At 66.0% G+C, this 44,153-nt stretch carries 43 protein-coding genes (1 of these 43 only partly in view); 20 read left to right on the top strand and 23 right to left on the bottom strand.

Features of this window, described 5'->3' with window-relative positions; translation table 11 throughout:
* Positions 1–390: 390 nt before the first annotated feature.
* Positions 391–852 carry a response regulator gene (locus SPMU_RS14595; RefSeq protein WP_088334769.1) on the bottom strand — a complete coding sequence of 154 codons (462 nt, stop codon included), beginning with the start codon at positions 850–852 and terminating at the stop codon, positions 391–393.
* A 114-nt stretch (positions 853–966) separates the two neighbouring features.
* On the opposite strand from SPMU_RS14595, the gene SPMU_RS14590 reads away from it, so the two are divergent.
* Together SPMU_RS14590 and rsmD are read left to right on the top strand one after the other, a co-directional pair.
* Positions 967–2,118 carry a pseudouridine synthase gene (locus SPMU_RS14590; RefSeq protein ID WP_088334706.1) on the top strand — a complete coding sequence of 384 codons (1,152 nt, stop codon included), beginning with the start codon at positions 967–969 and terminating at the stop codon, positions 2,116–2,118.
* Positions 2,118–2,657, top strand: a complete 540-nt coding sequence (gene rsmD, locus SPMU_RS14585) for a 16S rRNA (guanine(966)-N(2))-methyltransferase RsmD (RefSeq protein WP_088334704.1) — start codon at positions 2,118–2,120, stop codon at positions 2,655–2,657. The genes SPMU_RS14590 and rsmD overlap by 1 nt, the downstream gene beginning before the upstream one ends.
* Positions 2,658–2,919: 262 nt before the next feature.
* On the opposite strand, the gene SPMU_RS14580 is transcribed toward rsmD, so the two are convergent.
* Together SPMU_RS14580 and SPMU_RS14575 are read right to left on the bottom strand one after the other, a co-directional pair.
* A complete protein-coding gene (locus tag SPMU_RS14580) occupies positions 2,920–4,209 on the bottom strand; it encodes an MFS transporter (RefSeq protein ID WP_088334702.1) in 1,290 nt (429 codons plus the stop codon).
* Positions 4,210–4,533: 324 nt separating this feature from the next.
* A complete protein-coding gene (locus SPMU_RS14575) occupies positions 4,534–4,935 on the bottom strand; it encodes a GFA family protein (protein ID WP_088334700.1) in 402 nt (133 codons plus the stop codon).
* A gap of 226 nt (positions 4,936–5,161) precedes the next feature.
* Here SPMU_RS14575 and SPMU_RS14570 point away from each other — a divergent pair, with 226 nt between their 5' ends.
* From SPMU_RS14570 to SPMU_RS14555, 4 genes are all read left to right on the top strand, one after another.
* Entirely contained in the window at positions 5,162–7,465 is a 2,304-nt protein-coding gene (locus SPMU_RS14570; RefSeq protein WP_088334698.1) for an ATP-dependent helicase, read from the top strand.
* Positions 7,466–7,514: 49 nt separating this feature from the next.
* The gene (locus SPMU_RS14565) at positions 7,515–8,660 is read left to right on the top strand and encodes an aspartyl/asparaginyl beta-hydroxylase domain-containing protein (RefSeq protein ID WP_245833366.1); all 1,146 of its coding nucleotides are present in this window, start codon (positions 7,515–7,517) and stop codon (positions 8,658–8,660) included.
* A 99-nt stretch (positions 8,661–8,759) separates the two neighbouring features.
* Positions 8,760–9,317, top strand: a complete 558-nt coding sequence (locus SPMU_RS14560) for a glycine zipper 2TM domain-containing protein (protein ID WP_088334694.1) — start codon at positions 8,760–8,762, stop codon at positions 9,315–9,317.
* Positions 9,314–9,736, top strand: coding sequence for a cupin domain-containing protein (locus tag SPMU_RS14555; RefSeq protein ID WP_088334692.1), 423 nt, complete (start codon positions 9,314–9,316; stop codon positions 9,734–9,736). Before SPMU_RS14560 ends, SPMU_RS14555 begins: the two co-directional genes overlap by 4 nt.
* Here the strand turns inward: SPMU_RS14555 and SPMU_RS14550 are convergent.
* Positions 9,719–10,069, bottom strand: a complete 351-nt coding sequence (locus tag SPMU_RS14550) for a WYL domain-containing protein (protein WP_245833374.1) — start codon at positions 10,067–10,069, stop codon at positions 9,719–9,721. The genes SPMU_RS14555 and SPMU_RS14550 overlap by 18 nt on opposite strands.
* A gap of 118 nt (positions 10,070–10,187) precedes the next feature.
* Between SPMU_RS14550 and SPMU_RS14545 the strand changes: the two genes are divergently transcribed.
* Entirely contained in the window at positions 10,188–11,321 is a 1,134-nt protein-coding gene (locus SPMU_RS14545; protein ID WP_245833364.1) for a 2OG-Fe(II) oxygenase, read from the top strand.
* 27 nt (positions 11,322–11,348) lie between these two features.
* On the opposite strand, the gene SPMU_RS14540 is transcribed toward SPMU_RS14545, so the two are convergent.
* On the bottom strand, positions 11,349–13,454 hold the full coding sequence (locus tag SPMU_RS14540; RefSeq protein ID WP_088334688.1) for a prolyl oligopeptidase family serine peptidase: 2,106 nt from the start codon (positions 13,452–13,454) through the stop codon (positions 11,349–11,351).
* A gap of 235 nt (positions 13,455–13,689) precedes the next feature.
* Between SPMU_RS14540 and SPMU_RS14535 the strand changes: the two genes are divergently transcribed.
* Positions 13,690–15,084 (top strand): MFS transporter, encoded by a 1,395-nt coding sequence (locus tag SPMU_RS14535; RefSeq protein ID WP_088334686.1) that lies wholly within the window; start codon positions 13,690–13,692, stop codon positions 15,082–15,084.
* Between the two features lie 70 nt (positions 15,085–15,154).
* Positions 15,155–15,979 carry an alpha/beta fold hydrolase gene (locus tag SPMU_RS14530; protein ID WP_088334765.1) on the top strand — a complete coding sequence of 275 codons (825 nt, stop codon included), beginning with the start codon at positions 15,155–15,157 and terminating at the stop codon, positions 15,977–15,979.
* Between the two features lie 101 nt (positions 15,980–16,080).
* Here SPMU_RS14530 and SPMU_RS14525 read toward each other — a convergent pair whose 3' ends face one another.
* The 5 genes from SPMU_RS14525 to SPMU_RS14505 all read right to left on the bottom strand — a co-directional run bounded on the left by SPMU_RS14525 (position 16,081) and on the right by SPMU_RS14505 (position 20,857).
* Positions 16,081–16,845 (bottom strand): sulfotransferase, encoded by a 765-nt coding sequence (locus SPMU_RS14525; RefSeq protein WP_245833355.1) that lies wholly within the window; start codon positions 16,843–16,845, stop codon positions 16,081–16,083.
* The gene (locus tag SPMU_RS14520) at positions 16,842–17,762 is read right to left on the bottom strand and encodes an aminotransferase class IV (protein ID WP_088334684.1); all 921 of its coding nucleotides are present in this window, start codon (positions 17,760–17,762) and stop codon (positions 16,842–16,844) included. Before SPMU_RS14520 ends, SPMU_RS14525 begins: the two co-directional genes overlap by 4 nt.
* 145 nt (positions 17,763–17,907) lie before the next feature.
* Positions 17,908–19,308, bottom strand: coding sequence for a dihydrolipoyl dehydrogenase (gene lpdA / locus SPMU_RS14515; RefSeq protein WP_088334682.1), 1,401 nt, complete (start codon positions 19,306–19,308; stop codon positions 17,908–17,910).
* A 3-nt stretch (positions 19,309–19,311) separates the two neighbouring features.
* Positions 19,312–19,509 carry a hypothetical protein gene (locus SPMU_RS14510; RefSeq protein ID WP_088334680.1) on the bottom strand — a complete coding sequence of 66 codons (198 nt, stop codon included), beginning with the start codon at positions 19,507–19,509 and terminating at the stop codon, positions 19,312–19,314.
* Position 19,510: 1 nt separating this feature from the next.
* Complete coding sequence (locus SPMU_RS14505; RefSeq protein WP_088334678.1) at positions 19,511–20,857, bottom strand: pyruvate dehydrogenase complex dihydrolipoamide acetyltransferase; 1,347 nt, start codon at positions 20,855–20,857, stop codon at positions 19,511–19,513.
* A gap of 112 nt (positions 20,858–20,969) precedes the next feature.
* Here SPMU_RS14505 and SPMU_RS14500 point away from each other — a divergent pair, with 112 nt between their 5' ends.
* The gene (locus tag SPMU_RS14500; protein ID WP_088334676.1) at positions 20,970–21,422 is read left to right on the top strand and encodes a universal stress protein; all 453 of its coding nucleotides are present in this window, start codon (positions 20,970–20,972) and stop codon (positions 21,420–21,422) included.
* A gap of 49 nt (positions 21,423–21,471) precedes the next feature.
* Here SPMU_RS14500 and SPMU_RS14495 read toward each other — a convergent pair whose 3' ends face one another.
* Both SPMU_RS14495 and SPMU_RS14490 read right to left on the bottom strand, forming a co-directional pair.
* Positions 21,472–22,539, bottom strand: a complete 1,068-nt coding sequence (locus SPMU_RS14495) for an RcnB family protein (protein ID WP_088334674.1) — start codon at positions 22,537–22,539, stop codon at positions 21,472–21,474.
* A 129-nt stretch (positions 22,540–22,668) separates the two neighbouring features.
* Positions 22,669–23,151, bottom strand: a complete 483-nt coding sequence (locus SPMU_RS14490) for a GAF domain-containing protein (protein ID WP_088334672.1) — start codon at positions 23,149–23,151, stop codon at positions 22,669–22,671.
* A gap of 86 nt (positions 23,152–23,237) precedes the next feature.
* Between SPMU_RS14490 and SPMU_RS14485 the strand changes: the two genes are divergently transcribed.
* Positions 23,238–24,515 (top strand): methyltransferase family protein, encoded by a 1,278-nt coding sequence (locus SPMU_RS14485; RefSeq protein ID WP_088334670.1) that lies wholly within the window; start codon positions 23,238–23,240, stop codon positions 24,513–24,515.
* A gap of 145 nt (positions 24,516–24,660) precedes the next feature.
* Here SPMU_RS14485 and SPMU_RS14480 read toward each other — a convergent pair whose 3' ends face one another.
* Positions 24,661–25,929: a glutamate-5-semialdehyde dehydrogenase gene (locus tag SPMU_RS14480; protein ID WP_088334668.1), complete on the bottom strand. Its 1,269-nt coding sequence runs from the start codon at positions 25,927–25,929 to the stop codon at positions 24,661–24,663.
* A 202-nt stretch (positions 25,930–26,131) separates the two neighbouring features.
* Between SPMU_RS14480 and msrB the strand changes: the two genes are divergently transcribed.
* Positions 26,132–26,623 carry a peptide-methionine (R)-S-oxide reductase MsrB gene (gene msrB, locus SPMU_RS14475; RefSeq protein ID WP_088334666.1) on the top strand — a complete coding sequence of 164 codons (492 nt, stop codon included), beginning with the start codon at positions 26,132–26,134 and terminating at the stop codon, positions 26,621–26,623.
* Between the two features lie 87 nt (positions 26,624–26,710).
* On the opposite strand, the gene SPMU_RS14470 is transcribed toward msrB, so the two are convergent.
* The 3 genes from SPMU_RS14470 to SPMU_RS14460 all read right to left on the bottom strand — a co-directional run bounded on the left by SPMU_RS14470 (position 26,711) and on the right by SPMU_RS14460 (position 29,763).
* Complete coding sequence (locus SPMU_RS14470) at positions 26,711–27,238, bottom strand: CHAP domain-containing protein (RefSeq protein WP_088334664.1); 528 nt, start codon at positions 27,236–27,238, stop codon at positions 26,711–26,713.
* 201 nt (positions 27,239–27,439) lie between these two features.
* Entirely contained in the window at positions 27,440–28,948 is a 1,509-nt protein-coding gene (locus SPMU_RS14465) for an MFS transporter (protein ID WP_245833349.1), read from the bottom strand.
* Positions 28,945–29,763 (bottom strand): SDR family NAD(P)-dependent oxidoreductase, encoded by an 819-nt coding sequence (locus SPMU_RS14460; protein ID WP_088334662.1) that lies wholly within the window; start codon positions 29,761–29,763, stop codon positions 28,945–28,947. Before SPMU_RS14460 ends, SPMU_RS14465 begins: the two co-directional genes overlap by 4 nt.
* A 142-nt stretch (positions 29,764–29,905) precedes the next feature.
* Here SPMU_RS14460 and SPMU_RS14455 point away from each other — a divergent pair, with 142 nt between their 5' ends.
* Positions 29,906–30,694 carry an SDR family oxidoreductase gene (locus tag SPMU_RS14455; RefSeq protein ID WP_088334660.1) on the top strand — a complete coding sequence of 263 codons (789 nt, stop codon included), beginning with the start codon at positions 29,906–29,908 and terminating at the stop codon, positions 30,692–30,694.
* A gap of 137 nt (positions 30,695–30,831) precedes the next feature.
* On the opposite strand, the gene SPMU_RS14450 is transcribed toward SPMU_RS14455, so the two are convergent.
* From SPMU_RS14450 to SPMU_RS14435, 4 genes are all read right to left on the bottom strand, one after another.
* Positions 30,832–31,779, bottom strand: a complete 948-nt coding sequence (locus tag SPMU_RS14450) for an RcnB family protein (RefSeq protein ID WP_088334658.1) — start codon at positions 31,777–31,779, stop codon at positions 30,832–30,834.
* Between the two features lie 187 nt (positions 31,780–31,966).
* Positions 31,967–33,562 (bottom strand): AMP-binding protein, encoded by a 1,596-nt coding sequence (locus SPMU_RS14445; protein WP_088334759.1) that lies wholly within the window; start codon positions 33,560–33,562, stop codon positions 31,967–31,969.
* A complete protein-coding gene (locus SPMU_RS14440; RefSeq protein WP_088334757.1) occupies positions 33,559–35,157 on the bottom strand; it encodes an acyl-CoA synthetase in 1,599 nt (532 codons plus the stop codon). Before SPMU_RS14440 ends, SPMU_RS14445 begins: the two co-directional genes overlap by 4 nt.
* Before the next feature lie 58 nt (positions 35,158–35,215).
* The gene (locus SPMU_RS14435; RefSeq protein WP_088334656.1) at positions 35,216–36,475 is read right to left on the bottom strand and encodes an acetyl-CoA C-acetyltransferase; all 1,260 of its coding nucleotides are present in this window, start codon (positions 36,473–36,475) and stop codon (positions 35,216–35,218) included.
* A gap of 86 nt (positions 36,476–36,561) precedes the next feature.
* Between SPMU_RS14435 and SPMU_RS14430 the strand changes: the two genes are divergently transcribed.
* The 3 genes from SPMU_RS14430 to SPMU_RS14420 all read left to right on the top strand — a co-directional run bounded on the left by SPMU_RS14430 (position 36,562) and on the right by SPMU_RS14420 (position 39,835).
* Positions 36,562–37,143, top strand: coding sequence for a TetR/AcrR family transcriptional regulator (locus SPMU_RS14430; RefSeq protein WP_245833347.1), 582 nt, complete (start codon positions 36,562–36,564; stop codon positions 37,141–37,143).
* Positions 37,140–38,099, top strand: a complete 960-nt coding sequence (locus SPMU_RS14425) for an NADPH:quinone oxidoreductase family protein (protein ID WP_088334652.1) — start codon at positions 37,140–37,142, stop codon at positions 38,097–38,099. The genes SPMU_RS14430 and SPMU_RS14425 overlap by 4 nt, the downstream gene beginning before the upstream one ends.
* A 119-nt stretch (positions 38,100–38,218) precedes the next feature.
* Positions 38,219–39,835 carry a choline dehydrogenase gene (locus SPMU_RS14420; protein WP_088334755.1) on the top strand — a complete coding sequence of 539 codons (1,617 nt, stop codon included), beginning with the start codon at positions 38,219–38,221 and terminating at the stop codon, positions 39,833–39,835.
* 87 nt (positions 39,836–39,922) lie between these two features.
* Here SPMU_RS14420 and SPMU_RS14415 read toward each other — a convergent pair whose 3' ends face one another.
* The 3 genes from SPMU_RS14415 to gap are packed head-to-tail and all read right to left on the bottom strand — an operon-like array spanning position 39,923 to position 42,572.
* Positions 39,923–41,113 (bottom strand): phosphoglycerate kinase, encoded by a 1,191-nt coding sequence (locus SPMU_RS14415; protein WP_088334650.1) that lies wholly within the window; start codon positions 41,111–41,113, stop codon positions 39,923–39,925.
* Positions 41,038–41,574 carry an MOSC domain-containing protein gene (locus SPMU_RS14410; RefSeq protein WP_342746449.1) on the bottom strand — a complete coding sequence of 179 codons (537 nt, stop codon included), beginning with the start codon at positions 41,572–41,574 and terminating at the stop codon, positions 41,038–41,040. The genes SPMU_RS14415 and SPMU_RS14410 overlap by 76 nt, the downstream gene beginning before the upstream one ends.
* Positions 41,571–42,572: a type I glyceraldehyde-3-phosphate dehydrogenase gene (gene gap, locus SPMU_RS14405; protein WP_088334646.1), complete on the bottom strand. Its 1,002-nt coding sequence runs from the start codon at positions 42,570–42,572 to the stop codon at positions 41,571–41,573. The genes SPMU_RS14410 and gap overlap by 4 nt, the downstream gene beginning before the upstream one ends.
* A gap of 137 nt (positions 42,573–42,709) precedes the next feature.
* On the opposite strand from gap, the gene SPMU_RS16965 reads away from it, so the two are divergent.
* The 4 genes from SPMU_RS16965 to SPMU_RS14390 form a co-directional block, all read left to right on the top strand.
* On the top strand, positions 42,710–42,886 hold the full coding sequence (locus tag SPMU_RS16965) for a hypothetical protein (RefSeq protein ID WP_169715727.1): 177 nt from the start codon (positions 42,710–42,712) through the stop codon (positions 42,884–42,886).
* Positions 42,886–43,248 carry a cell division protein ZapA gene (zapA, locus tag SPMU_RS14400; RefSeq protein ID WP_088334644.1) on the top strand — a complete coding sequence of 121 codons (363 nt, stop codon included), beginning with the start codon at positions 42,886–42,888 and terminating at the stop codon, positions 43,246–43,248. Before SPMU_RS16965 ends, zapA begins: the two co-directional genes overlap by 1 nt.
* Before the next feature lie 152 nt (positions 43,249–43,400).
* Positions 43,401–43,964 (top strand): 5-formyltetrahydrofolate cyclo-ligase, encoded by a 564-nt coding sequence (locus tag SPMU_RS14395; protein WP_088334642.1) that lies wholly within the window; start codon positions 43,401–43,403, stop codon positions 43,962–43,964.
* Positions 43,961–44,153: the 5' portion of a DUF2842 domain-containing protein gene (locus SPMU_RS14390; protein ID WP_088334640.1), read on the top strand. It continues 14 nt past the right edge of the window; only the first 193 of its 207 coding nucleotides appear in the window; the start codon lies at positions 43,961–43,963; the stop codon falls past the right edge of the window. Before SPMU_RS14395 ends, SPMU_RS14390 begins: the two co-directional genes overlap by 4 nt.

Below are 44,153 nucleotides of genomic sequence, written 5' to 3'. Positions count from 1 at the left end.
CCCGGAAGTGACGCCGCCCGGCCCTGACTTCGACCAGCCTGCCCCCACCCTGCCCGGCAGCGATCCTGCGCCGGGGCAGCCGAGCATGATATAAGCGACGGAGACGGCGGCGATCCGCACCCGGATAGCGTTCCGGAGGACGAGCTGGAAACGGCGCCGGATAGCGCGGGCGACATGGGACGATGCGGCCCGCACGGACATCGAGGAACAGGCCGCAGCGCGCAACCAATCCGTTGATGCCGGCGCTCTCACGAAGCCGCATGACGCGCCGTTGCGGTTCAGCGAACCGGACGGCACTGACAGGTCAACCCGCGCGTGAGTTGATGTGGCTCGTCGTGGGCGATTAGATCCGAGGGCGACGCGCAAGAACCCTGGCTTGGCGCCAAGCGGTCAGCCAATTGCGGCCGCTCCGCCGGCGCTGGGATCGGACCCGGCAAATAAGCGGAACCCGTTGGGCAGCCGCCGCGTCGTCTTGCCCTCGCGCGCCGCTTCAATCGCCTCGATCGCCGCGATCAAGTCCCGCGGCGCATAGGGTTTTGACAAGCAGGCGACGGCCAGCGCCTCCGCGTCCCCGGGGCAGTTCCCCGTCACGAACATCACGGGCACGCCGCGCCGCGCCGCCGCCTGCGCCACTTCGATCCCGCTGCCATCGGCCAGCGCGATGTCCGCCAGGACCAGATGGATGTCATCGGCTTCATCGAGGATCGCAACGGCATGTGCCACGCGATCAACGGTGGCCACGATTTCATAATCCTGCTCGCTCAGCACATGCTCGGTGTCAAAGGCGACCAGCGGCTCGTCCTCCACCACGAGGAGCCGCACGATCGACCTCTTCTTCCTGCCGAAGATCATCAACTTGTTCCGCACCCTCAGTCACGGCTTGAGCCTGCATCAGATAACGCGTTCGGGCACGCTGCGACGCAAATAATTTCGCTGCGGCGGCACAACGCATGTATCAGGTGCGCCATGTCGAAATCTCCACGCGCCGGTTCGCCTTCCACCGCGCCCTTGCACCGTATTGCCAAGCTTCTTGCCCGCGCCGGCGTCGCCTCCCGCCGAGAGATCGAGCGCATGATCGCCGACGGCCGAGTCGCACTGGGTGGCGCGCCGGTGGACACGCCCGCCACGCTCCTGCCCTCCCTTGACGGCGTCACGGTTGATGGTGCTCCGGTGGCGGCGCCTGAGGCAGCTCGGCTGTTTCTGTTCCACAAGCCGACCGGAGTCCTGACGACCGAACGCGACCCAATGGGCCGCCCGACGATCTACGATCGGATGCCCAAGGGGCTGCCCCGGCTGATGCCGGTCGGCCGGCTCGATCTCAACACGGAGGGCCTGCTGCTGATGACCACCGACGGCGGTCTGAAGCGGCAGTTGGAGCTGCCGGCGACCGGCGTGGAACGTGCTTATCGCGCCCGCGCTTACGGCAAGGTCAGCCAGCCGCAGCTTGAGGAGCTGATCCACGGCGTCGAGATCGAAGGCGTGCGCTACGGCTCGATCGACGCGAACATCGAGCGGCGGACGGGTGCGAACCTGTGGATCGAGCTGATCCTGAAGGAGGGCAAGAACCGCGAAGTGCGGCGCGTTCTCGAACACCTCGGTCTGCAGGTCAGCCGGCTGATCCGCACTCGCTACGGCCCGTTCGTCTTGGGGGATCTTGCCCCGGGCCAGATCGGCGAGGTTCGTCGCCACGACGTGGAATCGTTCCAGGCCGATCCTACCCGGCGCGAACTGCCGCAACCGGCGCGGCAGCGCGGCGTCGCGCCCGTGGCGGTCAACGAACCGCGATCGCCCGACCAGAAACCGGCCGGTCGACCCGTCGCCATCGGGCGCGCCGCGCCAAGCGCGAAACCCGCGCCTTCGGGAGAGCGGAGGCCACCGGCAAAGCCGGGTACAGGGACGCCAAAGCCGACTGCAAAGCCCGCCGCGAAGTCCGCTGCGAAGCCGGCGAAAGGACCGCGGCAGCGCGCAGACGGCACATTAGCCGTACGGGACAATGGCGCGCGCAGCCAACGCACGCGCTCGTTCCGGCAGGAGAGCGGCGCGGAGACCGCCCGGCCCGCGCGCGCACGCTCCAGCCCCGGACCCAACCGGCCTACCAAGCCCCGGGGCGCGCGCTGATGCGCATCATCGCGGGGCAATGGCGTGGGCGGCAGCTCGTTGCGCCCAAGGGCGACACGACGCGTCCAACGGCTGATCGCACCCGAGAGGCGCTGTTTTCGATGCTGGTCAGCCGCCTGGGCACGTTCGAGGGCCTGGCCGTTGCCGATCTCTTCGCCGGATCAGGCGCGCTCGGGCTGGAGGCGCTGTCCCGCGGCGCTGCGTCCTGCCTGTTTGTCGAGCAGGATCGCGCGGCACTTGACGCGCTTCGCGCCAACATCGCGACCTTTGCCGCGCCCGGCGCAGACGTGCGCGCCGGCAGCGTGCTGGCGCTCGGACCCGCCCGTGCGCCGCTGGACCTCATCATGATGGACCCGCCCTACGGCACCGGCGCAGGTTCGGTCGCACTGGATAAGCTCGGACGTCTCGGCTGGATCGGGCCGGCGACATGGGTCAGCGTCGAAACGGCGAAGAATGAACCTGTGGCCGTCGACGGCTTCGTCGAGGATGCAACCCGCATCTATGGCAAGGCCCGGCTGACGCTCCTCCGGGCCGCGTAGCCTCAGCCGCTTTCCCGCACAGCGCGAACCGGGGACAGCACCGGGAAGCGAGCCCCGGCACGCGATCTCGTTGCTAGCGGTCGAGTGAGAGGCTGATCCCGGGTGGGCCGGGTGTTACTTCATCAAGCCGGGTTTGATCTGCGACCCGCCTCTCTGCGCGAACTAGGCAGACCTCACGCCCGGCGTCCGAGTTGGGGTCGGCCGGTCGGAGTACGCTCCGCGACCGCTGAAGTCCGCCGCAACCGCTCGCGCAGCTGCGGGATCATGGTTCAACAACCACTGCATGCGCTCCTGCCCGCGGCCTCGTCGCGAGCAGGGCAACTAAACTAAGCGCCGCAGCCCCGCTGCCATACCAGCCCACCGCACCAAGCCCAACGTTGTCGGCCAGTCCCTGCGCGATCAGCGGCGTTAGCCCGCCGCCCAGCACGCCCGCGATGTTGAACGCCATGGACGCACCCGTGTAGCGCACGCGTGGTGGGAACAGCCCCGGCAGCCACGCGCCGAGCGGCCCGTAGACGAAGCCCATCAGCAGCAAGGCAAGCGAGAGATAGGCGAACACCAGCAGCAGCGAGCCGGAGCCAAGCATCGGCCCGAGCAGCGGCCCCGCTAGCACGACACCCACGCAGCCGCCGGCCAACACCCTCCGCTCATCGAACCGGCGGTCCGCCAGCCATGCCGAGCCGTAGATCCCCAACGCCATGAACAGGATCGCGCCAAGCTGCACCAGCAGCATCGACTGCATCGAATACCCCAGCGTCTTGGTGCCATAGCCAAGCGCGAACGCGGTGGTGATGTAATATAGCGCGAAACAGGCGATCGCGCCGATCGTGCCCGCAATCGTCGCCAGACCATGATGGCGCACCAGCTCCGCGAACGGCACGGCCGGCGGCGGCGCTTCCTCCAGCGCCGCGGCGAACTCGGGCGTCTCGGTCAGCTTCAAACGGATCCACAGCCCCAGGCCGACCAGCAGCGCGCTGATCAGAAAGGGGATACGCCAGCCCCAATCGCGAAACTGGTCCGGCGTCAGCCACAGGCCCAGCAGCAGGAACAGGCCATTGGCGGCGATGAACCCTGCCGGTGCGCCCATCTGCGGCGCGCTGCCGAACCGTGCACGCCACCCCGGTGGCGCATTCTCCACCGCCAACAGCGCCGCGCCACCCCATTCACCGCCAAGCCCGAAACCCTGCCCGAACCGCAACAGGCAAAGAATGAACGGCGCCCACCACCCCGCATCGGCATAGGTTGGCAGAAAGGCGATCAGCGTCGTTGAAATGCCCATGGTGAGCAGGCTGGCGACCAGCGTGGACTTGCGACCGATACGGTCGCCGAAATGGCCGAAGAAGGCCGCGCCAATCGGCCGCGCGAAGAAGGCCACAGCCAGCGTGGCAAAGCTCGCCATCTGCTGCATGCCCGGCTCGGCAACCGGGAAGAAGATCTGCCCGAACACCAGGCTCGCCGCAGTTGCGTAGATATAGAAGTCGTAGAATTCGACTGCCGTGCCGACGAAACTCGCCAGCAGCACGCGTTGCGGGGGATTGGCACTCGTCGTCATGCCCCTCCTCTCTCCCCGTGATCCGCCGGCGTCAACATCGCTGGTGCGCAACAACATGGACGCCGCCAGACACAAAGACGCAACATCCAGCGCCTACATCAGCGTCATCGGCTTCATTCCCCCTGTCTGAGGCCGATCGCCAGCGCGTTTCACGCCTGGCACTCCCTGAACTACGGGGCGGTTCACTTAAGATGAACCGCCCCGACTTTCACGCGATCCGCCGCCTCACCCCATATCACCAAAGGCGCGTCGTCCCGGGCTTCCCAGCGATGCCGATGGCAGATGCTTCTTGCTGGCGGCCCGCCAGATTGGTGCAGAACGACTTCAGTCCATGCCGGGATAGGTCTGGAAAGCGGGAAGGTCGGCGATCCCAGCCGTCCAGCTCAGGCGATCCTTTACCATGATCTGGGCGCCTGGTGGCTGGCTTTCCGGGTCATCAAGCGTGCCGGAGTGGATATCGATGATGCCCGGCAGCACCTGGGGATTGCGATAGAACAGCCCGGTGCCGCACTTGCCGCAGAATTCGCGCGTGCCGTGCTCGGACGAATGATAGGTCGCCGTCTCGCCGCTGATCGTCACGCCATCCGCCTGCCAGGCGATCCAGCCGACCGCAGGCGCGCCCGACCATCGGCGGCAATCCTCGCAATGGCAGACGGCGTGATGCTGGGGCGGACCTTCCGCCGACCAGCTAACAGCACCGCAGTGACACTTGCCCGTCGTGGCCATCGAATCCTCCCTTGTTGTTTCGGCTATGTTCTCACTTGAGCAGGTCTTATGCAAGTCTCTCTGCGAAAGGCCGGGACGGCTCGAAAGAGGGCCCTCAGACCACTCCAGCGATCGTGGCGACGGCCCCAACCAAAGCCGGTGGTTACCTGCTACACGCCACGCGGTGGCCGGTCCGTGATCGTCTCGTCGCTTGCTCCGGTGGCCTGCGTTCCCTAACTGTTCGTGGGTGACCGATACCCAGCTTGCCGACCCTCCGTACCTGAGGAGCCTCAATCCGCAGCAGCGCGAAGCGGTGCTCACCACCGACGGGCCGGTTCTCGTGCTCGCCGGAGCCGGTACCGGCAAGACTGCGGCACTCACCGCCCGTCTCGCCCATCTGCTCTATACGCGGCGCGCCTATCCCAGCGAGATCCTCTCGGTCACCTTCACCAACAAGGCGGCGCGTGAAATGCGCGAGCGCGTGGGCCGGCTCGTTGGCGACGCCGTAGAAGGGATGCCGTGGCTCGGCACGTTTCACGCGATCGGCGCCAAGATGCTGCGCCGCCACGCCGAACTGGTGGGTTTGCAGAACAACTTCACCATCCTCGACACCGACGATCAGCTTCGCCTGCTCAAGCAACTGATCGTTGCTGCCGATATCGATGAAAAGCGCTTTCCCGCGCGCAGCCTCGCCGGCCTGATCGATGAATGGAAGAACAAGGGGCTGACCCCGCGCGAGATCGATGCCGGTGAAAGCGAACGCTACGGCAATGGCCGCGGCGGCGAGCTATACGAGCAATATCAGGCTCGGCTGAAGGCGGTGAACGCCTGCGACTTCGGCGACCTGCTGCTTCACGTCCTGACCATCCTGAAGACCAATCGCGAGGTGCTGGAGCATTACCAGCAGCGTTTCCGCTACATCATGGTGGACGAATATCAGGACACCAACTCGGTCCAGTATCTCTGGCTGCGTCTCCTCGCGCAGGAGCGGCGTAACATCTGCTGCGTCGGCGATGACGACCAGTCGATCTATTCCTGGCGCGGCGCGCAAGTCGAGAACATCCTGAAGTTCGAGAAGGATTTCCCCGGCGCCAAGGTGATCCGGCTGGAGCAGAATTACCGTTCCACTCCGCATATCCTCGGTGCAGCAGGCGGTGTGATCGGCAACAATTCCGGACGGCTTGGCAAACAGCTGTGGACCGAGTTGGACGTGGGCGAAAAGGTGCGCGTGATCGGTGTCTGGGACGGGCCGGAGGAAGCGCGGCGGGTCGGTGACGAAATCGAATCGTGCCAGCGCGCAGGCAAAAGCCTGGACGAATGCGCCATCCTGGTCCGCGCGCAGCATCAGACGCGTGAGTTCGAGGATCGCTTCATCGCCATCGGCATGCCCTACCGCATCGTTGGCGGCTTCCGCTTCTATGAGCGGCAGGAAATCCGCGACGCGCTCGCCTATCTGCGCATCGTCAATCAGCCAGCGGACGATCTCGCCTTTGAGCGGATCGTCAACACGCCCAAGCGCGGCCTGGGCGACAAGGCGATCGCCAAGCTGCATCAGCTCGCGCGCGCCGAGGGCCTGCCGCTGAGCCTCGCCGCCGCGCGCATCCTCGACACGGACGAGCTGACGCCGCAGGCACGCCGCGCGCTCGGCAACTTCATCGGCGACATCGCACGCTGGCGCGACATGGCGCGCGAACTGCCGCACGCCGAGCTGGCGCGGCAGATCCTGGACGAATCCGGCTATACCGGCATGTGGCAGGCGGAGAAATCAACCGAAGCGGCGGGCCGGTTGGAGAACCTAAGCGAACTGGTCCGCGCGATGGAGGAATATGAAAGCCTCGGCGCCTTCCTGGAGCATGTCAGCCTCGTCATGGACAATGAGGGGGCACGCGAGGATCCCAAGGTCACGATCATGACGATCCACGCGGCGAAGGGGCTGGAGTTCGACACCGTGTTCCTGGCAGGCTGGGAAGAAGGCATCTTTCCGTCGCAGCGCGCCCTTGACGAGGGCGGCACGCGCAGCTTGGAGGAGGAGCGGCGGCTCGCCTATGTCGCGATTACGCGCGCGCGGCGACGCGCGGTGATCCTGCACGCCGCCAACCGCCGCATCTACGGCCAATGGACCAGCTCTATCCCCTCGCGCTTCGTGGGCGAACTGCCGCCTGATCACGTGGACAGCGAAACAACGATGAGCGGCGGTGAAAGCCTATGGCGCGCGAACTGGTCCGAACGCGCCGACCCCTTTGCCGATGTTGGCCGGGGCACTGGTCGCGGCCCGGGATGGCAGCGGGCGGCCGGCGCGCTGGGCGGCAAGCCCGGTGGCGAGTGGCAGACCCGAACGTTCAGCCGCGAGCCCACCCGCGTGGTGGAGAGCCGCGCGCCATCGGTCAGTCTCGGCAACAAGGGCCGCTCGGATCTCTCGGTCGGCCAGCGCGTGTTTCACCAGAAGTTCGGCTACGGCACGATCGAAAGCATCGAAGGCAACAAGCTCGAGATCGATTTTGAAAAGGCTGGGCACAAACGCGTGATGGACAGCTTCGTCACGCTGCCATGATGCGGCGCTTTACCTGGGCGGATGGAGTCGCGATACAAACGGCATGACCATGAGCCGCGCCGAAGCCGAAGACCTCGCCAGACAGGGCGTGGAGGCGCTGCGGCGCGGCGATGGCGCGGCTGCGCGCGACTGCTTCAACCGGATCATCGCGGCGCGCCCCGCCGGCTTTCCGCTCCCCTGGCTCGCGCTGGCGCAGGCGTACCGGATCACTGCCGAGACGGCTGGGGAGACCGAAGCGCTCCAGGCACAGCTCAGCGAGCAGCCCCGCAACATTGCCGCGCTTCTTCTGATGGGCGATCGCAAGCGGCTCGACGGCGATGATCGCGCCGCCTCGAACTTCTACACCGCCGCGCTGAACCAGGCCGCCGTGACGCGCGACGTGCCGGCCTCGCTGCACCCGTTGCTGCGTCAGGCGGAAGCGTTCAAACGGGAGGCGAGCGAGCGGTTCACGGCGCATGTCGAAGCCGCCATCACCGGTGCCCAGGCACCCCGCGTCGCTCGGTCGCTCGATCTGCTGCTCGGACGGCGGGAGCTATACCTCCAGCAGCCGAGCATGTTCTATTTCGAAGGGCTGCCGCAGCGCCCCTTTTATTCGCGTCACGAATTCGCCTGGGTGGCGGAGCTGGAGGCGGCCACGCCCGCGATCCGTGCTGAGCTCGAGGCCGTGGCCGAAGGATTCGCACCTTATGTGGAGGGCAATCCGGATCGCCCGCTGCCGAACAATCCGCTGCTCGGCGACCCCGCGTGGAGCGCACTTCATCTCTGGCGTGGCGGCGAGGTGGTGGAGGTCAATGCGTCTCGCTTCCCCGCCACCATGGCGGCGCTCGCCAAATTGCCGATTCCGCGGATCACTGGACGCTCGCCGATGGCGCTCTTTTCGCGCCTGACGCCGGGCACGCATATCCAGCCGCACCATGGCCTGCTCAACACGCGCCTGATCTGCCACTTGCCGATCATCGCGCCATCCGGCTGCGGCCTGCGCGTTGGCGCTGACGTGCACGAATGGCGTGCGGGCGAACTGGTGATCTTTGACGATTCGTACGAGCATGAGGCGTGGAACCGCGGCACCGAGACCCGCACGGTGCTGTTGTTCGAAATCTGGAAGCCCGAGATCGACGAATCGGAGCGCACCGAGCTCACCCGCTTGTTCGAAACGATTGACGCTTATGGCCCCGCGATGATCGATCAGGGCTGATCGGCCGCAGGTCCGGCGAACCAGCTTTGTTCAGGAACGATATTGCCGAGCAGCCGTACCTTCATCCGGCCCATCATCGGGCGTGGAGATAAATGCCCCATGTTCACTCGTCATATCGCGATCGCCCTTGGCGCCATGGTGGCGGCGATGGGCACGCCGGCCGTGGCCCAATCCAGCGCTGACGATGCGCGCTTCCGCGCCGCGCAGGAGCGCTTCGAACGCGAGCTTCAGGTCTTCCGCAGCGAGTTCGATCGCTACCAGGCCGTGCGCCGCGTGCCGGGCACCGGCTATCGCGATCCGCGCTGGGATGACGGCCGCACGGCGCCGCCGCTGCCGCGCGGCTCGTCGTACGATGACGAAGGCGATTGGCGGGACGAGGGTGACTACGATCCCACGCGCTATTATCGCTCAGGCGGGCATTATCAGGAGCGTGTTCTGGCGCCCACCGACCGTGTCTATTCCGGCTCCGATGGACGTTATTACTGCCGCCGCTCGGACGGCACCACCGGCCTCATCGTCGGCGGCGCACTGGGCGGGGTGCTCGGCAACGTGATCGACGGCGGGCGCAGCCGGATCGTGGGCACGCTGTTCGGCGGGGCAGCAGGCGCGCTGGCGGGCCGCGCAGTGGACCAGAACAGCCAGGTCCGCTGCCGGTGAGCAACGCGGCCACCCTCATCGCGCGGCACGGGGTGGTGCCGCATCCCCAGGGTGGCCATTATCGTGAAACGGTGCGGCTGCCGGGCGCCATGCCGGGCGAACGATCGGCGATGACCGCGATCTTGTTCCTGCTCGATATCAACGAGCGATCGCATTGGCACCGGATCGACGCGGCGGAACTATGGCTCTGGCATGCCGGCAGCCCGCTGATGCTGCACATCGAGGGCGAGGACGGGCGCTTCACCAGCCATCGCCTGGCACCGGAGACACCGCAAGCACTGGTGCCTGCAAACGGCTGGCAATCGGCGGAAGCGCCTTCCGACTGGGCACTCGTCAGCTGCGCGGTGACGCCGGGCTTCGATTTCGCGCGCTTCGAGCTCGCGCCGCCCGGCTGGTCGCCATCAGCCCTCGATGGTTAGCAGCGTCACGCCCTGATACCGCTCTTCCTTCGGATTGAAGAGCTCACTGCGGGTAAAGCGACGGGGCGTGATGCGAAGGCCGCTAAGGCCCGCGATCTTGAACGCGCCGATCTTGGGCTCGCGCGGCGGCTTGCCATCGCGCTCCACCGTGACCGCATCGAGATAGAACTCGCCGTGCTTGGTATAAACGATGTGCGGCGCCAGCGTGACCGACCCGCGATTGTACGTCGCGGCAACCGCCTGTTGCTTGACGATCGCTTCGAAAACGGTGGGCATGCTGACGGGCGGCGTTGCTGGTGCGGCGACCCGATCTTCGTCGGTGTTCAGCTTCATGCTCACCGGCAATATCCATGCTGTTGCAGCGCAGCAATAACTGTTTTGCGCAACGGTCCGTTCCTTATTTGCATCCATACCGCACCGGCGCAAACGAGTCGCGCGCCTTGTAGCGGGCGTGGTAGCATTGCTCATGGCCAATCTGCTGCTGCCGGGCGATCAGGCGCCTTGGTTTCACGCTCCCGCACTATCAGGCAATCCGCGGTACGCGTTCGATACGGCCGCCGGTCGCCTGATCCTGATGCTGTTCGCCGGCCCCGCCGCGCATCCGGCGCTCGCGCCTGCCCTGCGCCTGCTGGCTGAGCATCGCGGCTTGTTCGATGATCGGTACGCGTGCTTCTTTGGTGTCTCCACCGATCCCCACGATGTCCTCGAGGGAACGGTGGAGCAGCAATTGCCCGGGATTCGCTGGTTTCTTGATCACGACGGCGCCGTGTCACGCCTGTACGGCGCACTGGACGATGGCATGAGCGAGACGAACTATCGGCCGCATTGGCTTCTGCTCGACCCCACCTTGCGCGTGTGCGGGCGCTTCCCGATCAGCGCCGGCGACCAGGCGATCGCGGCGCTACAGGCGCAGATCGCCGCGCCGGACATTTATTCGGCCGCGCCGGTGCTGGTCGTCCCGCGCGTGTTCGAACCTGCGCTGTGTCGGCGCCTTATCGAATTGTACGAAGCGAAAGGCGGTGAGGATTCGGGCTTCATGCGCGAGGAGAATGGCCTCACCGTCGAACGCGTCGATCATCATCACAAGCGGCGATCCGACTACCATATCGAGGACGACTCGCTCCGCGAGCAGCTACGCGCCCGCCTCGCGCGCTTCCTCCTGCCCCAGATCAAACGAGCGCTTGGCTGGCAGGCAACACGTATCGAACGCTGGATGGTGGCCTGCTATGATGGCGATAATGGCGGCGGACACTTTCGCGCCCATCGCGACAATACCACCAAAGGGACCGCGCATCGGAAGTTCGCGTGTACGATCAATCTCAACGCGGGCGAATATGACGGCGGGGACCTCTGCTTTCCGGAGTTTGGCCCCGCCACCTATCGCGCGCCGACAGGCGGAGCTGTGATCTTCTCCTGCTCGCTGCTGCACGAGGCGCAACCCGTCACGCGCGGCAAACGCTATGCGTTCCTGCCGTTTCTGTATGACGAGGACGGCGCGCGGCTGCGCGAGACAAACCTTCAATTTCTGGCGGCAAGCGCGACAAGCCAGCCGCAACCCACCATCACGACCGACGCGCCCGCCTGACGTTCGGGGACGCGCGTCGGCCAGCCGTTACTTACTGGAAGGCCCGATCAGCTTCTGCGCGAAATAGACGGTCTGCAGTGCCTGCAACCGCGCGCCCTGGGCAATGTCCGCGTCGCCCGAATGGCCGCCCGCCATGTCCTCGTAGAACAGGTACGGCAGGCCAAACTCTTTCATGCGCGCGGCGAACTTGCGCGCATGTTGCGGGCCGACCCGGTCGTCCTTGGTGGTCGTCCAGATATAAGGCTCCGGGTAGCGCCCATCCTTCCGCAGCGCGTGATAGGGCGACATCGTCGCGAGGAACGCGCGCTCCTCCGGCACGGAAACGGAGCCATATTCATCCACCCATGAGGCGCCGGCTGCGATCCCTTCGTAGCGCAACATGTCGAGCAGCGGCACCTGGATCGTCACCGCGCCCCACAGCTCCGGATGCTGAGTCAATTGCACGCCCATCAGCAGTCCGCCGTTCGACCCGCCATAAATGCCGAGCTTGGGCGCACTGGTGATCCCGCGCGCGAACAGGTCGCGGGCGATGCTGGCGAAATCGTCAAAGATCAGCTGGCGTTTCGTCTTGCGCCCGGCCTCGTGCCACGCCGGGCCGAACTCGCCCCCGCCCCGAATATTGGCCAGCACGAAGGCACCGCCCCGCTCCAGCCACAGCTTGCCCGTGATGCCGGAATAATAAGGCGTGTTGGATACCTCGAAGCCGCCATAGGCCGTCATCAGCGTTGGCGTGCTGCCATCCTTCGCGGCGCCTTCGCGATGGACCACGAAATAAGGCACCTTTGTCCCGTCCGACGACGTGGCCTCGAACTGCTCTACCACCAGTCCCGTCGCGTCGAAACGCGCCGGCGAGGACTTGACGGCAACCGGCGCCTCCGTTCCCGCCGCGTCGAACGCCATCAGCCGGGTAGGCGTGGTGAAGCCCGATACTGCCAGATAGCCGCGATCACCGTTCTGCTCGGCGGTGACCAGATCGACGGAAAGATTGTCCGGCAGGCTCAGGGTACGGCCAGCCCAGCCGTCGCCCGCTGGCGTAAACACCATCGCGCGGCCGCGGACGTTGTCGTAAACCGATGCGATCACCGCGCCGCCGGTCACGCGCACGTTGCCGCGATCCACGGATTGGCGCGGACCCGGCGCGAAGATGGTGGTGAGCGCACCCTTGCCCCGCGTGGCGTCCTGCAGCGGCAGCGACGCCAGCGCGCCTTCGGGAACCTTGCCCCACGCCTCACTAGTGCGCACGACCAGCCGGCCGTCAACCAGCCCGTTCACGTCCACCCGATCGGGCAGCGGCACTTTCTGCGCTTTGGTACCATCCCATAGCAGGATGTCGGAGGTGAAGAACGTCTTTGCCCGCGTAATCACGGTCGCGCGATTGCCCTGCGCGTCCACCTCCACCGATGGCCATGCCCCGATATCGTCGGGCGTGCCGCGGTAGATCTCTCGCGCCCCACCCAGCGGCTGCCCGCGCTTCAGGATCTTCACCACAAAGGGATAGCCGGACTTGGTAAGCGTGCCTTCGCCCCAATCGCGCGAGACGATCAGCGTGTCGGCGTCGATCCAGTCGGCGTTCTGCTTGGATGCCGGCAGGTCGAAACCGCCCTCAACGAAAGCGCCCTTCTCCAAGTCGAATTCGCGCAGGCTGGTCGCGTCCTCGCCACCCTCGCTCAGCGCCACCAGGCAGCGGCGATGGTCGGGCTCCAGGCAGGTCACGCCCTTCCAGACCCATTGCCGCCCCTCCGCCTTGGACAAGGCATCAAGGTCGATCAGAGTGGTCCAGTTTGGATTGGCGGAGGCAAAGTCCGCCGCACTGGTCACGCGCCAGATGCCCTGCGGGCGTGCCTTGTCGCGCCACAGGTTGAAGATGCGCCCGCCGATCATCTGCGGCATTGGGATGCGATCCTCGGCGGCGGCGATCGCCAGCGCCTCGCGATAGAAGGTCTCGTAGCGCGGATCGGCCTCCAGCCGCGCCAGCGTCCGCTTGTTTTCGGTGTCTACCCAGGCGAGCGGCGCGGCGCCCTCCCGGTCTTCGAGCCAGATATGGGGATCATCAGTCACACGCGCGATTTGGGCGCTGCCGGCCGATGCCGCAAGCGCTGCTGCCACCGCAACCGCCATCACCCCACGTCTCATTCATCGCTCCCGACCGCCGAAGAACGCCTCATGCCGGGCAGCCGAGGTAACCACAATCATCGGGCCGTCACCGGGGATCGACGCGGCTTTCTCCACGTTTGTCCTCCCGATCGCCGGGCGTTCCTACACTGTGGCGCAAACGGGAAAGCACGCTTCGCCACACACAGGATCTCGGATGTTACCACCACACCAGAGTAGCTTGCCCGCAGAGCCCGGTTCCGTAAGGCAGGCGGAAATGTCCGACGGCCTGCCCCTCCCCCGCCGCCTGTTTGCCGTGGCGTCGCTCGGGTGCGGCTCCGCATTGGTCATCATCGACGGCGGTATCGCCAATGTGGCGCTGCCGACGATCGCGCGGGACCTGGGCGTTGCGCCAAGCTCTGTCGTGTCGATCGTCACAGTCTATCAGGTGATGCTGGTCATGCTGCTGCTCCCCTTCGCCGGTTTGGGCGAGCGGATCGGGTTGAAGCGCACCTACCAGGCAGGCCAAGTGATCTTCGCCGTTGCGACCTTGCTTTGCTTCTTTGCCAAGAGCCTGCCGTTCCTCCTGATCGTCCGCGCCGTGCAGGCGATCGGCGCGGCGGGCGTGCTCAGCGTTTCCTCCGCGCTGATCCGCCAGACCTATCCTGCCAGCCAGCTCGGGCGCGGGCTCGGCATCAATTCGGTGATCGTCACCAGCTCCGCCGCCGCTGCGCCGACGATCGGCGGACTCGTGCTGGCGGTGGCGCCCTGGCCGTGGGTCTTCGCCAGTTCGCTCCCGTTCGCGGTGATCAGCATCGCGCTCGGCCGGTCGTTGCCCAATCCAAGCCCACGCCTCGCCCACCTCGACCTTATCGGCGCGATCATGTGCGCGGGTATGTTCGGCCTCATCATCGGTGGCGCGGAAAGCCTGGTGCATGGCGACAGCCCGGTGGTCAGCGGCGCGATCGTCGCCGCCGGCGCGGCGCTCGGCTGGTTCTTCGTGCGGCGCGAGATTGGCGCGCCTGCCCCGATCCTGCCGGTTGACCTCCTCGCGCGGCCGATCATCGCCCTGTCGGCGGTGGGCAGCCTGACGGCGTTTACCGCCTCGATGACGTTGCTCGTCTCCACCCCGTTTCGCTTGTCGGCCATGGGGTTCACCGCCACCCAGATCGGCGCCTGCATCGCGCCTTGGCCGCTGACCAACATGATCGTGGCGCCGCTGTCCGGCTTTCTCTCGGATCGCGTGCCCGCCGGTATCCTCGGCGGGATCGGCATGGCCGTGACCCTGGTGGCGCTGACGCTGCTTGCCACCATGCCGGCGGACCCGAGCTATTTCGACGTCGCGTGGCGCATGGCGCTGTGCGGCTCGGGCTTTGGCCTGTACCTGCCGCCGAACGCCCGGCTGATCGTTGGCTCGGCGCCGCGCGAGCGCGCAGCGGCGGCTGGCGGCCTCGTCTCCACGGTGCGGCTCACCGGACAGACGATCGGCGCGACGCTCGCCGCCGCGCTTCTGGCGGCGGGCATCGGCGCCGGTGCGGTGCCCCCGCTCGCCGCCGCGGGGCTGGCGCTGATCGCCGGCCTGTGCAGCATCGCGCGGCTGCGTCCCTCGATCCGCAGCCCGAGCATAACGGAGGTGCGCGACGAAGTCCCGGCCTTGCGCCAGACGCGCTAAGCGCAAACTCGCGAGAGGGAACGCGCCCCCGCCGCCGCCGTTCTTCGGGTTTCACGGACCGGAGTTGATCATGCCCTACGTCAAGACGCGCGATGGTGCGGATATCTACGTCAAGGATTGGGGCGAAGGCCGGCCCGTCGTGCTGATCCATGGCTGGCCGCTGTCCGCCGACAGCTGGGATCCGCAGGCGGTGGCGCTGGCCGAGGCAGGCTATCGCGTGATCGCCTATGACCGGCGCGGCTTCGGGCGCTCCAGCCAGCCGTGGAACGGCTATGACTATGACTCGCTCACCGACGATCTGGCCGAGGTGATGAAGGCGGCCGGCGTTGAGCAGGACGCGACGCTCGTCGGCTTCTCCATGGGTGGCGGCGAAGTCGCGCGCTACATGAGCCGGCATGACGGCCGCGGCGTCAACGCCGCCGTGCTGATCGGCTCGGTCGTGCCCTATGTGCTCAAGACGGACGACAATCCGCATGGCGCGGGCGAGAACGACCTGCGGCAGATCGGCGAAAGCATCCGCAAGGATCGCGCGACCTTCTTCCGCACCTTCTTCAAGGACTTCTTCGGTGTCGGCTATGTCACCAGCCCGGTGAGCGAGGCGACGCTCGATTGGGCATGGCGGCTCGCGATGCAGGCGTCGCTCCGCGCCACGTTGGAGTGCGCAAACAGCTTCAGCTTCACCGATTTCCGCCCGGACCTCCCCGCCTTCCGCGTTCCCACGCTCGTGATCCACGGCACGGACGACAAGACGGTGCCGATCGACGCCACTGGACGTGCCGCCGCGCGGGGCATCGGCATGAGCCAGCTAGTGGAATATGAGGGCGCGCCGCACGGCCTGTTCGCCACCGAAGGCGAGCGACTGACGCAGGACCTGCTGACCTTCCTCAGCCGATAAGCCGGAAATAGCGGCCCAGCTTGAGCAGCGTGACCGCAAATCAAGCTGGGCCGTTCACTTCCTGGTCGCCCCGAACCTCGCCGGGTGACGAGCTTGCCGCTCTAGCTCGCGCGAACGCGATGCTGAGCCATCGCCTCGTAATCCGCCCGGCAAGCGTCGGCCACGGCCGCAAGTTCCGATGGCAGCGGCTGAGCTTCCGGCTCGGGCGCCCCAAACCCGTGCGAGGCCTCCACACGGCCATACCAATGCGCAGCCCAGACGCCGTCGTCCGGGTGGCGCCCCGGTGCCCAGGACAGCATCGCCTCGTCCCAATCAACGCCGAGCGCCCGGCACAACGCCGAAAGCGTGCCGGCAGGATCGCGCAGCACGTCCGCCGAATCGATCACCGGCGGCACATGGCCGAGCCGATCCGCCACCCGATCGAAGAACGCCCGCTGCGCCGCGATGCCCAGATCCCCCGGCGCCACCGTCTCGCGCTTCGCGGCGTAGGACACGGCCATGCGCGCGGGATCGCGGATCAGGAACGCGTGTACCACGCCGGAAAGGTCGTCCGGCGCGATCGGTCCGACCATGTGATGCGGCATGTGCTTCTGATACCAGACCGGCTTGCCCCCCGGCGCCGGGCCGGACAGCGTCGCCGCGACGGACTGCCAGTCGCAATCCATGCTCGCGATCACCGCCTCGCGCATCGGGTGATCCGCGCCGCTGGCCGCCAGAAAGCAGCCGTAGAACGGCTCGTCGCTGACTGCGCAATCCGCCCGGCTCGAGAAGCTGCGCATCATCGCGGTGGAGATGTTGCGCGGGCCGGACCACATCGCGATGCGCAGCGGTTCGCCCGCGCGACCAATGCCGCCGGCGGCGCTCATGCCAGTTCCCGCTCCACCGCCGCGCGATAAAGCTGCTGCAAGCGCTCCACCATCGGCCCCCGCTCCGTGCCGATCACCCGGCCGTCGATCGTGCCGACCGGCGCCAGCCCCGCAAAGGTGCCCGTGGTGAAGGCCTCGTCCGCGCCATACACATCGGTCAACGAGAAGTTGCGCTCATAGGTCGGAATGCCCCCCGCCCGCGCCGTTTCCACCACGATGCGCCGTGTGATTCCATCGAGGCAATAGTCGCCGGTCGAGGTCCACACCTCCCCGTTGCGCACGATGAAGAAATGCGTCGAGTTGCACGTCGCCACGAAACCATGTGGATCAAGCATGAGCGCCTCGTCCGCGCCGGCTTGCGCCGCCTGGATGCACGCCGTGATGCAATTCAGCTTCGAATGCGAATTCAGCTTTGGGTCCTGCACATCGGGGTAGCCGCGGCGCACGTGAACGGTGAACAGGTTTAGCATGCGCGTGGCCGTGCCCGCCGCCGGGGCCTTCCATTCCGGGATCAGGACGATCGTGGCGGGCGAGATCACGACGCGCGGATCCTGATACGGTGTCGATCGGATACCCCGCGTCACCATCAGGCGGATATGAACGCCGTCCCCCGCCATCTCGTTCGCGTCGAGCACGCGGCGCAACCGGGCGATCATCTCATCGCGCGAGATGCCGATGTCGAGCATGATCGCCTTTGCGCCCTGCCACAGTCGATCGAGGTGCCGGTCAAGGAAGGCGATCTTGCCGCCGTAGACGCGCAGTCCTTCCCACACCCCGTCGCCCAGCATGAAGCCCGAATCGAAGACCGACACCTTTGCCTCGGGCCGCCGGAACAGCTCGCCGTTCACGTCGATCAGGACATTATCGTTCCGCGGGTCGGGCGTGAAAACATGCGTGCCGGTGGCGTGATCGGTCATGGTCAGTCCTTTGTCGGTCCCGCTACACCTATCGCGTTCATGCCGAGCTTGTCGAACCACCTGCCGCAGGCGGAGCAATCCGTAACACGCACCTCGCCAGGCTCAGCGCGAACGGGCCGGGAGAGCACCCTCCCCCGTCCCTTGCTTAGATATGGATCGCCTTGCCGTACGCACCGAGCACCGCCTCGTGCATCGTTTCGCTGATCGTCGGATGCGGGAACACCGTCTCCATCAGCTCGGCCTCGGTGGTCTCCAGCGTCTTGCCGATCGTGTAGCCCTGGATCATCTCGGTCACTTCGGCACCGATCATGTGCGCGCCCAGCAGCTCGCCGGTCTTTGCGTCGAACACCGTCTTCACGAAGCCTTCCGGCTCGCCCAGCGCGATCGCCTTGCCGTTACCGATGAAGGGGAAGTTGCCGACCTTTACCTCGTAGCCGGCTTCCTTCGCCTTCGCCTCGGTCAGCCCGACACTGGCGATCTGCGGCCGGCAATAGGTGCAACCCGGAATGTTGCGCGGGTCCATCGCGTGCGGGTGGCCACCAGCGATCGCCTCTACCGCGATCACGCCTTCATGGCTCGCCTTGTGCGCCAGCCACGGCGGCGCGGTGATGTCGCCGATCGCCCACACGCCCTCCACGTTGGTGCGGCACATCGCGTCGGTTTTCAGGAAGCCGCGCTCGTCCATGTCGACGCCCAGCTCCTGGAGACCGATATTCTCCGTGTTCGGCACGATCCCGACCGCCACGATCACATGGCTGAACTCCGCGGTCGTTTCCTTGCCCGCCTTGTCCTTCAGATTGGCCGTGACGCCGCTCTCGCCCACGTCCAGCTTGCTGATGCTGGCAGACGTCATGATCGTCATGCCCTGCTTCTTCAGCGCCTTTTCCAGATGCGCCGACACGTCCACGTCCTCCACCGGCACCAGCCGGTCGAGCATCTCGACCACGGTCACGTCCGCGCCGATGTCGTTGTAGAAGCTGGCGAATTCGATTCCGATCGCGCCCGATCCGATGACCAGCAGCTTTTTGGGCATTTCCGACGGCGTCATCGCATGGCGGTACGTCCACACCCTTTTGCCGTCGGACTTGGCAAACGGCAGCTCCCGCGCCCGCGCGCCCGTGGCGACGATGACGTTCTTGTATTGGAGCTCGCTTGCCTTCCCATCCTTGTCGGTGACGGTCAGCTTGCTTTTCCCAGTCAGCTTCCCCTCGCCCATGTGAACGGCGATCTTGTTCTTCTTCATCAGGTGCGTGACACCCTGATTGAGCTGCTTCGCAACACCGCGCGACCGCTTCACCACCGCGTCGAGATCAGCCGTGATCCCCTGCGCCGTCAGCCCGTAATCCTTGGCGTGGTGCATCAGGTGGTACACTTCGGCCGAGCGCAGCAGCGCCTTGGTCGGGATACAGCCCCAGTTGAGGCAGATGCCGCCAAGCAGCTCGCGCTCAACGATCGCCACCTTCAGCCCGAGCTGCGCCGCACGAATGGCCGCGACATAGCCGCCCGGTCCGGAGCCCAGGATGACGAGATCGTAAGTATCTGCCACGTATCAGTTCCTTGGTTGACGCGCCGCCTTCACCAGCGCGGGCACGCTCATCGCCAGCAGCGCCAGCATCGTCAGCACGCAGACCGGCTCCAGCGAGCCGGCACCTTGTGGGTAGGACCAGATCGCCGCGCGGAAGAACGCAAGGGTCAGCAGCAGCCCAGCGGCCAGATGCAGCACCTCGGCGGCAACCGCGCGGTTCATGTCAGGCCAGCATCCCCAGCGGGTTCTCGCACAGCGCCTTGAACGCCTGCATCAATTCGGCACCATCCGCGCCATCGATCGCGCGATGGTCGAAGCTGCCGGTCGCGCTCATCACCGTCGCGATGCCCAGCGCATCGTCGATCACATAAGGCCGCTTTTCGCCGGCGCCCACTGCCAGGATCATGCCCTGCGGCGGATTAATCACCGCTTCGAACTGCTTGATCCCGTACATGCCCATGTTGCTGAGCGAGGCGGTACCGCCTTGGAATTCCTCGGGCTTCAGCTTCCGGTCGCGGGCACGGGCAGCCAGGTCCTTCATGCGGGTGGAGATCGACGACAGCGAGGACGTGTCCGCCTCGGTGATGACAGGCGTGATCAGGCCCTCGGCGGTCGACACCGCCACCGAAATGTCCGCCCGCTTGAACGTGATGAGCTCGTTGGGCGTGTACATCACGTTGCACTTGGGCACCTGCACCAATGCCACCGCCAGTGCCTTGATCATCAGATCGTTGACGGACAGCTTCACGCCGCGCGCGGCAAGGCTGTCGTTCAGCTCGCTGCGCAGCTTCAGCAGCTTGTCGAGGCGCACGTCCACCGTGAGGTAGATGTGCGGAACCTGCTGCTTCGATTCGGTCAGGCGGCGCGCAATCGTCTTGCGCATGTTGCTGAGCTTAGTCGTCTCGTGCGGTATATCGGGGATCGCTGCCGGCGCCGGCGCTTGAGCTGCGGCAGGCGCAGCAGGTGCAGACGCAACCGGTGCAGCGTCCGCCTTTGGCGCGGACGTCGCGACGCCGGGCTGTGCGCCCTCGACATCGGCCTTCACGATCCGCCCGTTCGGCCCCGACCCTGCCACTGCGCCAAGATCCACGCCCTTTTCGGCCGCGATGCGGCGCGCCAGCGGACTGGCCTTCAAACGCGCGCCGTCCGCCGGCTGCGCCGCCGCGCGCTGCGCCTGACGCTGCGGCTGCGGCTTTATTTCGGGGTTATCGCGCGCAACCTTCTCGCCGGTTTCCCGATCAACCGGCGCATCGACCTGTTGCGCCTTCTCGGGCGTAGCCTCCGGCTTGGCCTCTGCCTGCGCCGGCGCCGCGGGCGCGCTTTCCTCGCCCTCGCCGTTGAGCAGCATGATCACGTCGCCGACCTTTACGCCGTCCGTCCCTTCGGCCACGACGATCTTGGCGACGACGCCCTCGTCCACCGCCTCGAATTCCATGGTGGCCTTGTCCGTCTCGATCTCGGCCATCAGGTCACCCGCCTTGACGGTGTCCCCCTCCTTCACCAGCCATTTCGCCAGCGTTCCCTCCTCCATCGTCGGGGAAAGCGCGGGCATCTTGATTTCGATCGACATGAGGGTCCTCAGCGTTCCTGGGGGGGAGCGCCCCGTCTCTTGCGCCGAGGCCTTGCGCGGTCAACCCCGCAGGCAGATAAGCACGGGCTGAGCTGGGGATTACCGAAGAAGCATGCGCATCTATCTGACGGTTATCGATGATGCGCCGGAGGCGGAAATCGCGCTGCGGTTCGCGGCGCGGCGCGCGGTAAAGACCGGGGGCGGCGTCGAGATCCTCGCTTTGGTGGAGCAACAGGAATTCATCGCCTTTGGCGGCGTGCAGGCAACCATCGAGGACGAGGCGCGGCGGCGCGCCGAGGGCCTCGTCGCCAAAGCGGCCGGCACGCTGATGCAGGAGGCCGGCCTTCGCCCCTCGATCACCGTCCGGCAAGGCGACGGGCCCAAGATCATCCGGGAATTAATCGCCGGCAATCCGCAGGTCGCAGCGCTTGTGCTCGGCGCCGCCGCTGATGGCACGCCGGGGCCGCTCGTCACGCACTTTGCGGGTCAGGCAGGGACCTTGCCGGTCCCCCTGATGATCATCCCGGGCAACCTTGATCGCGACGCGATCGACCGCCTGAGCTAATCCGCCCGAAGCCGGCGGCGCGATCCGGATCGCCCGCCGCCGTCCAGCGTCAGCGAGTCGCGGATCGAACGGTGGTCGTTCGCCCGCGGCCGCCGCTTTCCGGCGTATACGTCACCTCATCGTCCCATGTTTCGCTCGGCGGCGCGGTCACCACCGGCTGGCCGTTCACCGTCACCGTGATGATCGGCGGCGCCGGATAATAATAGCCGTTGCTGTAATAGCCGCCGGGCGCGCCGGCCGAGCTGGTCGTGATCACCGTCACGCCGTTTGCGCGGGTGACGACGGGCGCGGGAGCCGCCACCGAGCGCGACGGTGCGAGCACGGGAGCAGGTGCGGCAGCGCGGGTCGCAACGGCGGGCGGGTAAGGCGCACCGCGCGGCGGCGCCGGCGGATAGCCGGCGCCGGGCGCCATCGGCGCCGCCCGCCGATCGTCCCGCGCCGAAGAGCTCGCCGTCACGACTTGGCGGCTCGTTCCGCTCGCTTCCGGTGCGCCACGGGCGACCATCGTCGTTGAAGCGCCAGGCTCACCGGCCCGTGCGGTATCAACAGCCGCGCGATCACGCCCCGGCACCGCATAAGGCGCGCCCGGAGGTGCGGATACATAGGCCCGGCCTCCATCCCCATCCCAATCCTCGCGGTAGGCATAATCCACGCCTTCCGCATCGAATTGATCCCAATCCACGCCGCCGATCGTGTCGTGAACGGCGCCGCGACCATCGACCAGCACTGCGTCATCGTAATACCGCGACCAGGCAAAGCCATTGGGCGGCGGCGGAAGATCGAAGCCGGACCAATCGTCAACACGCCATTGCGGCGCCGCCCAATACGACGGCAGCATCGTGCCCCGCAGCGGCCGCTGATAAGCGCCCCAGCCGCCCGGCGCGCGCGATCCAGCCCACCAGCGCCCTTGAACGCGGCCGCCCCACCGCGGCGTCTTCAGGTCGCCCCGGCTGGACGCGACGCGGGCAGTTCCAACAGGACCGGCGCTCGCCAGCTCGGTCCCTGCCGCTTGTGCCGTGTTGCCAGGGCCGGTGCGAAGAACCGGGCGCTCGCGGCCGCTGGCCGCCGCCGCCGTAAGCCCCAGCACAAGCATCGCCGCCGTCGTATGCGCGCGCATCGACTATTCTCCCTGATCTCACCATTCGCCCACACGGCATTGCCGCGGTTGACGAACCGTTTACCAGTTCGCCCAGGCCCCTTCCACCATCGCCTCTGTCCCGGAATGATGCAGGCCGGGCGGGCGCCGCTACGCGATACGGGCCGCCAGCAATGCGGCGATCGCCTCCCCGCCCTTGGCGTCCTCCGCATCGAAGCGCGAGGGAATGGGGCTATCGAGATCAAGCACGCCGATCACCACCCCGCCATGAACGATCGGCACCACCAATTCCGACGCACTCGCCGCGTCGCACGCGATGTGCCCGGGAAAGGCATGCACGTCGGCGACTAGCTGCGTTTCCCCGGTCGCCGCCGCTGTCCCGCATACCCCCGCGCCCAGTGCGATACGGATGCAGGCTGGCTTGCCCTGAAACGGCCCCAGAACCAGCTCGCCCGCGACCATGCGGTAAAAGCCCGCCCAGTTCAGATCAGGCAGATATTGCCAAAGCAGCGCTGCGGCATTCGCCATGTTGGCAACCGCATCAGGCTCGTCGGCGGTCAGCGCGTCGAGAGCGGACAGGATGTCGCGGTAGAGCTCGGCCTTTTCACCGGCCTGAATATCGAACTGGTACATGCGCGCCATGTAGTCGCGCAGGCAGCGCGACGCGAGTGTCGTCCTTCATGCCGCGATTACCTTTGCTGTGCTACGCCTCGCGTCCCATGCCTCAGCACGTCGCCGCCGCTCCCACGCACCGCACCGATCCGCGGCCTGCCTCCGCCGTCTCGCACGGCGTCGGCCTCGCCGGCCTCGTCGGCTTGATCGCCTGGATCGGGGTGGCCCGCGTCTATGGCCTGGACGGTCCTTATGCCGCCCTGGTCAATCTGCTGGCGTGCGGCGTGCCAATGGTGCTCTGGTCGCTGATCGTGGACAAGGTCCATCGCCGCCCTTCCACCGGGATCGACTGGTCACGGGTGCGTCCCTGGCGCGAGACGATCGATACCAGCCTGATCAAGCTCGTGGGGCTGTGGGCCACTTGGGCGGGCATCGCGCTGATCTACGGCACCGGCCGCTTCTATTGGGATGGCAATTTCCGCTTCGCCATGTGGTGCTTCGGAACGGCCGCCCCGCTGCTGTTCGTGCTGTCGATCCCCTACGTCCTGTGGCTCGATCGACGCCTGATCGAGCCGCGCGACGGCGCGTGGGCACTCGGCGCCTGGCTGACGCATACGAACACCGCCGAGCCCGAGCTCATCTATGCCCATCTGCGCGCCTGGGCCGTGAAGGCGTTTTTCCTCGCCTTCATGCTGGCGATCGTGCCCCCCGGCTTTGCCGAATTCATTCGGACCCCGACCTTTGGCATCCTGACCGATCCCGTGGCGCTCGCCAATTGGCTGATCACGTTCATGTTCGTGATCGACGTCGCGTTCGCAACTGTCGGATATGTGCTGACGATGCGCCCGCTGGACGCGCACATCCGCAGCGCCAATCCCTATGCCGCCGGCTGGGCCGCGGCGCTGATCTGCTATCCGCCCTTCATCCTCATGAATCAGGGCGGTCCGCTCGATTATCATCCCGGCACCGCGGAATGGAGCCAATGGCTCCAGGGCTATCCGATATTATTGGTCATCGTCGGCGCCCTGCTGGTGCTGCTCACCGCCATCTACGCCTGGGCGACCGTTGCGTTCGGCCTGCGCTTTTCGAATCTGACGCATCGCGGCGTCCTGACTCACGGACCCTATGCCTGGTCGCGCCACCCGGCGTATTTGACGAAAAACCTCTTCTGGTGGTTCTCCACCCTGCCTCTGCTGTCGACCGGCACGCTCGTCGACGCAGCCCGCGCGACGCTGATCCTGGCGGCGGTAAGCGGCATCTATTATTGGCGCGCCAGGACCGAGGAGCGCCATCTGCGCGAAGACCCGATCTATCGCGATTACAGCGCCTGGATGAGCCGCCATGCCCCCGTGCCACGCTTCTTTCGCTGGCTTGGCGGACGATGAGGAGCACGGTGGGCTGACACCTCGCTGAGGTGCATGGATCGACACAAAGGCTGGGGTGGAGAACCAAGGTTGCACCTGGGCCGTCTGCGTCAGGTCACGGGTCCGCCGTCACCTCGAAGCTCAGGATCAAGGTGATCGAAAACTTCTAGCTACGCACCTGCCCCGCGCCGCGGCCGACCCATTTGTAGGTCGTCAGTCCCTCGAGCGCGACCGGTCCGCGGGCGTGCAACCGGCCGGTCGCAATGCCGATCTCCGCCCCCAGCCCAAACTCACCCCCGTCGGCGAACTGCGTGGACGCATTCCAAAGCACGATGGCCGAATCGACCTCGGCCAGGAAACGGTTCGCGATTGCCTCATCCGCCGCCACGATCGCATCCGTATGCCCGGAGCTATGCCGCCCGATATGCGCGAGCGCGCCATCGAGACCATCCACGATCGCCGCCGAGCAGATCGCATCGAGATACTCGGTGTCCCAATCCGCCTCGTCGGCCGGCGTCACGGCGGCAATCGCGCAAACGCGCGCGTCGCCACGTACCGCGCATCCCGCCTCGGCAAGCGCCTGCACCAAGGCGGCAGGATCAGGGTAAGCCGCATCGATCAGCAACGTCTCCATCGCGCCGCACACGCCCGTCCGTCGCATCTTGGCGTTGACGACGATCCGCGTCGCCATGTCCTTGTCGGCCGAGGCATGAACGAAGATGTGATTGATCCCGTCCAGATGGGCGAGCACCGGCACCCGCGCCTCGGCCTGGACCCGCGCCACCAGCCCCTTGCCGCCGCGCGGCACCACAAGATCGATCGCGCCGTGCGCCGCCAGCATCGCGCCCACCGCCGCCCGATCCGTCGTTTCCACCAGTTGCACCGCCGTGGTCGGGATGCCGGCCCGGCTCAGTCCTTCACAAAAGGCACGGTGAATGGCGGCATTGCTCTGGGTCGCCTCGGAACCGCCGCGCAGGATCGCGGCATTGCCCGCCATCACGCACAGCGCGGCCGCATCGGCGGTCACATTGGGCCGGCTTTCGTAGATGATGCCGATCACCCCGATCGGCACCCGTATGCGCGACAGCTCCAGACCATTCGGGCGAACCGCCGTGTCGATCACTTGCCCGACCGGATCGGCAAGCGTCGCCACCGTCGCCACGCCCGCCGCCATGCCGGCAATCCGTGCCTCATCCATCCGCAGCCGGTCGATCATGGCCGCCGATAGCCCCGCCGCCTCCGCCCGCGCCACATCAGCCGCGTTCGCGGCCAAAATAGCGTCACGCGCACCGCGCAACGCTTCCTCTGCCCGCAACAGGCCCGCCCGGCGCTGCTCCGTTGAAAGGCGCGCCAGCTGAAGCGCCGCCCGCCGCGCCTCCGCCGCCATGCCGGCGATCATGGCGCCGCAATCCTGAGTGTCGTGATGGTCCCGCATGGCCGGCTGGTTAGCATGCCCCCCGATCGCGGCCGAGTCAGCCTTTCTCTACAGCCGCAAAGCCAGACATGCGTCGGCTGGCGCCAACAAGCCGGTCAGCGCAAAGCGGTCCGTTCAACGCAACGGGCTCGAGCATCGCTCAACGCGCGGCGGGTCCGCGTGTGGGATGGGAGACCGAGATCGCCACCCTATATTGCTCCTCATGAAGCAGCCTTATCATCGACGCGCCGTGCTCCTGGGCCTGGGCAGCGTCACCGCAACGGCTCTTGTCGCCGCATGCAAGGTGGCGCCAGCGGAAGCGGAAACGTTTCCGATACGGCTAAGCGAGGCGCAATGGCGGCAGAAGCTGTCGCCCCAGACGTTCAACGTGCTCCGCCGCGAAGCGACCGAGCGCCCCTTCTCCAGCCCGCTCGATAAGGAGAAACGCGCAGGCGCCTTCGCCTGCGCCGGCTGCGGCCAGCCCCTGTTCTCCTCGCGGACCAAGTTCGACAGCGGCACCGGCTGGCCTAGCTTCTGGGCGCCGTTGAAGGGGGCCGTCGGGACCAGGCGAGATTTCACCCTGGGGCTCCCGCGAACCGAGGTGCATTGCGCGCGATGCGGCGGTCATCTCGGCCATGTCTTTGACGATGGCCCGGCGCCCACGGGCAAGCGTTACTGCATGAATGGCGTCGCCATGGTCTTCCGGCCGGCCTGATCAGACAATCGGCCGGCACCAGGCCGATTATCGCCAGCGAATGCCTGGGGGAGGCCGATCTGTGCCGTGGGGAGGCCGCGTAACCGCTTAGTTGCTGAGCGTCACTGCGCCGCGCACCGGCGCTGCTGCTGCCGAAGCGATCGCCAGGTTGGCGATCCGCGTCTCGTCGGCGCCCTCATTCTCGTCCGCCATGATGCCGGGCGAGGTGCCGCCCGCGCCATTGCCGTAAATGAAGCCGTTGGTCGGGTAGTTCGAGGTGCCAAGCCCGCCCTGCGGCGCATACCACACCTTCACGAGGCTCCAGTCGCCCGCGTCCGACACGTCGATCGCCCGCACGTTGCGCTCGATACCGCCGCGCCGCGACCAGTTCGCATGGGTCAGAAGAACCTCGCGGTCGCTGACGACCTGGCTCACCATGGCGACATGGCCCACGCGCATCCGACCGGTCGAGCGGAAGGACAGCACTGCGCCGACCTTGGGAGCATTCCCACGCTCATACTTGCCGGCGGCTTGGCCCCACCAAGTATTGGCATTGCCATGGATCTGAATGCCCGAGATCTCGCGAGCATAAGGGGCGCACTGCCAGAACTGGGCATTTGCCGCGGTCGCCGTCATCAGGCCGCACGATACTACAAGCGCAAAACGCGCCCCAAAATTCTTGAAAGTCACTGCGACCCCCCCGGTCTACGGATGTTCGTCGCAGTCCGGCTACGGGGATGGTCCAAGAAAACCAATAGGCGCGGGAACCAATTCCGATGAACGGTGTTGCGGCGCCGATGAAGCGCCTGCAACGCCAATTCTAGCGGCGATTATCGCTTAGGGAACGGGATCAATTCGCTCCGAATCAAGCGCTTGCATGCGCAATGCTTCGAGACGAGCCGTATGTTCGGCCCGGCCGAACGGAAATGCCCGATACAATGCCGCCGCGATCAGCGCGAGGCACGTGGCCGCCACGATGTAGATGATGGTGAGGCGATCGAGCACCTCCACCGGCACCTGACCCGGCACCGCTTTTTCAGGGAAGCTCGCCGCCCACAGGATCAACCCCGTGACGAAGATGCCGACGCCGCTGGTGCATTTCTGGATAAAGAAGCCACCGGCGAAGAAGACGCCTTCGGAACGCCGCCCGGTGCGCTGTTCCGAGTCTTCGACAACGTCCGCCATCATGGAGGCACCAAGAATGTGCGCCGTTACGCTCGCCGCCGTTCCCATCGCCAGCATTGCAAACAGCAGCGGCAGCATCGCCGGGCTGCCAACGTCGGGAAAGACACCGGCGAGCCGCAGCCAATAAGGCGCCGTGCCGATGGCGATCGCCAGCACCGCAGCGGTAGACGCCGCCTTCGGCTTGCTGGTCGACTGCCCGATACGCGGCGCCACGACGAAGGCGACCAGGACGCCACTGAACAACACGATGCTCAGCGGCACAAAGGTCGGGAGGGTAAGCCCGGCGATCGTCACCGTCGTGAAGCGCCAGACATAGGTGTAGAGATAGTTCGAGATCGCGTAGGTGACGCCCTGGTTCGTGTACACGAACAGACCCGCCGCCATCAGGATCAGAAACGCCTTATTATGGAGGGTCTGAAGCAGCTCGGCGAAGCTTTGGCGAACTGTCTGCTTTTCAATAACCGGCGAAGGCAGGTTCGGGATCTCGCGATGCGTTCCCAGCGCAGACGTAAGGATCGCAAGTCCCATGAACAGCGCACCCGCGATCGCAAATCCCTTGTAGCCCTCCCGGTTCAACAGCCCGTTCGGCACCTCCGGCGTCGGCGACAGGAACACCCAATAAGCCGCGATCAGCATCACGAGCCCGCCGGCCCAGCCGAACAGATAGCGATAGGCCATGATGCGAGTACGCTCGTCATAGTCGGAGCTGAGCTCCGCCGCCATCGCCTGGCTCGGCACCTCATAGGCGCTGACCGCGCTTCGCACCAACACCGCCACCGCGAACAGCCAGCCGAGCGTGGCTGTCTGCGAGCTCTCCGGCGGGTTCCACAAGAGCACCCAGCCAAGCATGATCGGCAGGGCCGAACCGTAGAGCCACGGATGGCGCCGCCCCCATTTCGTGCGTGTCCGATCGGACAGGACGCCGATCGTCGGATCAATGAACGCGTCGATGATCAACGCACACATGATGACGAAGCCGACGGTCGCCGCCGGCACGCCGATCACCTGATTGTAGAACAGCAGCAGAAACGTGCCGAAGCCGGAGTCCTTTACGCCATAAGCGGCAGCGCCAAAGCCATAGCTTGCCATGGTGCCGGTGCGCAGCCGCCGGCTGGGCGGTGCCGATCCGATCGTCGCAGTGCTTGCGATAGTGGCGCTCATTGCAGAGCCTCCAAGGCGGCGAACAGGCCCGGCTGATCCGGATCCCAGCTCTGGCGAGTCCCGATCGTGATGCCGCCGTCGACCACCAGATGGGTGCCGGTCACGAAGGCAGCGTCATCGCTGAGCAGGAATGAGACCGCCGCCGCAATATCCTCAGGCCGGCCGGCGCGCTTCACCGGCTGCGCCCCCGCCGCGACATGCGCGATCACCTGGTTCGCGCGATCCAGCATCTCGGCGGGCACCTCCAGATGGCGGGTGAAAATATTCGTGGTGATGAAGCCCGGGATCACCGCATTCACGCGGATGCTATGCTTGGCGAGATCAGCCGCTGCCATCTTGGAAAGGTGAAGGACGCCAGCCTTCGCGGTTGAATACGCCGTCGGCGCGTAACCGGTGCCCAGCGCGGATACCGAGGACGTGTTCACGATGGCGCCGCCGCCCCGCTTGGCCATCAGCGGGGCCGCATACCGAATGCCGAGCGCTACCGATCGAAGCAGCAAAGACTGCGTTCGATCCCAGTCCTCCGGCGAAATCTCGTCGATCTTATCCGGGGCGCCGCCGGCGCCGGCATTGTTGAACAAGACGTCCAACTCGCCCGGCGCTTCCATCAGCGCGCGGATGTCCTCCGCCTGCATGACGTCACAACGCTGAAAGTGAATCTTGCCGTTTGAGGTGCCGGCAAGCTCCTGCCCGCCCGCCTCGTCGATGTCGCCGATCCAGACCTCGGCGCCCTCTTCGGCCAGCCGGAGCGCAGTTGCGCGCCCGATGCCCGAAGCGCCGCCGGTCACCACGGCACGCTTACCCGAAAAGCGCATCCTCTCATCCTGTCATTTCTGTTTTTCGGCAGCATAGTATGGCAGGATCGGTCGTCAATCATAACCTGTTCGAAAAAACGGTAGGGCGCTTGTCGATGGCCATCCGCCCCGCTAGCCGACGCTGAAACACGGGAGATTACCGATGAGCCTGAACAGTCTTTTCAGCCTTGAAGGGCGCACCGCCCTCGTCACCGGCGGCAGCCGCGGCATCGGCAAGATGATCGCCAAGGCCTACATCGAGCAAGGTGCAAAGGTGTACATCTCGTCGCGCAAGGCGCCTGCCTGCGAAGAGACAGCGGCTGAGCTCGGACCCAATTGCATCTCGCTGCCGCAGGACGTTTCCACGGTGGAGGGCTGCCGCGCACTCGCCGCCACGCTGGCGGAGCACGAGGATCACCTCGACATTCTCGTCAACAATGCGGGCGCCGCTTGGGGCGTGCCGTTCGAGGAGTTCCCGGAGAGCGGCTGGGACAAGGTGATGGACTTGAACGTCAAGTCGCCCTTCTTCCTCACCCAGTCGCTGCATGGGCTGCTGAAGAGGAACGCCAGCCACGATGCGCCATCCAAGGTGATCAACATCACCTCGATCGACGGCATCCGGCTGAACCCCTGGGATACCTACAGCTATCACGCTTCCAAGGCGGCGCTGATCTATCTCACCAAACGCATGGCCGCCCGGCTGATCAAGGACGGCATCATCGTCACGAGCCTGGCCCCGGGGGCATTCGCCAGCGAAATGAACCGTGCGGCGCGCGATCATGGCGATCAGGTCGCCAAGGGCATTCCGATGCGGCGGATCGGAAATTTCGAGGACATGGCGGGCGCCGCCGTCTTCCTCGCCAGCCGGGCCAGCGATTACGTCGTGGGTGACACGCTCGTGGTCGATGGCGGCGTGGTGAACGCTGCGCTTGGTACCAGCCTGGAGGGCTAAGCCGTCGCGCCGCGCGACCGCGGCGAGAGAAGACAGCAAAGAAGAGGCGGCCAGGCCCTCTGGTCCGCCGCCTCTTCCATCAGTTCGTCGGGCGATTACGCCCGCTGCCGGTCAGGACCGCTTGGCGGACCACATGTTCACCAGAACATGTCGTGGATCACGTCCACCACTTCACCGGAATACACGTCCACGAGGAGCGCATCATTGTAATAGCGCACCCACCGTACGTCCCCGCCAGCATCCGGCAGGCGATAAGCCCAGGGATCGCTGATCCAATAGTTTTGCGCGAACAGCGCCGACGACAGAACAAAGCCTACTGAGAAACGACGATAGCCCTGGTTCCACCCATAGGGCGCATAATAGCGCGGCAGGTGAAACGCGTTGCGGTTGGTTGCGCGCCACCGTGTCCAATCATATCGCGAGTCGCGGCGCCAATCGCGGTTCCAGTTGGTTCGGCCGTTCCGATCATACCAGCGGCCCTGATCGCCCCAGCCCTGCCGGCGCGAATCCCAGCGGCCTTGGTCATTCCAATCGGACCCGCTGCGCGCCCACCGGCGCTGTCCATCGTCGCGCCGCTGCCGCGACAATTCGCCGAGGTCTCGCGTACGGTCGCGACGGAACGCGTCCGCGTCGCGGCTACGATCGCCGCGAAACGGCTCCTGCGTCACTGCCCCGGCGCTCGGACGACCAGCCCACTGCCTGGCGCCGCCGTCACGTCGTTCAACGCGCCGCTCTTGCTGTGGATCGCGTTGCGCCTCCAGCCGCGGGTTGTCAGGGCGCTGTGCCCAATCGCCCCTGCCTTGGTCGGTCGAGCGTCGCCACGTCCGCTCGCCGTTTGGCGATTGCCGCATCGGTCCGCGATCCTGCACGGTGGTGGACCGCTGCCAGATACGCTCGCCGCCCCTCTGCTGCTGTCGCTCTGGCCCGCGTGCCTGCCGATCACCACGCTGCCAGCCGCCGTCGTTGCCTTGCTGCTGAGCCGCCCGGCTGCTCCACCCGCGCCCGCCGCCACGCTCTTGCGCCATGCCGACGCCGGGCACCAGCGCCGCCGCAGCCATCAGCGCCGCCATGAATTTCCTGCCCATCTGCTGCAAACTCCACCGCCGGCGCACAAGCCGACCCCGATGATGCAGCCTTTGTGCACCCGGCCGCGCAAACGGCGTCTGAATGCAGTCGTCAGCATCGCGAAAGGAACGAAGAGGGTTCCACGGCGCGACAAGCCTCACAACGCCTGCCGCGACACGCCTGTGCTGCTGGCAAAAGGATCAACTGTCAGCCGACGCCCGCAAGCCCCTTCGCCTTTGCATAATCGGCCTTGCCGTTCGGCGCCCGCAGCGATTCGACTGTCGCCACGATCAGCTTCGGCAGCTTGTAGCCGGCGAGCTTGGTGCGCAGCACGTCGCGCGCTGCCCCCTCGTCAAAGCCCGTCTGGGATTGCACAACGGCCGCCACCGCCTGCCCCCATTTCGGATCGGGCATGGCAAAGACCAGCGCATCATCCACCGTGGGACAAAGCTTCAGCGCCTCTTCCACTTCCTCCGGGAAGATCTTCTCGCCCGCCGAATTGATGCAGGCCGAGCCGCGCCCGAGCAGAATAACCGAGCCGTCCGCCGCCACCTGCGCGAAATCGCCAGACACGGTGTAGCGCAAACCATCGATCATGCGGAAGGTACGCGCACTCTTCTCGGGATCCTTGTGATATTCCACCGGATTGGGCGGCCCGAGCACGACCTTTCCGGTCACCTCCGATCCAGGCACCACGTCCTTGTCGTCATCGTCCAGCACGCGGCAGCGTGGGCCAACAACGAACTTGGCGGTTTCCACCGTGCCGTCCTTGGTGGTCAGCGACACGCCCATGCCGATCGCTTCGGATGAGCTGAAATTATCCTGGCAGGTCGCCTCCGGCATGTGCCGGATCAGCCCGTCCTTCACGCCTTGTGTCCACATCACCCCCGAAGAGTTGATCAGCCGCATGGACGAGACGTCCCAGCGATCGGGCTCGGCCTCCAATGCCTCCAGGATCGGCCGGGCAAAGGCGTCGCCCACCACGACGAGGCGGTTTGCTTGCCAGCGGTCGATCGCGTCCAGCGCTTCCTCCGGGTGGAAGCTTCGGCTCGGCAGGGTGGCCACGAAGCCGCCAGCCAGCAGCGACCCGTAAGATGTCAGCAGGCCCGTCCCATGCATCAGCGGCGGGCCACACACCGTGCGCGGATAATCGGGGTTTGCCGCCGCCATTGCGGCCGCCTCTTGCACCGTGGTGGGCACGGGGAGACCGGCGGCCGCGGCGGCGCCATGCGCGATGGCATTGAGGTCGGCATGGGTCCACACCACCCCCTTGGGCATCCCCGTGGTGCCGCCGGTGTAGATGAAGAAACGGTCCTGCGGATCACGCGCGATCGCCACCGGCTCGCCGCTTCCCGCCACCAGGTCCTCGAATGCCGCGGCAAACGCCGGCAGGTCCGCCCGCTCCCCGCCGATCTCCACATAGCTGCGGACATGCGGCGAGCGATCAACCACATCGGCCACGCAATCGCGCAGCCGCGCATCATAGACCAGCACCGTCGCGTCGCTATCCGCCAGGATATAGGCCAGTTCTTCGGCGACGTAGCGGTAATTGACGTTGACGTGCGTGCCGCGCGCCTTCCAGCAGGCCATCAGCGCGACGAGGTAATCGGCCGAATTATACGCGTAAAAGGCGAAGCGATCGCCCGGCTTCAGCCCCCAATCGATCAGTGCGCGTGCGAGGTTGTTCGACTGGATACGAAGCTCGTTCCAGTCGATCACCTGTTCGCCATGCGCCAGGGCGACGCGGTCGCCCGGCACGGCCGCTTCGACCGCCTCGATCAGATCGCCGAAGTTGAAGCTCACGCCGCCTGCTCCGCCGGCGGGCTCACCGTCTCGGCGGGCTTCGTCTTGCACCAATATTCATCGCGCAGCAGCCGCTTGTAGAGCTTGCCCGTGTCATGCCGCGGCAGTTCGGCGCGGAAATCCCAGCGGCGCGGACATTTCACGTGGCTGAGGTTCGCGCGCGCGAACTCGGCCAACTCGCTTGCCAGCGCGTCCTGATCCTCGGCGAGGTCTTTCGGCTGAATGACAGCAACGACCTGCTCGCCCATCTCCTCATGCGGCGCGCCGATCACCGCGACGTCGGCGACCTTCGGGTGCGTGACAAGCAGGTTCTCGATCTCGGCCGGGTAGATGTTCACCCCGCCCGAGATGATCATGAAGCTCTTGCGGTCAGTGAGGTAGAGATAGCCCTCCTCATCCATCCAGCCCACATCACCCAGCGTCGTCCAGCCCCTGGCATTGGTGCTGTCCTTCGTCTTCTCGGGATCGTTGTGATAACTGAACGGCGCAGCGCCGGTCGGGTTGAGCTCCGTGACGGGAGACTCGAAATAAATTGTGCCCTCGGTGCGCGGCGGCACTTCGTTGCCGTCTTCATCGCAGATGTGCGTGATGGTGGTGAGGTTACGGCCAACCGAGCCCTTGTGCGTCAGCCACTCGGGCGAGAGGATGTTGTGGAAGCCGTTCCCCTCAGTGCCCGCGTAATATTCGCCAATGATCGGGCCCCACCAGTCAATCATCGCTTCCTTGACCGGCACGGGGCATGGCGCGGCGGCGTGCCAGACGGCCTTCAGGGATGAGACATGATACTGCTTGCGGGTCTCCTCGGGGAGCTTGAGCATGCGGATAAAGTGCGTCGGCACCCATTGCGCATGGGTCACCTTGTGCTTTTCGATATACTCCAGCGCCTTCTCGGCGTCGAACCGCTCCATCACGATCACCGTGCCGCCGAGCTGCTGCACCGCCATCGACCAGCGCAGCGGTGCCGCGTGGTAAAGCGGCGCCGGCGAGAGGTAGACCATGTCGGAGTTGAAGCCGTAGAGCCCCTGCCCGATCGCCATCAGCGGCGATGTGTTCTCGCCGTAGGGCTCTTCCGGCAGGGCGAAGCGGACGCCCTTGGGCTTGCCCGTCGTGCCGGAGGAATAAAGCATGATCTGGCCCGGCGAGGGATCGGCGATCGGCGTCGTCGGCTGCGCAGCGCATGCCTCTTCCCAGCTTTGGTACCCCTCGCTCGTGCCGTCGACCATGTAGCGGTCAAGATCGCCGATCAGCGGCAGCAGCGCTTCCGCACAGGCGGCGCATCCCTTGGACGCGATAAACACGCGGCAATCACCGTCGCGAATGATATATTCCGCCTCGCTCGCCATCAGCTTGGACGAGATGCAGGTGAGGTAAACGCCGGCACGCTCAGCCGCCCAAGCGACCTCGAAATAGCGCGGCGAATTGTCCATCATCATCGCCATCGCATCGCCGCGCTTTAGGCCAAGCGAGCGGATCAGATGCGCACCCTGGTTCGCGCGCGCGTCGAGCTGGGCGAAGGTGACCGTCTCCCCGGAGCCAGCCATAATATAGGCGGGCTTATCGGGCGTGGTGGCGGCGTGCTTGTACGGATGCGTCATCATTCCCTCCGCCGCGGCGGGCGCTCTCGGCCCGCTCGCGGTCTTGCTTCTGCTTGGTTCAGGCTGCCAGGCGTTCGACGATGATCGCCGGCGCCATGCCGCCTGCGGCGCACATCGTGACGAGGCCATAGCGCTTTTCCTGGCGCTCCAGCTCATCCACGATCGTGCCGATCAGGATCGATCCGGTTGCGCCGATCGGGTGACCGAGCGCGATCGAGCCGCCGTTTACGTTCACCTTCTCGCGCGGCAGGTTGAGGTCGCGGATGAACTTTTCGGATACGACCGCAAACGCCTCGTTGATCTCGAACAGGTCGATATCGTCTACCGTCAGCCCGGCCTTCTCCAGCACCTTCTTAGCGGCCGGCACCGGCGCGTTGAGCATCAGCGTGGGATCGTCACCGATGTTCGCCATCGCGACGATGCGTGCGCGCGGCTTCCAGCCCATCTTGTCGGCATATTCCTTCGATGCGAGCAGCACCGCGGCCGCGCCGTCGACCACGCCCGACGAATTGCCGGCGTGGTGGAAATGCTGGATCTCCAGATCCGGATACTTGCGGTTGATCTGCTTGCGGAAGGTATCGCCCGACTTGTTGTACGGCATGTCGGCGAGCGCGGCGAACGATGGCTTCAGCGCAGCCAGGCCCTCGGCGGTGGTCTGCGGACGCGGGAATTCGTCACGGTCGAGCACGACGTTGCCGTCATCGTCGAGAACCGGCACGATCGACTTGTTGAACCGGCCCTCGGCGATCGCCTTGGCCGCCTTCTGCTGGCTCTCCAGGCCGGCGCGATCGAGCTCTTCGCGGGTGAAGCCTTCCTTGCTAGCGATCGCGTCGCCGCAGATGCCCTGGTGCGACTGCGGGTGGCTGAGGTTCAGCCGCTCGTTGCCCGAACCCATGCCGAGCGGCGGCTTGCCGCTTTCCATGTCTTCCTGGCCCATGGCGGCGGTGAGGCTCATCATCTCGGTGCCGCCGGCGATGACCAGGTCTTCCATGCCGCTCATGATCTGCGCCGCGGCGAAGTTCACCGCGGTGATGCCGCCGCCGCAGAAGCGGTCGAGCGTCGTTCCGCTGGCCTTCACGTCATAGCCGGCGTCAAGCGCGGCCATGCGGCCCATGTCGCCACCCTGCTTGCCGCGCTGCGAACTGGTCGACCAGATGATGTCGTCCACCTCGGCGGTGTTCAGATTGTTGCGCTCCTTCAGCGCCTTCAGCACGGTGGCGGCGAGATGCTGCGGGTGCATGTGCGCCAGCGCGCCCTTGCCCTGCTTGCCAATGCCGCGCGGCGTACGGACGGCGTCAATGATGTAAGCGTCGGCCATTGCTTCCAAACCTCTCCAAGAATCTTCCCCCGACCGGCCCTTTACCGGCGCGGATTTCCGGCATAACCTTCGTTATGGTAGAGGGGATGTCAAGCGTGCAGCCAGTAGTTTCGGGATCAACGGCCGCACCGCGCAGCCCCGACCTCACTCCCCGCGATTGGCTGGAGGCCGGCCAGTCGCTGCTCCGCCGCGGCGGGCTGCGCGCGCTCAAGCTGCGCCCGCTCGCCGAGGAACTGAAGGTATCGACCGGCAGCTTCTACCATCATTTCCGCGACTTCGATGACTATCAGGGCAAGCTCGCCGCCTATTTCGCGGAGGATCAGGTCAGTGATCTTATCGCGGCGCTCGGCCGCGCCACCTCTGATCCGATCGGGCGCATCCGCTTGCTGGGGCAAACGGTGCGGCGCCGGGGCTCGTCGCGGCTCGCGGTGGCGATGCGCGCCTGGGCCGAAAGCGATCCCCGCGCCCGGCATGCGGTCGAGCGGCACGACGAACTCATGCTCGATTTCCTGGCCAGCAGCCTCACCCAGGTCGGCTTCTCGCGCAGCGAAGCCGAGGTGCGTGCTTATGGCCTCATCACCTTGGGGTTGAGCAAGGTTCACGCGCCGCATCTCGACATGGCAACGCTGTTCGATAACCTCCTGGATATCATGGTCACGCGCCAATGAGGTCGCTGGTTGTATCCACGCTCTCGCCCGACCTCTCCGGCACGGCGCTGCTCGACGTGCCGGACCTCGCGCCCGCCCCGGGCAAGGTGCTGATCGACGTAAAGGCCGCCGCGCTGAACTACCCCGATCTGCTGATGACGAAGGGTGAGTATCAGCTGAAGCCGCCCCTGCCCTTCTCGCCCGGTATGGAAATCGCTGGTGAAGTGATCGCTGGCGAGGGTTTCGCGCCCGGTGAGGCGGTTGTCGCCGGTACCCGGCTGGGTGGCTTTGCTGACCGGGTCCTGGTCGATGCCGCTGCCGTTCGCCGCAAGCCGCCGCACTTATCCTTTGGCGAGGCCGCTGGCGTGGGCGCCGCTTATCTCACCGCCGATGTCGCCCTGGTGCGGCTCGCCAAGGTGGAAGCCGGCGAGTGGGTGCTGATCCACGGCGCCACCGGCGGGGTCGGCCTCGCCGCCGTAGACCTTGCCCTCTCGCTCGGCGCACGCGTCATCGCGACGTCCCGCTCGCCTGAAAAGCTGGCTATCCTGAAGGAAGCATATGGCGTCGAAGCCTGCCTTCCGGCGACCGGCTTTCGCGAGCCGGTCAAGGAGCTGACCGGTGGCGGCGCGCAGGTGATCTACGATCCGGTCGGCGGCGACGTGTTCGACGAGTCGGTGCGCTCGATCGCCTTTGGCGGGCGGCTGTGCGTCGTCGGCTTCACCTCCGGCCGCATCGCGACGGTGTCCACCAACATGCCATTGATCAAAGGCTTTTCGGTGATCGGCGTGCGCGCCGGTGAATATGGCCGCCAGTTCCCCGCCAAGGGCCGTGAGAACCAGGATGCGATCTGGCGCCTGGCGGAGGAGGGCAAGATCCGGCCGCGGGTTCATGCCGAATATGCGCTGGCGGATTGGCGCTCGGCGTTCGAGGCAATGCAGCGCAGCGACATGGTGGGCAAGATCGTGCTGACGCCCTGAGGCGCGACGCCGCTCCTGCTATGTCTTTGGAAACATTGCGCTGGCCCTCATCGGGATCCCTCGCGCAAGATCGTGTCAACCGTCCTCGCTAAACGAGGACGAACCTAATGGAGAGGAAGATGGCTGGTTTCGATTACGTCATCATCGGCGGTGGTTCGGCCGGCTGCACCCTAGCAGCTCGGCTTAGTGAAGACCCCGCGGTGAGCGTCTGTCTGCTGGAAGCAGGCGGTGCCAACAAGGAGCTGCTGGTGCGCATGCCCGCCGGCGTCGGCAGCCTGATCAAGGCCAAGGGCAAGCACAATTGGGGCTTCTGGACCGAGCCGGAGCCTCATCTCGACAACCGCCGCCTGTGGTGGCCGCGCGGGCGCGGGCTTGGCGGCTCCTCCTCGATCAACGGCATGGTCTACACGCGCGGCCATCCGCAGGATTTCGACGAATGGCGCCAGCTTGGCCTCACCGGCTGGTCCTGGGATGATGTGCTGCCCTATTTCCGCAAGCTGGAGGGCCACCACCGCGTTCATGACCTGCATGGCGCCGAGGGGCCGCTCAAGATCTCCGGCGGCGAAAGCGACAGTCCGTTCCACGATGCGCTGATCGAGGCCGGGCGGCAGGCCGGCTATCCCGTCACCGAAAACTTCAACGGCGCGGAGCAGGAAGGCTTCGGCCGATACGACCTGACCATTTCCAATGGCCAGCGCTGGTCAACCGCCGCCGCCTATCTGCGTCCGGTTGCCGACCGCAAGAACCTGACGGTCATCACGGACGCGCGCACCTTGGGCGTCGTCGTTTCCGGTGGCCGCGCGGTAGCGGTCAACTACATCAAGGATCAGGAGATCCAGCGCGTCGAGGTGGATGGCGAGGCGATCCTGTGCGCCGGCGCGGTGCAAAGCCCGCATATCCTGCAGCTGTCGGGGATCGGCAACGGCGCCGCCCTGCGCGACGTCGGCGTGCGCCCGGTCCACGATCTGCCGGGTGTCGGCGAGAACCTGCAGGACCACCTCGATATCATCATGAGCTGGTACAGCCGCGGCCTGAAGACCGCCTTCTCGTCCACCAAGGGGCTGCGGCAGCTACGCGTCGGCCTTGAATATCTGACCCGCGGCACTGGCCTCGGGCGGCAGCAGTTCCTCGAATCCGGCGCTTTTGTCTGCTCGCGTGAGGGGCTGTCGCGTCCCGACGTCCAGATCCACGGTGTCTTGGCGATCATGAAGGATCACGGCAGGACGCGCGTAAAGGCGGACGGCTTCTCGTTCCACCTGTGCCAATTGCGCCCGGAAAGCCGCGGCCGCATCGCGCTAGGCTCGACCGATCCGACCGCCGATCCCTTGATCTACGCCAATTATCTGGCGAGCGAGGTGGACCGCCGCGTTATGCGCGATTGCGTCCATATCGGGCGCGAGGTGGCGTATCAGCAGGCGCTCGATCCGTATCGCGGCGACGAGTTCGCCCCCGGCCGCGAGGTCCAGTCGGACGCTGAGATCGACGCATGGATCCGCGCCAATGCCGAAACCATCTATCACCCGGTCGGCACCTGCAAGATGGGCACCGACGGAGACAAGATGGCGGTCGTCGACGAGCAGTTGCGCGTGCGCGGCCTCACCGGGCTTCGCGTCGTTGACGCCTCCGTGATGCCGACGCTGGTCGGATCGAACACCAATGCGCCGACGATCATGGTTGCGGAAAAGGCCGCGGACCTCATCCGCGGCGTGTCCAAGCCGGCGGCACTGGCCGCCTGACACGAAGACGGCTCCCGCCTAGGCTAGGCGGGAGCCGTGCTTGTTGTCGTCGCTCGCGGCGCTTGCCGCTCGCGCGCCCTTTCTTGGTTATTGAAGCAGCGCCGAGACCCCGGGCAGCTCCCGGCCTTCCATCCACTCCAGGAACGCGCCGCCGGCGGTAGACACAAAAGTAAAGTCGTCCGCCACGCCGGCATGGTTCAGCGCCGCCACGGTGTCACCGCCGCCGGCCACCGACACCAACGTTCCCCCGATGGTCAGCGCCGCTGCGGTCTTCGCCAGCGCCACGGTCGCCTTGTCGAACGGCGATGTCTCGAACGCGCCGAGTGGACCGTTCCACACCAGCGTCCGGCAATTCTTGAGGACGTCGCCCAGCGACTCCACTGCAGCAGGGCCGACATCGAGAATCATCTCGTCCGCCGCGACCTCGTGGACGTTCACGGTGCGCGTCGGCGGGTTGGCCTTGAACTCCTTTGCGACCACCACGTCATAGGGCAGGTGCACGGTGCAATTCGCCCGGTCTGCCGCGTCGAGAATTTCGTCGGCGGTGCCGGTCAGGTCATGCTCGCACAGGCTCTTGCCCACGTTCACGCCGCGCGCCGCCAGGAAGGTGTTCGCCATCCCGCCGCCGATGATCAGGTGATCGACCTTGGTGACAAGGTGCTTCAGCACGTCCAGCTTGGTGGAAACCTTTGCGCCGCCGACAACGGCTGCAACCGGATGCTCCGGCTCACCCAGTGCCTTTTGCAGCGCCACCAGCTCCGCTTCCATGGCACGGCCGGCGAATGCGGGCAGCCTGCGCGCCAGCCCCTCGGTCGAGGCGTGTGCGCGGTGCGCGGCGGAGAAGGCATCGTTGACATACAAGTCGCCCAGCGCGGCAAAGCGCTCGACGACTGCCGGATCGTTCTTTTCCTCGCCGCCGAAGAAGCGCGTGTTCTCCAGTACCGCAATGTCGCCGGGCTGAAGCATCGCCACGTTTGCGGTATCGCCTTCCCAGTCGATGTACCGCACCGGGCGGCCGAGCACCGCTTCGTACGGCTTGGTAATCTGCGCGAGCGACAAGTCGGGGCTGGGAACGCCCTTGGGACGGCCGAAGTGCGCCAGGACAAGCACGATCGCGCCCTTGTCCGACAGCTCCGTGATCGTCGGAACGGTTGCGCGGAGCCGCGTGTCGTCCGTCACGGCGCCGTCCGAGAACGGGACGTTCAGGTCCTCGCGGACGAGGACCCGCTTTCCGTGGACGTCACCAATGTCGTCGAGCGTTCGGAATGACTTGGCCATGCTTCCTCAATCCTGATCTCATCACCGACGGCAATCGCGCCGCCCTGTATCACCTTGGTGCACGCGCCCGCCCGCCAGTCGGGCGTCAGCGCCGCCTCAAGCCCCGTCGCAATCGCCTCCATGCGGCTGCACGGGTCATTCTCGACGGTCACTTCGAGCACCACGTCGCGGCCAATGCGGATGCGCGCACCCGGAACCTGCGGCAGATCCAGTCCGTCGACCAGCAGGTTGGCCCGGCGCTCCTGCCACGGGATGGCTTGGCCGATCTCGGCCGTCGCCGCCGCCCAGTTGCGCTGCTCGATCAGCGTCACTTGGCGCTTGTACGGCTTGCGCTTCAGCCCGCCGCGATAATCGCCGGTGACGCCGCCTTCGAGCGTGATCTCGGCCGCCTCGATCACCTCCATCGGTGCCCGGGGCCGCGCATGACGCGCGATCCCCAGAAGGCGGCCGATTTGGGTCACCCCAGCTTCGCCATCAGCGTTGCGGTGTCGACCATGCGGTTCGAGAAGCCCCATTCATTGTCATACCAGCTGACGACGCGGACGAGCTTGCCGTCGATCACTGCCGTTTCCAGGCTGTCGACGGTCGACGAATACGGCGTGTGGACAATGTCGATCGAAACAAGCGGCTCGTCCGAATAGAACAGCACGCCCTCCATCGGGCCCTCAGCCGCTGCCTTGAGCAGCGAATTGACTTCCTCGACGCTCGTGTCGCGCTTCGGCGTGAAGGTAAGGTCGACGAGGCTGCCATCGGGCACCGGCACGCGCACTGCCGAGCCATCGAGCTTGCCCTTGAGCTCGGGCAGCACCTCGCCCACCGCGCGCGCTGCGCCCGTGGTCGTCGGAATGATGTTCATCGCGGCGGCGCGCGCACGACGCAGGTCCGGATGGATCTGGTCGAGGATCTTCTGGTCGTTGGTATAAGCGTGGATCGTCGTCATCAGGCCGCGCTCGATGCCGATCGCATCGTTCAGCACCTTGGCGACCGGCGCCAGGCAGTTGGTGGTGCACGATGCGTTCGAAACGATCGTGTGGCCCGCCTCCAGCTTGTCGTGGTTGACGCCGTACACGACGGTCAGATCAACGCCCTTTGCCGGAGCCGAGATCAGCACCTTCTTCGCGCCTGCATCGATATGCTTCTGTGCGCTCGCGCGATCGGTGAAGAAGCCGGTGCATTCCAGCACCAGATCGACGCCGAGTTCCTTGTGGGGCAGGTTCGCCGGATCGCGCTCGGCGGTCACGCGGATGTGCTTGCCGTCGATGACGAGATCATTGCCCTCAGCAACCACCGTACCCGGATACTTGCCGTGCACGCTGTCGCGGCTGAACAGCCAGGCGTTCGACTTGGCATCGGCGAGATCGTTGATCGTCACCAGTTCCAGATCGCCGCCGCGCTCCAGCATGGCGCGTGCCACCAGGCGGCCGATGCGCCCGAACCCGTTGATCGCAACCTTCGTCATCTCGACCGATTCTCCCCTGAATCCCGAATATCTCGCGCGCCTTTGCGCGACGGATGCGCTGCGCGTCAACCGCACCGGCTATGCCAAGTGTCGCAGTGGGGCTTGCCGATGTGGCGCGGCAATCCTAATCCGCTTTCATGACAGAAAGTGACGCTGTGACGCGGATCGACGCCGCGATCAGGCGCATCGAGGAAGCAATCAACCGCCGCGCCGAGGGTCACGGCCTGCTGCGCCAGCGACACGACGCGTTGCGCCGGGAAGTGGCGCAGGTGATTGCCCAGATCGACGAACTTGCCGGCAAGGAAAGCAACTGATGGCGCGCGTAACGCTTGATGTCGGCGGCACGCCATGGGTCGTGAACACGCGCGACGGTGGTGAAGACGAGGTTCGTCGCCTCGGCGCGATGCTGTCGGAGCGATGGCCAGTGGCCCTGCGTGCGGCAGGTGATGGGGGCGTGCCGCAAGCGCTGCTGCTCACCGCGCTGATGCTGGCGGACGAACTGCGCGATGCGCAGGAAAAGGCCGCTGCCGCTCCCACTCAGGAGGTGGTGGATCCAAGCGCCATGGAGTCAGTCGCGCTCGATTGGGTCGCCGATCGTCTCGAGGCCCTGGCACAGGTCCTTGAGCAACAGGCGCCCGAGCAACAGGCCCTTGAGCATGCGCTCGGGAACGCCTAGATTGGCCCTGACGGGTACTGCCCGGTACGAGCCCTTATTATCCCTGAGGCTATTCATCATCCAAAGGGGGCTGTCCCTGCCCGGGCCCTGGCCCGACGTACATGGTCCCCACCTGACGTACTGTGCGTCAGTGGATATCCCGGCAAACGGCCATGGCGGTCCCGTCACCCTCCCCGGCCTTTGACAAGCGCGTCATGCGCGCCGCCGCCCGCGCGGCGAGGCGCGCACTGGCGGAACCGCGCCCAGCGATTTCGCCGCCCTCTTCCTTTCGCATGCTCCTCTCGCCCCGCATGGTCGTGGCCAGTTATGTGCCTGTCGGGGCTGAAGCAGACCCGAGCGGCCTTGTGGACGCAGCGCTGGAGGCCGGCTGCAGCATGGTTTTGCCCCATGTTGTCGACCAACCCACGCCGTTGCGCTTCCTCGCCTGGCACCGGGACGCACCACTCGTGCGCGGCCCATTCGGTCTCTTGCAACCGCCCGATCACGAAGAGGAACTCGCACCGGACATGATCCTTGCTCCTCTCGTGGCCTTTGATCGAAGGCTCGGGCGGCTCGGCCAAGGCGGCGGCCATTATGATCGCGCATTCGAGCGCTATCCCGCGGCGCGCCGCATCGGGGTTGCCTTTTCGGTGCAGGAGGTTGATCGCGTGCCGACCGACCCGTGGGACATGCCGCTCCACGCCATCATCACCGAACGCGAGTGGATCGTTTCATGAACCCGTCGTGGCGCAAACCAGCCGGCATGATCGCCATTCTGATGCTGATCACGCTGTGGTGCGCGTTGATCGTCAGCTTCTCCGCCACGGTGAATAGTTGGCATTGGGCAGCGCAGATGGTCTTCTACCTGGTAACGGGGATCGTCTGGATCGCGCCGCTGAAGCCGCTTCTGCGTTGGATGGAGACTG

The sequence above is a fragment of the Sphingomonas mucosissima genome (assembly GCF_002197665.1).
Classification (GTDB): Bacteria; Pseudomonadota; Alphaproteobacteria; order Sphingomonadales; family Sphingomonadaceae; genus Sphingomonas; species Sphingomonas mucosissima.
Note: the sequence above shows the minus strand (reverse complement) of the source record. Positions and strands in the feature narration are given on the sequence as shown.

What these genes read in the sequence shown, in the direction of transcription:
- SPMU_RS14595 (WP_088334769.1), bottom strand. Translation starts at nt 852, where the DNA reads ATGATCTTCGGCAGGAAGAAGAGGTCGATCGTGCGGCTCCTCGTGGTG.
- SPMU_RS14590 (WP_088334706.1), top strand. Translation starts at nt 967, where the DNA reads ATGTCGAAATCTCCACGCGCCGGTTCGCCTTCCACCGCGCCCTTGCAC.
- rsmD (WP_088334704.1), top strand. Translation starts at nt 2,118, where the DNA reads ATGCGCATCATCGCGGGGCAATGGCGTGGGCGGCAGCTCGTTGCGCCC.
- SPMU_RS14580 (WP_088334702.1), bottom strand. Translation starts at nt 4,209, where the DNA reads ATGACGACGAGTGCCAATCCCCCGCAACGCGTGCTGCTGGCGAGTTTC.
- SPMU_RS14575 (WP_088334700.1), bottom strand. Translation starts at nt 4,935, where the DNA reads ATGGCCACGACGGGCAAGTGTCACTGCGGTGCTGTTAGCTGGTCGGCG.
- SPMU_RS14565 (WP_245833366.1), top strand. Translation starts at nt 7,515, where the DNA reads ATGAGCCGCGCCGAAGCCGAAGACCTCGCCAGACAGGGCGTGGAGGCG.
- SPMU_RS14560 (WP_088334694.1), top strand. Translation starts at nt 8,760, where the DNA reads ATGTTCACTCGTCATATCGCGATCGCCCTTGGCGCCATGGTGGCGGCG.
- SPMU_RS14550 (WP_245833374.1), bottom strand. Translation starts at nt 10,069, where the DNA reads ATGAAGCTGAACACCGACGAAGATCGGGTCGCCGCACCAGCAACGCCG.
- SPMU_RS14540 (WP_088334688.1), bottom strand. Translation starts at nt 13,454, where the DNA reads ATGAGACGTGGGGTGATGGCGGTTGCGGTGGCAGCAGCGCTTGCGGCA.
- SPMU_RS14535 (WP_088334686.1), top strand. Translation starts at nt 13,690, where the DNA reads ATGTCCGACGGCCTGCCCCTCCCCCGCCGCCTGTTTGCCGTGGCGTCG.
- SPMU_RS14530 (WP_088334765.1), top strand. Translation starts at nt 15,155, where the DNA reads ATGCCCTACGTCAAGACGCGCGATGGTGCGGATATCTACGTCAAGGAT.
- SPMU_RS14525 (WP_245833355.1), bottom strand. Translation starts at nt 16,845, where the DNA reads ATGAGCGCCGCCGGCGGCATTGGTCGCGCGGGCGAACCGCTGCGCATC.
- SPMU_RS14520 (WP_088334684.1), bottom strand. Translation starts at nt 17,762, where the DNA reads ATGACCGATCACGCCACCGGCACGCATGTTTTCACGCCCGACCCGCGG.
- SPMU_RS14510 (WP_088334680.1), bottom strand. Translation starts at nt 19,509, where the DNA reads ATGAACCGCGCGGTTGCCGCCGAGGTGCTGCATCTGGCCGCTGGGCTG.
- SPMU_RS14505 (WP_088334678.1), bottom strand. Translation starts at nt 20,857, where the DNA reads ATGTCGATCGAAATCAAGATGCCCGCGCTTTCCCCGACGATGGAGGAG.
- SPMU_RS14500 (WP_088334676.1), top strand. Translation starts at nt 20,970, where the DNA reads ATGCGCATCTATCTGACGGTTATCGATGATGCGCCGGAGGCGGAAATC.
- SPMU_RS14495 (WP_088334674.1), bottom strand. Translation starts at nt 22,539, where the DNA reads ATGCGCGCGCATACGACGGCGGCGATGCTTGTGCTGGGGCTTACGGCG.
- SPMU_RS14490 (WP_088334672.1), bottom strand. Translation starts at nt 23,151, where the DNA reads ATGTACCAGTTCGATATTCAGGCCGGTGAAAAGGCCGAGCTCTACCGC.
- SPMU_RS14485 (WP_088334670.1), top strand. Translation starts at nt 23,238, where the DNA reads ATGCCTCAGCACGTCGCCGCCGCTCCCACGCACCGCACCGATCCGCGG.
- SPMU_RS14480 (WP_088334668.1), bottom strand. Translation starts at nt 25,929, where the DNA reads ATGCGGGACCATCACGACACTCAGGATTGCGGCGCCATGATCGCCGGC.
- msrB (WP_088334666.1), top strand. Translation starts at nt 26,132, where the DNA reads ATGAAGCAGCCTTATCATCGACGCGCCGTGCTCCTGGGCCTGGGCAGC.
- SPMU_RS14470 (WP_088334664.1), bottom strand. Translation starts at nt 27,238, where the DNA reads ATGACGGCGACCGCGGCAAATGCCCAGTTCTGGCAGTGCGCCCCTTAT.
- SPMU_RS14465 (WP_245833349.1), bottom strand. Translation starts at nt 28,948, where the DNA reads ATGAGCGCCACTATCGCAAGCACTGCGACGATCGGATCGGCACCGCCC.
- SPMU_RS14460 (WP_088334662.1), bottom strand. Translation starts at nt 29,763, where the DNA reads ATGCGCTTTTCGGGTAAGCGTGCCGTGGTGACCGGCGGCGCTTCGGGC.
- SPMU_RS14455 (WP_088334660.1), top strand. Translation starts at nt 29,906, where the DNA reads ATGAGCCTGAACAGTCTTTTCAGCCTTGAAGGGCGCACCGCCCTCGTC.
- SPMU_RS14450 (WP_088334658.1), bottom strand. Translation starts at nt 31,779, where the DNA reads ATGGGCAGGAAATTCATGGCGGCGCTGATGGCTGCGGCGGCGCTGGTG.
- SPMU_RS14440 (WP_088334757.1), bottom strand. Translation starts at nt 35,157, where the DNA reads ATGACGCATCCGTACAAGCACGCCGCCACCACGCCCGATAAGCCCGCC.
- SPMU_RS14435 (WP_088334656.1), bottom strand. Translation starts at nt 36,475, where the DNA reads ATGGCCGACGCTTACATCATTGACGCCGTCCGTACGCCGCGCGGCATT.
- SPMU_RS14430 (WP_245833347.1), top strand. Translation starts at nt 36,562, where the DNA reads ATGTCAAGCGTGCAGCCAGTAGTTTCGGGATCAACGGCCGCACCGCGC.
- SPMU_RS14425 (WP_088334652.1), top strand. Translation starts at nt 37,140, where the DNA reads ATGAGGTCGCTGGTTGTATCCACGCTCTCGCCCGACCTCTCCGGCACG.
- SPMU_RS14420 (WP_088334755.1), top strand. Translation starts at nt 38,219, where the DNA reads ATGGCTGGTTTCGATTACGTCATCATCGGCGGTGGTTCGGCCGGCTGC.
- SPMU_RS14415 (WP_088334650.1), bottom strand. Translation starts at nt 41,113, where the DNA reads ATGGCCAAGTCATTCCGAACGCTCGACGACATTGGTGACGTCCACGGA.
- gap (WP_088334646.1), bottom strand. Translation starts at nt 42,572, where the DNA reads ATGACGAAGGTTGCGATCAACGGGTTCGGGCGCATCGGCCGCCTGGTG.
- SPMU_RS16965 (WP_169715727.1), top strand. Translation starts at nt 42,710, where the DNA reads ATGACAGAAAGTGACGCTGTGACGCGGATCGACGCCGCGATCAGGCGC.
- zapA (WP_088334644.1), top strand. Translation starts at nt 42,886, where the DNA reads ATGGCGCGCGTAACGCTTGATGTCGGCGGCACGCCATGGGTCGTGAAC.
- SPMU_RS14395 (WP_088334642.1), top strand. Translation starts at nt 43,401, where the DNA reads ATGGCGGTCCCGTCACCCTCCCCGGCCTTTGACAAGCGCGTCATGCGC.